The organism is Streptomyces sp. Alt3, assembly GCF_030719215.1.
GTDB lineage: Bacteria > Actinomycetota > Actinomycetes > Streptomycetales > Streptomycetaceae > Streptomyces > Streptomyces glycanivorans.
In genome coordinates this window covers 7,777,922-7,835,592 of the sequence record NZ_CP120983.1, presented here as the reverse complement: position 1 = coordinate 7,835,592, position 57,671 = coordinate 7,777,922, and the positions used below count along the sequence as shown (strand labels likewise).

The window sequence follows — 57,671 nt, the reverse complement described above, 5'->3', positions numbered from 1 at the left end:
TGCGTCTGCCGCAGGCGGGAGCGCCCGCCCAGGTGTCCGCGACGCGCCGCGTGCCGTCACGAGCGATGCGGGTGTCCCTTCGCGCGCTGTTCCTCACGTCGCGGCGCCGCCGGCGGGCTCCGCCGCGCTCGAGCCTTCCGAGGGCCGGCTCAGGACGAGCACGGCGACGTCGTCCCGGCGTACTCCGCCCGCGAAGTCTTGGAGGTCAGCCTGGAGCGCCTCCAGTACCTGGTCCGGGTCGCGGTCGGCCCACCGGCCGAGCCGCTCGTCGAAGGGGTAGAAGTCACCGGTGGCGTCGCGGGCCTCGGTCACCCCGTCGGTGCAGACGAGCAGAGCGGCGTCCGGCGGGAAGTCGATCCACTCCGCGGCACGCGCGTCACCGCTGAGATCGGCCATGCCCAGCGGTACGGACGTCCGGTGCAGGGTGACCACCGACGCCCGGCCGTCGTGCAGCAGCCGCGGCGGCAGATGCCCGCAGTTGACGACCTGCACCCGGTCACCTCCGTCGAACCCCAGCACCAGGGCGGTGACGAAGCGCTCGGCCTCTCCGGTCTCGGCGGTGAAGGCGTTGTGCCGGGCGACCGCGTCCTCGACGGAGTCGGCCACCGCGACGATGTCGGACTCCCGCACGGCGGCCTCACGGAACGCTCCGAGTGCCGCGAAACCTGCTCCGATCGCGGGAAGCCCCTTGCCCTGCACATCGCCGATGATCACGCGGGTCCCGTGCGGCGACTGCACGACCTCGTAGATGTCACCCCCGACGAAGCGGTCCTCCTCGATCGGTTCGTAGAGCCCGTGGGCGCAGATCCGGCTCGTGACGATGGGGAGCGGGCGCAGGATCTGCCGCTGGAGGGCGACGGCCGCCGTACGCAGCCTCGCCACCTCGGTGGCGTGCCGGATGCGCGCGGCACAGGCCACGACGCCGAGGGAACTGGCGAGAGCGGTGAAGCCGATGAGGAAGAGCACGTCCCAGAAGGCACCCGTCGCGGGGATCCTGGTCGCCACGACCACCGCCGTGACCCATGCCGCCACGGCGGTGGTCTGCCGCACCGAGCAGAAGACCGAAGTCAGCGCGGGCAGCACGACCAGGAGCGGGATGACAGGGAGGTCGTCGCCGGTGAAGGCGTCCAGGACGACGACGGCGGCGGTGAGGAGGAAGAGCCACAGGGCGAGCGCCACGTTCCCGATCCGGGAGGCACCCGCGGACTCCTCGCCCGTCTCCACGCCGGGCAGCGACGCCCTACGCGCCTCGGACGGGCGCCGGAGTCCCATGACCACGGCATGCCTCCCGCCTGTTCGTCCCTATCGCCCCACTTGTTCCAAGCTACCCGTCCCACGGTCCCGGGTCCTGGCGTCGACGGCCGGCACCGCGTCCGCCGGGACCAGCGCCGACAGGAAGGCGGTCCTGCGGCGCAGGGCGAAACCGAGGGATTCGTAGAGCCGGATGGCTGAGGTGTTCGACCCCGCGGCGTGCAGGAAGGGTGTCTCGCCCCGCTCCCTGATGCCATGGGCCACGGCCCTGACCAGCCTCGACGCGAGACCCTGGCCCCGGACGGAACCGTCGGTGCAGACGCCGCTGATCTCGGTCCAGCCCGGCGGGTGCAGTCGCTCCCCCGCCATCGCGACGAGTACTCCGGACCGGCGGATACCGAGGTAGGTGCCGAGCTCCACGGTGCGTGGCAGGAACGGGCCCGGGCGGGTGCGCTCGACGAGGTCCAGCATCTCCGGGACGTCGGCCGGGCCGAGCAGCTGGGCTTCCGGGTCGGGGGCGGCGTCCACGGTGTCGTCGACCAGCTGGACACCTTCGGCCTGGAAGACGATCTCCCAGTCGGCGGGCGGGGGCTCGCGGAACGCGGTGAGCGTGACCGGCGAGCCGGGGCCCGCGAGGGCGGCCACGTCGGCCCAGTCCTGGGCGTCGGGCTCGTCAGGCAGGGCAAGCCAGGGGGTGACGTCGGGGAGGTAGCGCAGGATGCGACCGCGGCGCTCGGCGAAGTGGGCGTGCGGGCCGGTGAGCGAGGCGCGCGCGGGATTGTCCAGTGGATGAGGTGTGGGGTCGGGCATGGACTCTCTCACTCCGGTTGATATCGGCGGGTCGGCGACAGGGATGGAAGGCCTGGCCACCCCGCGCCTATTCCCGGGCCTTCCGTCTGTTCACGAGCATGCAATCAAGGGGACACCCGGCGGAGCGCACACGCACCTGTTCCGGCAGGCCACGGCCTCACCCCCAGGAGCGTGGGCTCCGGTGCGCCAGGCACGACGGGAGCATGGGCTCCGGTGCACTCGGCACGACCCGCGCCGGATGCAGCGAATGTGCACCACTGCGCGGGATTCGCCCCCAACAGGTCCCGGCCTGTGGCACCCTGGAGACGGCCGCCCCACCGGGCTCCCCCGTACCGGTGGGGCGGTCCTGTGCGCTCCTCGTGTCCAGGGGCTCCCCCGGTGCGCCCCCGGAGGACGACCTCAGCGATTTTCGGCCGAATCCGGCACGATCCCGGCTCAAATCAGCCCCTGTATGCATGAGTTGCAGCCCCTCGGGCACGCGCCCACACCTCAGGCCCACAATCTGAGGAGCGTGACGGGATGACCGCGCACACTGCACAAACCGCCGGCGCGGAACGAGCATGTGCCCCCGGCGGACTCCCCTGGATCGAGGACGCCGGGCTGATCGCCCCGCAGGACGCACGAAGGCTGTCGAGGCTCTTCTTCGACCGGCTGCAGGCCCTGGACGAGGGCACCCCCGAGCACCAGTACGCCCGTAACACCCTGATCGAGATGAACCTGTCCCTCGTACGCTTCGCCGCCGGACGCTTCAGGAACCGGGGCAGCGGCGACATGGAGGACATCGTCCAGGTCGGCACCATCGGCCTGATCAAGGCCATCGACCGCTTCGACCTCGCCCGCGAGGTCGAGTTCACCTCGTTCGCCGTGCCGTACATCGTCGGGGAGATCAAGCGTTTCTTCCGGGACACCACGTGGTCCGTCCATGTGCCGCGCAGGCTCCAGGAGCTGCGGGTGGACCTCGCGAAGGCCAAGGAGGCACTGGCGGCGGACCTCGACCGGGACCCCACGGTGCAGGAGCTCGCCGGGTACCTGGGTCTCGAGGAGGAGGAGATCACCGAGGGCATCGTCGCCGCCAACGGTTACACGGCCGGCTCGCTGGAGATGCCTGCCGATGCCGGGGACCACGCGGGCCGCGCGACGGCCGGGCGTACGTACGCCGACGTACTGGGTGAGCCGGACCCCGCGATGGAGACGGTGGAGAACCTCCATACGCTCGCCCCGCTGCTCGGCGAGCTCGACGCGCGCGAGCGCCGCATCATCGACATGCGGTTCGGCCAGGAGATGACGCAGGCCCGCATAGGCGAGGAGCTGGGCATCTCGCAGATGCACGTCTCCAGGCTGCTCAGCCGCATCCTCCGCAAGCTCCGCAGCGGCATGTTGACCCAGGACTGACGTACGACCGACGCCGGGCCGGCTCCGTGAACCGCGGGGCCGGCCCGGCGTGTCTGTTGCGGCGGCATTGCATCTTCGTGGCCACGTGCGCGACCTGCTTCCATCGCGTCGTGGACGGCCTCTACGGTCCGTAACCAGTACGCCGCCGCAGCGACGCCACCGTGCTCGCGCGGACTCCCTCCGAACGGCGGACATCCTCCGAACGACCGTGCGAGGTATGACATGAGCCAGCCCGTCGACTCCGTCACCGCGGGGCACACGCCTGAGGACCACGACCGGCAGGACGCCGGGGCCGCCTGGTCCTTCGAGACGAAGCAGATCCACTCCGGCGCGGTGCCGGATCCGACGACCGGTGCCCGCGCGGTGCCGATCTACCAGTCGACGTCCTTCGTCTTCAGGGACACCCAGCACGCGGCCGACCTCTTCTCCCTGGCCGAGCCCGGCAACATCTACACCCGGATCCACAACCCCACGCAGGACGTCCTGGAACAACGCGTCGCCGCGCTCGAGGGCGGCGTGGCCGCCGTCGCGCTCGCCTCCGGCCAGGCGGCCGAGACTCTCGCGCTCCTCACGCTGGCGGGCGCCGGTGACCACGTGGTCTCCTCCGCCTCCCTCTACGGCGGTACGTACAACCTGTTCCGGCACACGCTCCCCCGGTTCGGCATCGAGGTCTCGTTCGTGGAGGACCCCGACGACGTCGAAGCCTGGCGGGCGGCCGTCCGGCCGGAGACCAAGGCTCTGTTCGCCGAGACGCTCGGCAATCCGCGGGGCGACGTGCTCGACATCCGGAGCGTGGCGGACGTGGCGCACGAGGCGGGGGTTCCCCTCGTCGTGGACAACACGGTGCCCACGCCCTATCTCCTGCGGCCTCTGGAGCACGGCGCCGACATCGTGGTCCACTCCGCGACGAAGTTCCTCGGCGGTCACGGCACCACCATCGGGGGTGTCGTCGTGGACGGCGGCACCTTCGACTTCGGAGCGCACGCAGAGCGGTTCGCGGACTTCCACACGCCCGACCCCAGCTATCACGGGCTGCGGTACTGGCCGGATCTGGGGCACGGAGCCTTCGCCGCGAAACTGCGCGTCCAGCTGCTGCGCGACCTCGGACCCGCGCTCTCGCCGCACTCGGCCTTCCTGCTCCTCCAGGGTGTGGAGACGCTCAGCCTGCGTCTGGAGCGGCACACCTCCAACGCGCTGGCGCTGGCACGCTGGCTGGAGGGCCGCGACGAGGTGTCGGCGGTGCACTACGCCGGCCTCGAGTCCAGCCCCTGGTACGACGCCGGCCGGCGCTACCTGCCGCGCGGAGCCGGCGCGGTGCTCGCCTTCGAGCTGCGGGACGGGGTGGAGGCCGGCAAGCGGTTCGTCGACGCGGTCGAGCTGTTCAGCCACCTCGCCAACATCGGTGACGTGCGAAGCCTGATCATCCACCCGGCGTCGACGACGCACAGCCAGCTGACCGAGGAGGAGCTCGCCGCGACGGGCGCGACGGCGGGGCTGGTGCGCCTTTCGGTGGGCCTGGAGAACGTGGACGATCTCAAGGCCGATCTGGAGGCAGGGTTCCGCGCCGCGAAGGCGGCGTCCTGAACCGGGGCACCACGTCCCCCGCGCTACCCCTCCCGCCGGCTGCCGGAGGCCGACGGGAGGGGGACCCGCCCGGCCGCCGTTCGTGGGCGGCGTTCGACGGCCCGTTCGGGCTGGAGTCCGGGACGGATCTGCCGGATGTGCGGCTGGCGTACGAGACGTGGGGCCACCTCGCGCCGGACGGCGCCAACGCGGTTCTGGTCCTGCACGCGCTGACCGGGGACAGCCACGCGGCGGGCCCGGCCGGACCGGGACATCCGTCGGCCGGCTGGTGGGACGCGCTGATCGGCCCCGGCCGGGCGCTGGACACCGATCGCTGGTTCGTCGTCGCGCCGAATGTGCTGGGCGGCTGCCAGGGCAGCACGGGCCCGTCGTCACGGCGGTCCGACGGCACCCGCTGGGGTGCCGCGTTCCCGCGCCTGACGGTGCGTGACCAGGTGGCGGCGGAGGCGCGGCTCGCCGATTGCCTGGGCATCGGGCGGTGGGCCGCGGTGATCGGTGGGTCGATGGGCGGGATGCGGGCGCTCGAATGGGCGGTGAGCCGGCCGGGCCGTACGGGATCGCTGCTGGTGCTCGCCGCTCCCGCAGCGTCGACGGCCGAGCAGATCGCCTGGGGCAGCATGCAGATCGCCGCGATCCGGAACGACCCGGGCTGGCAGGGCGGCCGGTACCACGACGCACCGCCCGGCTCGGGCCCGCACCGGGGGCTCGGGCTCGCCCGGCGGATCGCCCATGTCACCTACCGGAGCGAGGCGGAGCTGGACACACGCTTCGGCCGGCGGGCGCAGCCCGGTGAACTGCCCGCACGGGGCGGGCGCTACCAGGTGGAGTCCTACCTGGACCACCACGCGGACAAGCTGGTGCGCCGATTCGACGCGGGCAGTTATGTGGTGCTCACGCAAGCGATGAACGCCCACGACGTGGGCCGGGGGCGCGGCGGAACGGCGCGGGCGCTGCGCCGGGCGGGCATGCCGGCGCTGATCGCCGGCATCGACTCGGACCGGCTCTACCCACCGGCACAGCAGGCGGAGGCAGCAGCGCTGCTGCCCGGCGCCGACCACCTCCGGGTCATCGAATCCCCTTACGGGCACGACGGTTTCCTCATCGAGACCGAGCAGGTGGGGGCTCTGGTGAGGGAGTTGTTGCCCCCGCCCCACCGGCCTGGTCCGCCCGGCACCGACCGCAGACCTCTTCCTCTGGAGTGTCCATGAGTTCCGTACCACCGTCCGAAGCCTCCTACGACCGGACGCGGCTTCACCAGTGGACCCGTGGCCGCGCGAGATCGGCGGGGATCGACCGCCGTGATCTGCTGAAGCTCGTCGCGGCGGCCTCGGTCGCGGCCCCGCTGGTCCCGGCCGCCGCGTCCCCGGCCCGCGCCGCGCAGGCGCTCGCGGGGGTGGTGAAACCCCTGCCTCCGGAGCTGTTCACGGTGCGCGGCACCAACGCCGAGACGAACTTCGCGGCACTGCGGGACACCGGGCTGCTCACGCCCGCCGACCGTTTCTTCGTCCGCAACCACACCACCACACCGGTCATCGAGGAGGCGGACTGGAGACTGACGGTCTGGGGCGACGGGCTGACCGGCGGCCCCGTGGACTTCTCGTACGAGGCGCTGCGTGGGCTGCCGGCGGTCACCCGCACCGCTTTCGTCGAGTGCGCGGGCAACGGCCGGAGCTTCTTCAACTCGCAGCAGGGCCAGCAGGTAAGCGGCACGGCGTGGACCCTGGGCGCGATCGGAACGGCACGCTGGCGCGGGGTGCGGCTGGCCGAGGTGCTGCGCCGTGCGGGCATCGGCGGACACGCGGTCGACGTGCTGCCGCGCGGCCTGGACGCGGAGGTCGTCAGCGACGGGACGAACCTGGGCAGGGTGCGCCGGCCCCTGCCGGTGGCGAAGGCACTGGACGACGTACTGCTCGCGTACGAGATGAACGGTGAGCCGCTGCCTCCGGACCACGGGGCCCCGGTCCGGCTGATCGTGCCGTCCTGGGTGGGCATCGCGAACATCAAGTGGGTGGGCGACATCGAAGTGAGCGCACAACCACTGCTGAGCCCGTGGAACACGGGCCTGTACCGGCTCTTCGGCCCCGGATACCCGGCCGAGGGCAGCGCTCCGCTGGCCCGTCAGACGCTCAAGAGCGCCTTCGAGCTCGCGCAGGATGCCTCGTTCGCCGCCCACCGCAGGCATCTGCTCACCGGCCGTTCCTGGTCCGGTGGCGCGCCGGTGCGCTCGGTCGAGGTCAGCACCGACGGGGGCACCCGGTGGCGGCCGGCGCGGCTGCGTGACGAGTCCAGGCCGGGGAGCTGGGTCCGGTGGAGCGCCGACTGGGTCCCGAGGAAGACGGGCCCTGGCGTACTGCTCGCCCGGGCGACGGACCGCTCGGGCCGCACCCAGCCGGCGGTGACCGCCCACAACACACAGGGCTACCTCTTCGACGCGGTGGTGAGACATCCGGTGACCGTGATCTGAGCGGCTGGGACGTCTCCCGCCCGGATCAGGCCGTGTCTGCCGGGGCACAGCGGCCTCGTTCTCGTGAGGAGTCGGCCGGCGGTCACCTCGCCTTCCGGCCGACCCCGCGCTTCGGGCCGGAAGGCGCCGGGCGCCCGCGTGGGTGGGGCTCGGCGCGGCAGGCCGGCTCGGAGTACCATCCGTGCGAGCTTCTCGGCCGGCACTCGGCAACGTGGCTTCCCGTGCCCGGGCTTCGGGATCACGGCGCCCGGTTTCGACGCTCCGAACTGCACCCCACATATGGGGGGAACCCGCCCGGAGAGGGCAGAGGTGACGAAGGGACATGGGTGCGGTGGACAGCTGGTCACGTGTGATGAACCTTCTTCGGCAGCACGCCCCGGCCGATCACGCGGATCTGCCCGGGCCCGCCACGGAACAGATGCTCGCGGCCGCCGAGGGACGAATGGGCATCGCCCTCCCCCATGATCTGCGGGCGTGGCTGCTGCGGAACAATCTGGATCTTCCCGAGGAAGACGTGGACGACGATGTCGCATGCTGCGGCTTCGCCGGGTTCCCGGACGAGGGAAGCTTCTTTCTGGGCGTCCGGGCGATGGAGAACCTCTACACGAACCGCTCCAGGCCCGGTGGATTCGACCCTCCGGACCAGCCGGACAATCCGTTCTGGCGTAATGAGTGGATCCCTTTCCTTTCGGACCAGGACGGCTGGACGGGAAAATTCGTCGACGCGCGGGACGGGCGTATCGGCAGCTGGTTCGTAGGTGAGATCACGGTCACGGGCGAGTACGAATCGCTGGACAACTATTTCGACTCCGTGACGGAGACACTGACGCAGATCGCCGATGGAAGGCATCCGGTCTGCGAGGTCGCCCGAGGGCGACTCGTCTGGTCGTGAAATAAGGGTGCCCCCGTTGCCCCTCGGGAGGCCCTCCGTCGAACGCTCTCGGCGTGACCGTCAACGGGTTGATGTGGGCAGCGGGAGAACGAAGCCGGGACGCACACGGCTGACGTGCCGTTGAGCAGGGTGCTCGGCCTACCGACCCGTATTCACAGAAGCGCTGTTGATATCCGCTCTCGGCCTGCCTCACGCCTAAGGGCTGGAGCCCTCACCGAATGCGGCCTTGTCGGCGACAGTCACGCCGAACCGCTCCGTCAGGCACACTGCACAGGCAACACGCGTTCCCTCTCATCAGGTCGAAAAACAACTGATTTCACGGACATACGCCGGAAGACGTGGGGCACCAGGCTGTCAGCGGTTGCTGAGGGAAAGGGCAGCCCGCCCGGACGGCAGAGCTGACCGGTGTCGGCGCCCGCCTGGAGACCGTTCTGAATACGTCATTTCTTTCCATGCGGACGAAGGAGTTTTCCATGAGCGAGAACCTGTGGGGTTACCAGCCGAGCGTGGGCCACACCGCCGGAACCGACCTGATCGGTTACAAGGTCGAGGCGACGGACGGGAGCATCGGCAAGGTCGACAAGCACTCCGACGACGTCACCTCCTCCTATCTGGTGGTCGACACCGGTGTATGGATCTTCGGCAAGCACGTCCTGCTTCCGGCGGGCACGGTGAGCCGGATCGACACCGACGACAGGAAGGTCCACGTCGACCTCACCAAGGACCAGATCAAGGACTCCCCGGAGTTCGACAAGGAAAAGCACATCGGCGACGCGGACTTCCATCGCACGACCGGCGAGTACTACGGCCGCCATCGCCGCGTCTGATCCGGCGCCTTGTGGACGGCGGGCGGGGCGGGACGCTTACGGCGTCCCGCCCCGCCCGCCGTCCGTGCGTAGCGGTAGGTCCGTGTCCACGGACTCATTTCGCTCTCGGCTTGCGGGTTCCGGCTCGGTTCTTCGCGATGTTTCGGATCTTCTTGCTACTGCCCGACCCGGCGAGCAGGTCGAGTACGTCCGGCGACGTCGACTCCTCGGCGACAACGCGCTGCATCCAGTCCGTGACATTCGCCAACTCGGCCGGTGCGGGCACGTGACCGTCCTTGACGGACAGGTGGAACAGCCAGTCCTGGATGCGGCGGTGCAGGAACTCGCGGTACTCCTCCGTCCTGAGCCGGCCGATCTCCGGCAGCAGTCCGGCCGACCACTGCCGGAACTCGGCAGGCCCCGTGGCCTTCGCCGCGATCATGTCCAGGAGTGCGACCACCGCCGTCTTGGAGCCCAGTTCGCTGGGGTCCCGCAGGATCATGGCCACCATCGCGCGGTCCCGGTGGCGGCTCCGCGAGGAAGCGGCCACCAGGACGACGCGCTGGTAGGCGGACGATCGGACATGCTCGTCCGCGACGGCGTCGTCCACGTCCACGTCGCCGATGCCGGCCCCCGCCAGCAGCTCGGCGACGTCGGAATGCAGTGTCATCGCTTCACATCTCGTCGCTGGGCCGGTTCTTGGCGGCCTCACGCCCCCCGGGGCGGCCCGCGTAATAGGTGGCGATCATGTCCTGGCCGCCGTGCCCGGCAGCCTCCGCCCGGGTGAACCGCTCGGCGGAGGCTGCGACCAGGTCGAGCGTCACCCCGGCCGCCTCGGCCGCGTCGAGGATCAGCCGGGAGTCCTTGAGCGCGGTGGAGAGCGCGAAGCTCGGGCTGAGGTCTCCGGAGAGCACCGCCGCGGACTTGCCCTGGAGGTACGGGGTGTCCAGCGGCCCGCCCTTCATCGCGTCCAGGAAGAGCTGCGGGTCGAGGCCGAGTCCTTCGGCGAGATTGAGGCACTCCGCCACACTGTTGACGAGGTTGATGACCCAGGTGTTGGCGACGAGCTTGAGCCGGGTGGCGGCGCCCGGTTCCTCACCGACCCACACGGTGCGCTGCCCGATCGCCTCCAGGACGGGCTGCGCGGTCGCGCGGGCACCGGACGGGCCGGAGACGAACACGGTGAGCGCGCCCTGTTCCGCGGGCTGCTTCGTGCCGGACACCGGGGCGTCGAGGTAGACCAGCCCCAGCCCTGCGGCCCGGTGGGCGAGGTCGGTCGTGGCGTCGAGGCCGACGGTGGAGCTCTGCAGCCATACCTGCCCCGGGCGCAGACCGGGCGCAGCGGCGGTGAGGGTCTCCGCCACCGACGGGCCGTCGTTCAGGGCGGTGAGGACCACGTCGGCCCCGCGTACCGCTTCCTCGGCGGTGTCCGTCACCGTGGCGCCGTGTGCGGCCAGCGGCTCGGCCCTGGACCGTGTGCGGTTCCAGGCCCGGACGGGCAGCCGGTCCCTGAGGAGGCTGCGGGCCATCCCGGATCCCATGATCCCGGTGCCCAGGACCGCGACGGTCGGTGTGCCCTGGGCGGAAGTTGCGGTGGTCATGGGGAGGGTTCCCTTCATCGGTGCGGCGCGGTCCCGGGACCGGTGTGCCTCAAGACTGCCGCAGCGCGCTCTCCAGCACGGCACGGTGCACGGCTCTGGCGAGTCGTGCGCCCCAGACCGAACGTGGTCCGGCGAACGGTTCGCCCGGATCTCCCGCCGGGTCCGGTGCGGCGACGCACACGGCGTCCGTCGGCGTGCCTGAGCAGTCGAGTCCGGCGTCGAGCAGCGCCTGGACCTTCGCCTCGGTGGCGGTGGCCACCGCGTTCACCAGGGCCGCGTCCGAGAGCGCGACGGGGAGGGTGACGACGATGTTGACCGTGCCGGGCGGCAGCGGGAGGCCGGAGCCCTCGGCCGGGACGGCGGCCCATCCCCGTACGCCGAGGCCGCTGGTGACGGTCGCTGTCACCCCGCCGTCGTCGGCGGCGGTGTACTCCGTGACGTCGGCGGCGGTCATCAGCCCCGCCCCCGGGCCGTCGAGCGCCTCGGCCGCCGCGATCTCCGCGAGGTGGCGGTCGGGGTCGAGCCGCGGGTAGCCACCAGGCACCTGGGCGTTCAGGATCCAGGCGCGCGGCCCGATCCCACCGCCGAGCACGGCGCTGCTGCAGACCCGCCAGCCGGGTCCGAGCCGCCACACGAGGTGGTGCAGTCCGAGGCCGTCCTCCTGCCTGGCCAGAAGCTCTCCGCGCTGCGAGGGCAGGCGGGTGCCCACGGATCCCATGACGCTCCCCCTGCCGGGCCCGCCGACGATCGGCGCAGGCGCGTCGATCATACGGCCGGGCCGGAGCCGCACCTCCGGCGCACCCAGGAGGCCGCTCACCCGAATGGCGTAATGCATGTGGCGGTCCGATATCCCCGTGGAACGGGGCCACCGCCCCTCCCCGGTGGTCCTGGCCGCTCGGCGTCCAGGCCGGGAAGTTGCAGCGTCCAACCGGGTGAGGCGCGATGGAAGCCGGACGCGCCTTCCCTGCTGGACCCGACCGCAGGACGCGCCCGGGCGAGGAGGAATCGGCCATGGGAGCCGCTGACGGTTTCACGGATTCCGGAGAACTCGACGGTCTGACCGTCTACGACAGCGATGGGGAGAAGGTCGGCACCGTGGGGCGGGTGTACGTCGACGACGACACCGGCAAGCCCGACTGGATCACGGTGAAGACCGGCATGTTCGGCATGAAGGAGAGCTTCGTGCCGCTTGCGGGAGCCCGCCGGGTGGGTTCCGACCTGCACGTCTCGCATCCGAAGGAGCGCGTCAAGGAAGCTCCCCGGGTGGACGCCGACGCGCACCTCTCCGTATCGGAGGAACAGGAGCTCTACCGGCACTACGGCATGACCAGGAAGGGCACGGCCGGTGCGGGCGGTGACGCTCGCACGACGTCCGGGACCGGAACGGGAGCCATGGGTGCCGCGGGTGCGGCAGGGGCGGCCGGTGCGGCAGGCACCGCCCGCACCGGACGCGCGAAGGACACCGGTACCACCACCGCCGGCATGGGCACCACCGGTGCCGGCATGGGCAGGCACCGGGACACGGAGACCTCCTCCACGTCGCGCCCGCTCGCGGGTGCCGGAGCCGAGCGGTCCGCCGCCGGCACCGGCCGGGAGGAGATGGTCCGGTCCGAGGAGCAGCTCCAGGTCGGTACGGAGGAGTACGAGAGCGGGAAGGCACGCCTGCACAAGTACGTCGTGACGGAGAACGTCACACGGACCGTGCCGGTGTCGCACGAGGAGGTACGCGTGGTGCGCGAGCCTCTGCAGCCTGGTGAGAAGGGAGCCGTGAAGGGGCGGAGCGAACTCGGCGAACAGGACGTCGAAGTCACCCTGCACGCCGAACGAGCCACCGTCCGCAAGGAGGCGGTCCCCGTGGAACGGGTCCGTCTCGAGACCAGCAAGGTCACCGAGCAGAAGGAAGTGTCCGCGGAGCTCCGCAAGGAGAAGATCGACTACGCGGACGGCAAGGACATGGGCAGCGACAAGGACATGGGCGGCGAGTACGGCCAGGGACGTCGTCGCTGACCTGACCCCTCACACAGCGGCGAAAGGCCGCGCGACACCAGCGAGGGGCGGACCCGGGTGGTTCACGGGCCCGCCCTCTCGTCGTGACCGAGGCGTGCGGGTACGGCTCTCCCCGGCAGGAAGCGCACCGAAGGGCGGCCGTCCGGGCCCTCGGGTGTGACCACCGCACGCACCCGGTAGACGTCGGCGATGAGTTCCTCGGTGATCACCTCCGAGGGAGTCCCGCCGGCCACCACCCGGCCGTCCTTCATGACGGTGACCCGGTCGCAGAACATCGCGGCCAGGTTGAGGTCGTGCAGCGCGACCACCGCGGTCACGGGCAGCGCGGCGACCAGGGACAGCAGCTCCAGCTGGTGCTGGATGTCCAGATGGTTGGTGGGTTCGTCCAGCAGGAGTTCCCGCGGCTGCTGGGCGAGGGCCCGGGCGATCTGGACCCGCTGGCGCTCACCCCCGGACAGGGTGTGCCAGGACTGCGTGGCGCGGCCGGCGAGTCCGGTGCGCGCCAAGGCCTCGTGCACGGCGGCCTCGTCCTCGGGGCCGGACGCGGACCAGGCGCGCCGGTGCGGGATGCGGCCGAGCCGTACGACGTCCAGGACGCTCAGGTCGACCAGGGTGTCCGCGTGCTGGTCGACGACGGCCACACGTCGGGCCACGGCCCGCCGTCCGGTCTCGGCGAGCGTGCGCCCGTCGAGGGTCACGACTCCCGACCCGGGGGTGAGGACGCCGGCCATCACCCGCAGCAGGGTGGTCTTGCCGGAGCCGTTCGGTCCCAGGAGGCCGACCGTGGCGCCGGACGGCGGCGCGATGCTCACCCCGTCGAGGACGATCCGCCCGCCGGCCTCCCGGGTGATCCGTTCGGCCCGCAGGCCGTCGCCCGGGGTGCCTGTCCCGCGCTTGTCGGGGGTCATGCGCTTCTCCGGGTGCGGTGGAGGATCAGGACGAACACGGGCACACCGATGAGGGAGGTGACCACCCCGACCGGGACCTCCTGGGGGTCGAGGACGGTCCTGGCCAGGGTGTCGACCCAGACCAGGAACACCGCGCCGGCGAGCGCGGTCACCGGCAGCAGTCTCCGGTGTCCCGAGCCGGTCAGCGCCCGGGCGGCGTGCGGCAGGACGAGACCGACGAACCCGATCGCGCCCGCCGAGCTGACGAGGGCGGCGGTCAGCAGCGCCGTCGCGCAGAGCAGCACGATCCTGGTGCGGGCCACGTGCACGCCGAGGGCGGCCGCGGCGTCCTGGCCGAAGGCGAACGCGTCGAGGGTACGGGCGTGGCCGAGGCAGATCAGCAGGGTCACGGCCAGCACGGCGGAGCACGTCCACACGTCGCCCCATCCGACGCCGCTCAGCGAGCCGAGGAGCCAGAAGAGCACGCCCCGGGTCTGTTCGGCGTCGGCGGCGGTCATCACGACGAACGAGGTGAGCGCGGAAAAAAGCTGCATGGCCGCGACCCCGGAGAGCACGACGCGGTCCGTGGACCCGCCCAGTGTGTGGCTGAGCAGCAGCACGAGGGCGAACGAGCACAGGGCCCCGACGAAGGCACCGCCGGAGATCGACACCGCTCCCCCGCCGACGCCCAGGACGACGACCACGACCGCCCCGGTGGACGCGCCCGAGGAGACGCCGAGGACGAAGGGGTCGGCGAGCGGGTTACGCAGCAGCGACTGCATCACGGTGCCGCACACCGCGAGTCCGGCCCCGCACACCGCGGCGAGCAGGGTGCGGGGCATGCGCAGGTTCCAGATGATGCCGTCCCGGATCGGCGTCAGCCGTCCTTCGCCCAGGCCGAGGTGCGAGGCCACGACGGACCAGACGTCCGGGACGGAGATCCGGGCGGGGCCAATCGTGACGGCCACCGCGACGGACAGGAGCAGCAGGGCGATCCCGGCGCTCCACAGGAGACCGTCGCGCAGGATCCGTGCTCCGGAGACGGTCCCCGCCGGAGGAGGCGAGTGCACCTGCGCGTCCGGGGCGGGTCCGGTCCTCGTCACCCCCGTCTCCGGGTCCGCGGCGGGTTCGGTCCTCGTCACCCCGCGAGCCCGAACGAGCGCAGCCCCGCCGCGACGCGCTCGACACCTTCCACGGTCCGGATGGTCGGGTTCATGGCCTGGCCGCTGAGCAGGACGTACCGCTTGTGGCGGACGGCGTCCAGGTTCTTCGTGGCGGGGTTGGACTCCAGGAACTCGATCTTCTTCTTCGCGCTCTCGGCCGTCTGCGACTTGCGGGTCAGGTCACCGATCACCAGGACGTCGGGGTCGCGGTCGGCGACGGTCTCCCAGTTGATCTGGGGCCATTCCTCGTGCGTGTCGTCGAAGACGTTCTTCGCGCCGAGCTCCTCGGTGATGATGCCGGGAGCGCCGCAGCAGCCCGCCAGGTAGGGGGCCTCGGCGTTGGCGAACCAGTAGAGCAGGGTGGCGTCGGAGGCGTCGACCTCGGCGGTCGCCTCGTCGATCCGTTCCCGGAGACTGCTGATCAGCTTCTCGCCCCGCTCCGGGACGCCGAACACCTTGGCCAGGTCACGCACTTCGCCGTAGACGCCGTCCATGGTCAGTGGCGCGGTGCGCGAGCCGTCGCTGCTGCCCGCGTTGTCCTTGCCCGCGCAGTCGGTGGGTGAGAGGTACGTCGGTACGCCCAGCTTCTCGAACTGGTCGCGGGACGCCACACCGCCCTTGCCGAGGGTGGATTCGAAGGACGCGCTGACGAAGTCGGGTTCCTCCGCGAGGACCTTCTCGGAGGAGGGCTGGTTCTCCGCGATGCGGGGCACCGCGGCTTCGTCCTTCTCCAGTCCCTTCATCACCGGGTCCGTCCAGGTCGCGGTACCGGCGAGCCGGTCGGCGAGGCCCAGGGAGAGCAGGATCTCCGTCGACCCCTGGTTGAGGGAGACGGCGTGCTGCGGGGCCGCGTCGACGGTCACCGTGCGACCACAGTTCTCCAGGGTCACTGGGAAGCCGTCGGCGGAGCTCTCACGCGCCGGGCCGTCGGACGTGCTACCGCCCCCGCCGCAGGCGGTCAGGAGGACAAGTCCCGTGATGAGCAGGGCGGTTCGGCGTACGGTGCTGGCTATGGGCGGCACGAGTCCCTCGGCGTCTCTGGGCTCAAGCGCGGAGCCCGCTACAGTGTTCCGCTCCCGGTCCGGAAGCGGGTGCCAGCAGGTCTTCGGACTCGGGTTCGTCCGGACGGAGCGCCTTCCCGGTGCACCCGAGGGTGTCCCAGTGGCTGTGGCCCCGCCCGTCCCCCTCACCGCTGCGCGTCAGCTCCGGATTCGCACCGGATTCCCTGACTCCACGTGGAGTGTGACTGGCGCCTGCAAGCTATCACGCGGCGTGTCGCCGGCCTCCTGGGCCGTCGCCGGTCGGCGGGCGCGGACCGCTCCCTTCCGTACCGGTGACGGCCGTCGGGCGGGTCAGCGCTTGGGGTGAACCGATTCGCCGCCGTCGCTCTGCGGCTTCCCGCCACAGCGGGCGAGCACGGACGTCGTGCCCCAGTAGGCCAGCAGGACGGCACGCAGTCCCAGGATCTCCAGGCGCTCGCCGAGCCGGCGTCCCATCGCCTGTTCCGTACGCGGGGCGCTCACCGGGCGTCCGCCGCGCCGGTGTTCCACGGGCCCTCGGGGTCGTCGTACGCGTCGGCGTAGCCGGGGCCGGCGATCGGCCAGTCGGCCAGCAGCGCCTCGGGCAGGGCGAAGGAGTCGGCCAGCTGCGGTGCGTGCGCGGCGACGGCGGTGATCAGTTCCTCGGCGTACCGCGCCAGGGCCTCGACCTGATCGCCGCTCAGGAGACCGGCGGCCAGCAGATCACCGCTGTTGCGGGCCACCCACTCGACGGCGAACAGGCGCTCGAGCTCGCTCAGCCGGTCCTTCGCGGCTCCTTCGGGCAGTGCGGCGCGTTCCTCGGCGTAGGCCGCGGCGGCCTCCCGGTACGCATAGGCCTCGACCCCGCGCAGCGCGTGGCCCGAGGCCGCGTTCCAGCGTCCGAGGGCGTCGGCCTCGGACGCCAGCAGCACGCGTTCCCTGGCCCGGGCGAACCAGATGCCCTGGACCGAGGCGAGGAGCGCCCCGAGGAAGCGCGGGTCTGTCAGGTCACCGGTGTGCGGGGCCGGGGTGTCCGCTCCGCCGGGCTCCGCGGCGAAGATCATGTCGGCGGCCGCCTTGGTGTAGAGGGCGATGTTGTCGCCCTCCGCGGTGATGGCCCCTTCCACTCCCGTGACGAGTTCGGTCATGCCGTTGTTCTCGAGCAGTGCCTGGGCGCCGCAGCGTTCACGGCTCTCCACGATGACGTCGCGGGCCCGCCAGGTGATCCACGCCTTGGCGACATCGACGAGGGTCCCCGCTTCGGCCCGGCTCTCGTCGTCCGTACACGATTCCCACCGCTCCTGCGCCCTGCGGTACAGCAGGGTCATGGCGAAGACGGTGGCCATGGCCGAGGCGAGCGGCCCGTGGTGGGTCCGGTGGGCGTTGACCGGCACGGGCGGCGCGCCGCGGCTGCCGGAGATCAGCCGGTGGCCGCCGTAGCGCACGGCCACCGCGAGGGTCGCGCGGGCCGATCCGGCCGCGCAGGCGCTCATGGCGATCCGGCCGGGGGTGACCCGCCCGATCGAGGTCAGGAAACGCCGGCGCCGGTCCCCCGGTTCCGTCCTGAACTCCCCCTCGGCCTCTCCCTCCTCACCGGATCCCAGCAGGGCGTCCCGCGCCACGAACAGCCGGTCGAACGAGGTCAGGCAGTGGTCCACCGGGCTGCCCATGCGGGCGGGCAGCCGACGCACCCGGACCCCCGGGAGCGCCTGTTCACCGTCGGTGAGCGGCACCAGGAAGAGGCGCACCCCGTGGTCCGCGCCGTCGGCCGCCAGCCGCGCCGCGACCAGTCCGGTCTTGGCTCCGCCCGCGGGGCTGGTGTTGGGCATGAACTTCTGCGCGCCCGCGTTCGGTGTGTGCAGGACGAAGCCGTCCCGTTCACGGTCGTACGTCGCGGTGGTCTCCATGGCCGTCGCGTTGTTGCCGTGCGCCACCTCCGTGCAGAGGAAGGTGCCGATGCGCCGCATCGTCAGGTAGTCCGACAGGTCGCGGCTGCCGACGCCGTCGTGATCGAGGAGGCTGCCGAGGAAGAGGTTGTAGTGGATGCCCGCCACGGTGGTCAGTGCGGGGTCCACCGGGCCGAGCCAGGCGTGCAGGGCGGCCAGCGCCCGTGGGTCGGCGGCGAGCCGTGCTCCGCTGTCGAGGGCCCGGTTGAGGATCCGCAGCCGTTCGTAGGCGAGCTCCAGCCGCTCCTCCGGCGTTCCGCCGGCGGGGCGGCGGAACGGTTCTGTACTGATCAGCCGCTGCCAGAAGCCGTGTTCGCGGCGGTACTCCGGGCCGAGGAGGACACCGGTCAGCTGGTCGGTCGTGGACGGTGGGGCGGTGTCGGTAAGGGTCACGGTCATAACGAAATAAACGACCGGGGTACGGGCGAGGACACCCTGCACGCGACTACCGCTCGGGGACGGACCCACCCGCCAGGGCGGCGTCCAGCTCCTCCCGGTCGGGAGGCAGGGCGCCCGCACGCGCGACGGTCACGGCGGCCGAGGCGACGGCATGGCGCAGCACGTCGCCGAGGACGGTGGTGTCCAGGGAGCGCAGCCCCGCGCGGCCCTCCGCTCCGAGCAGTCCGTACGAAGCCAGCGCGTGCAGGGCACCGGACATGAAGGCGTCGCCCGCTCCCACCGTGTCCGCGATCCGGACGGGCGGCGCGCCGGTGCTCACCGCCGAGCCCGGCAGGAACGCCGTCGCACCGGCGGCACCCTCGGTCAGCAGGACGACCGCCGGCCCGGAACGCAGCCACCGCTCGGCAGCCGCCTGCGGTGCCTCCTGCGGATACAGCCACCGCAGGTCCTCGTCGCTGGCCTTGACGACGTCGCTCAGCGCGACGAAGCGTTCGGCCTGCCGCACCGCGCGGGCGTGGTCACCCATCAGTGCGGGGCGCACGTTGGGGTCGTAGCTGACGGTCGCCCGCTCCCGGAGTGACCGGACGAGATCCAGCACGGTGCCCGCGCCGGGCTCCAGAGTGGTGGCGACGGACCCGGTGTGGACGTGGCGGGGCGGCTCCCCACCACGCTCCACCGGGCCGAGCGTCCAGGTGATCTCGAAGCCGTACGTGGCCCGGCCCTCGTCGTCGAGTCCGACCGTGGCGGTGGGAGTGGGCGCTCCGGACCCGTCCGTCAGGACCCGCACACCGGCGGACGCCAGGTGTTCCCCGATCAGCCGCCCGTCGGGGTCCGGGCCCAGCTCGGTGATCAAGGTGGTCCGCCGGCCCAGCCTGGCCAGCCCGTACGCGACGTTCGCGGGGCTGCCGCCGGGATGCGTCCGGTCCGGGACGCCCGGCCGCCGGACGATGTCGGCGACGCATTCGCCGATGACCAGCAGGGCGGGGCTGTCGGGCATGGGGGCGGGTCTCCTGGAGGGATCGGGCGGGGGTGCCCGCGCGGAGCACGTCTGTCACGGGACACACTGCCCGGCGATTGTGCCCCGGGAACGGTCCCCCGGGGGACCCGGGGGCTCAGGAGGCGCCCTTGCCCCCTTCGTCCCCGTACCGCCGCTCGAACTTCGCGACCTGGCCCTCGGTGTCGACGACCCGCGCCTTGCCGGTGAAGAACGGGTGACTCTCGGCGGAGATCTCCACGTCGATGACCGGGTAGCTGTTGCCGTCGTCCCAGTCGATCGTCTGCTCGCTCGACGCGGTGGACCGGGTCAGGAAGGCGTACCCGGCGGAACGGTCACGGAAGACCACGGGACGGTACGACGGGTGCTTGTCCTGTTGCATCTGTGCTCCTGGAAGTACGGGGGATCTCGCGTCCCGGCTCCGGGCCAGCCTCGCCAAGGGCGGCGGCCCGCGCGATCCGGGGGCGTCCGTACGGAGCAGGACACCTCCGCCGTGCCCGCCGTGCGCGGTGCTCAGCCGCCCGCCTCCTCCAAGGCGTCGGCCACGAGGACGAGGAAGCGCGCGTGGGCCTGCGGACTGCACAGGGGCTCCGGATTCCACGGCACGGTCCGCGCGTGACGCCGGGCCGGCTCCCAGGCCGGTGCCGCCACCTCGTCGAGCGGGACGGCGTTGGACCGGATGTCCGCCAGGACTACGTCGGGCTCCAGGGCCGCCGCGGCCTCCCAGTCGACGGTGGCCCAGTTGACGCCCGCTCCGTCGGGCGGGGACACCAGGGCGACACCCAGCTCGGCCAGGACCCGCAGCTCGGGCCACATCTGGGGGCGGGCGGCGTACGCCTTCTCCTGGCCGGCGGGAGACAGGGCCAGCACCCTGGGGCTGCCGGGTGCCGTGCGGACGGCCGCGCGGAGCCGTTCACGGGCGGCGTGCAGCTCGTCCGCGGCGTCCGCGACCGGTGCGCCCCCGAGCGAACGGGCCAGCTCGGCGAACCGCTCGGCGACCCGGTCGAGGGTGCGCACCTGGCCCACGTCGATCACGACGACCGGGACGCTCTCCTCCAGGTGCTTGGCGGTGTCCGGGTCCAGTCCGTAGAGCTGGCCGTGGCCGTAGCTGACGGCGACGACGAGGTCGGGCCTGCCGCGTAACAGGGTGTCCACGTCCAGGTCGTCGCCCGCGCCCCGGTAGTCCACCGAGTCCAGCGGGAGCGTGCCCGTCTTCGCCCGGTCGGGCTCCGCCCCGTCGTGGCCCGAGCCGAAGATTCCCTCCGGGCGTATCCCGTAGTCCCACAGCGTCGCTCCCGCCTGGGCGTACGCGAGCACCCTGGACGGCCTGCGGTCGGCGACCGCCAGCCGGCCCCGGTCGTCCGCGAAGCTCCACGCGCTCTGCTCGGTCATGCCGCTCACCCCTCCGAACCGGCGGCCTGGGCGCTCTCCCCGGCTCGCCATCCACTACCTGCCCAGCTCACCGGTTCCACACCCCCGGTGGAGCGCCCCAGATAGGTGAGCGGCCCGGGATCGGGCACGTCGATCACATGGAATCCGAGCCGGTCGTAGAAGGCCCTGGCCAGGGTGTTCGCCGTCAGCATCGACAGATGGACTGCCTGGACGCCCTTCCGGTGCAGGGCGTCCAGGAAGGCGCCCATCAGCTCCCTGCCGTGCCCCTTTCGCTGCCACGGCGGCAGCAGGTCGATGTGCAGGTGCGCGGGGTGGTCCTCCAGCTCCGGGAGGACCATGCGCTCGGGACGGTACAGAAGAGCCGTCATCGCCTCGGTGAGCGTCTCCGGTTCCCCCTCGGGCTCGGGAAAGCGGTCCGTCACGCGGGGCAGCCAGATCTCGCGGAAGTCGGCCACGAACGCCTTCGTGTCCGAGGTCCCCAGGACGTAGCCGACCGCGCGTCCGGAGCCGTCGTCCAGGACGAAGGTCAGCTCCGGTCCGAGGTGGGCGTAGGGCTCGGCGAACAGGGCGGGCATCAGTCCGGGGTCGGGGTACAGATGCGTGCTGTCGCCGCCGTTGTCGGCCGTGCGGACGCAGATCTCCGCGAGGGCCTCCTGGTCGGCGGGTCGGTAGGGGCGTACGTACGCGGTCCGGTTCATCGGGCCATCCTCACCCTTGTGGGAGCGCTCCCACAAGGGCCCTGCGGCCTCTCAGGGCGCCGCCTTCCGGGAATCGTCGTGGGAGCGGGCCAGCTCGACGTTGAACTGGGCGCCGGTCAGGAGCGCCAGATTGGTGAACCAGATCCAGATGAGGAAGACGACCAGGCCGGCCAGGGAGCCGTAGAGACGGCTGTAGCTCCCGATGTGGGTCGCGTAGAGCGCGAATCCCGCCGAGGCCACCAGCCAGAGGAACGCGGCGAGGACCCCGCCCGGCAGCCCCTGCCGCAGCCCGCGCGCGGACCGCGGGCCGGTGCTGAAGAGGCCCACGATGAGACAGGCGACCAGGCACAGCAGCACGGGCCACTTGAGGCCGGCCCACAGCGTCTCGCCGGCCTGTGCGAGCCCCAGCAGGCGGCCGAGCCAGCGCGCGAGGGGACCGGTGAGCACGAGGGCGAAGGCGCTCGCCATCAGCAGGACGAGCAGTCCGACGGCCGAGGCCACGATGATGTGCGCCTGGCGCAGCGGGGGCCTGGTGTCCTTCACCCGGTGCATGGCGTGCATCGCCCTGCGGAAGACGGCCAGATAGCTCGACGCGGACCACACGGCGCTCACGCTGCCCGTGACCACGAGGAGCCAGACGGCACTGCGTTCGTGGGTGGCCGCTTCCAGGGGCCGGCGCAGGGCCGCACCGGACTCGGCCGGCGCGAAGGCCGTGATGTCGGCGATCAGGGCGTTCGTGGCGCCGGGGTTGGCCAGCCCGATGACGGACACGGTGACGAGCAGCGCCGGGAGCAGCGCGAGGATGGCGTAGTAGGTCAGGGCCGCGGCCCAGTCGGAGACGTCGTCGTTCCAGAGTGATACGGGGGTGCGGCGCAGAGCGGTGCGCCAGCGCCTGCGCGGTGTGTCCCCGGCCGGGGGCGCGGTTCGTTCCGCGACGGGTTCGTCGGTCCTGCTGGGCACGCGGGTACTCCGGGGGACGTAGGAAAAGGTGACGCGCAGGACGCCGTCACCGGTGTGCCCGGCGTCCCCGTTGTCTCCCTTTCTCTCATGCCTCGATCCCGCGGGTGTACTCCAGGTCGGCTCAGTCGTTCACGGCGGTGAGCAGCACCACCGCGTCCTCCAGGGCGAGGAGCCCGTGCCGCTCCTGGGGAATGGCGTGCAGTCCGCCCGCCGTGAGGTCCACGTCCCCGGAGCCTGCGGTGAGCCGGACCGTACCGCGCAGCACCTGGAGCGACGCGGCGGGCGGTGCGTTGTGCTCGTCGAGGGCGGATCCCCCGGTCAGTGCGATCACCGTCTGCCGCAGTGGCTCCTGGCGCAGCAGCAGATGCGCGCTGCGCCCGTGCGCGTTGGCCCGGGCCGCGGCCAGGTGCTCGTCGGCGAGAGCGTTGAGGTCGTCCATACGACCACTGTGCCGCAGCCCGGGTCCCTCCGCTATCGCGTCAGGCGCAGCCAGACCGCGGTGTCGTCGGGCAGCAGGCCCGAGCCGTCGAGCGGGGCACTGGTCAGCAGGATCTCGTCGTGCTCGGGGAGCGGGGCCGGGCTCCCCGAGAGGTTGACGACACAGATCAGGCCGTGGGTGCGCGTGAACGCGAGGACGCCCGGGGCCGACGGAAGCCAGTTCAGCCTTCCGTCCGAGGTCTCGCCGGGCGCGGCGGCGAAGCCCGGCTCGGCGCGGCGCAGCCGCAGCGCCTCCCGGTAGAGGGTCAGCATGGAGCCGGGGTCGGTGTCCTGCTCGTCGGCCGCGTACGAGGCCCAGGACGCCGGCTGCGGGAGCCAGGGTTCGACGGTGGACCCGAAGCCGGCGTACGGCTCCGCGGCGGACCAGGGCAGGGGGACCCGGCAGCCGTCCCTCCCCGGGTCGACGCCGCCGGAGCGCAGGTGCATCGGGTCCTCGATGCGGTCGCGGGGGATGTCGGCCTCCGGCAGCCCCAGCTCCTCGCCCTGGTAGAGGTAGACGGCGCCGGGCAGCGCCAGGGAGAGCAGGGCCGCCGCCCGCGCCCTGCGCGTGCCGAGCGCCAGGTCGGTGGGTGTGCCGAAGACCTTGGCGGCGAAGTCGAAGCCGGTCTCCTCACGTCCGTAGCGGGTGACCGTGCGGGTGACGTCGTGGTTGCACAGCACCCAGGTGGCGGGGGCTCCCACGGGGGCGTGCTCGGCGAGCGTGTCGTCGATCGCGGAGCGCAGCAGCCCGGCGTCCCAGGGGCAGGCCAGGAAGTTGAAGTTGAAGGCGGTGTGGAGTTCGTCGGGCCGCAGGTAGCGGGCGAAGCGCTCGGAGTCGGGGAGCCAGACCTCGCCGACGAAAATGCCGTCGTACCGGTCGGCGATGGCGCGCCACGAGCGGTAGATGTCGTGCAGTTCGTCGCGGTCGACGTACGGGTGGGGGTCGGTGCCCTTGACGAAGTCGGGCAGGGCGGGGTCCTTGGCGAGCAGGGCCGCCGAATCGATCCGCACGCCGGCGACGCCCCGTTCGAACCAGAAGCGCAGGACGTCCTCGTGTTCCTGGCGGACCGCCGGGTGCGCCCAGTTGAGGTCGGGCTGGCCCTGGGCGAACAGGTGCAGGTACCACTGCCCGTCGTCGATCCTGGTCCAGGGGGTGCCGCCGAATTCCGAGACCCAGTCGTTGGGCGGGATCTCCCCGTGGTCGCCGCGTCCCTCGCGGAAGTGGAAGAGCTCGCGCTCGGGGCTGCCGGGAGCGGCGGCCAGCGCTGCCCGGAACCAGCTGTGCCGGTCGGAGACGTGGTTGGGGACGATGTCGATGATGGTGCGGATGCCGAGCTCACGGGCTTCGGCGATGAGCTTCTCCGCCTCGGCGAGGTGGCCGAAGGCGGGATCGATGACCCGGTAGTCGGCCACGTCGTAGCCGCCGTCGGCCAGCGGGGAGAGGTACCAGGGGGTGAACCACAGCGCGTCGACGCCCAGTTCGACGAGGTAGGGCAGTCTGGCCCGCACTCCCGCGAGATCGCCGGTGCCGTCCCCGTCGCCGTCGGCGAAGCTGCGTACGTAGATCTGGTAGATGGCGGCGTCGCGCCACCAGGGTGCGGTGGTGGCCTCGGTCGGACGGATGGCTGCCACGTGGCGTTCCTTTCGGGCAGGTGGTACTCCGCCCCCGGCCCGGACGCGGGGCATGCGATGGGTGGGCCGGCGGCGGAGTGCTGGTGGGAGGCGAGTGGTGCGGGGTGGTGTCAGCCCTTCAGGCCGCCGGCGGTGAGACCGCTCATGATGTTGCGCTGGAAGAGCAGGAAGATCAGCAGCGTCGGGACGGACGCGATGGTGAGGGCGGCGATGAGGACGTTCTGCGGGACCCCGTTGGACAGCGAGTAGATGCCGACGTTGAGGGTCTGCTTACCCGGGTCCGGCAGGGTGAGCATGGGCCAGAGGAAGTCCTTCCAGACCCCGACGATCGCGAAGATGGAGACGACGCCGAGGATCGGCCGGGAGATCGGCAGGACGATGGAGCGCAGGGTGCGCAGGGGTGAGGCACCGTCGATGGCCGCGGCGTCGAGGAGTTCGCCGGGTATGGAGTCGAAGAACCGCTTCAGCAGGAAGATGTTGAAGGCGTTGGTGACCGACGGCAGCCAGATCGCCCAGGGCGAGTTGAGCAGGTTGCGCTCGAAGATCGGTACGTCGAGGACCGTGAGGTACTGCGGCACGACCAGGACGGTCGCCGGGATCATCAGGGTGGCGAGCATCATGCCGAGGATGGCCTTGCCGAGGACCGGTCGCAGCTTGGACAGCGAGTAGGCGGCGGCCACGTCCAGGACGAGCTGGAAGGCGAGTGCCCCGAACGCGTAGTAGAGGGTGTTGAGGAGCAGTTGGGCCAGGTCCATCACGGTCCACGCCTGGGAGTAGTTCTCCGTGTGGATCGAGGAGGGGAAGGCGGTGGGCGGGCTCTGCACCACTTCCTGGGTGGTCTTGAGGCCGCCGGTGACCATCCAGTACAGGGGGCCCAGGAACACCAGGGTGAAGCCGGCTGCCACCAGGGCGAAGACGATCCAGTAGACCAGCTTCCCCCGGGGCCGGCCGAGCTGGGCCGGTGAGATCAGGGTCCTCGGGCGGGCCTGGTCCGCGTCCCGGCGGCGGGTCCTGCGTCCGCTGCCGGCTCCCCGCCGGGAGACAAGCGTGTTCGATGCCATCGTTCGTTCTCCCGTCCTAGTCTTCGCTGCTGCGGCTGAGGCGTACGTACACCGCGGAGAAGCCCGCGAGGACGACCAGCAGGAGGAGGCCGAGTGCCGCCGCTCCGCCGTAGTTGTTGAAGTTGAAGGCGTACTGGTAGATGAGGTAGACGACGGTCGTGGTGGAGCCCTCGGGTCCCGCGCCGTTGGTGAGCAGGAACGGTTCGGTGAAGACCTGCATCGTCGCGATGATCTGCATGAGCAGCAGCAGCGACAGGATGAGCCGGGTCTGCGGGATGGTGACGTGCCAGATCTTGCGGAGCAGCCCGGCGCCGTCGAGTTCGGCCGCCTCGTACAGCTCCCCGGGGATGCCCTGGAGGGCGGCGAGGTAGATCAGTGTGGCCCCTCCCATGTTCATCCAGGTGGAGGCGATGACGACGGAGAGCATGGAGGTACCGGGGTCCTGGAGCCACTGCTGGGCGGGCAGATGCAGGAATTCCAGGATGCGGTTGAAGAGTCCGTAGCCGGGGTCGTAGAAGTACTTGAAGAGCAGGACCGAGGCGACCGGCGGCAGCATGACGGGCAGGTAGACCAGCAGGCGGAGGTATCCCTGTGCGTGGCGGAACTCGTTGAGCACGACGGCGACGACGAACGGGACCGCGAAGCCCAGCAGGAGTGCCAGGACGGTGAACAGCGCGGTGTTGCGCCATGCCTGCCAGAAGGCGGGGTCGTTGAAGACGTAGCTCAGATTGGACCAGCCGGCCCAGGTCGTCTCGCCGTTCTCGGTCTTCTGGAACGCCAGGACGAATTCCCTGACCATGGGATACCAGGAGAAGAAGGAGAAGCAGAGGACGGCTCCGATCAGGAAGCCGTGCGCCGTGACGTTGCGGCGCAGGGCGCGCACGAACTCCTCGCGGGCGGAGGCGGGCCCGGTGGGCCGTGGGTGGTGCCCGGGGGGCGGTGCGCTCGCCTTCCCGGTGGACAGGGTGGGGGCCGACATGGTTTCTCCTCGGTGCCGGTGCAGTCGCTCGCAGAGAGGGACGGGATGCGGGGCCGGGCCCGCCCGGCCCGGCCTCCGCGCGTCCGTTACTGGTTGGCCAGGACCTGGTTGACCTGCTGCTCGGCGGTGTCGAGCAGCTTGTCGATGTCGGCGTCCTTGTTGGTGAGGACGGCGGACATCGCGTTGTCGAGGATCTTGTAGATCTCCTGGGCCTTCGGCGGCTCGGCCTTGCCCTGGACGGGGTTGTCCATGAAGGCCTTGAAGTTCTCGACGGGCATGGTGGCGTTGGCCACCCGCTCGGCGTCGTCCGCGGTCTTGCTCTCGCCGGTGAAGAAGTTGGGCTGCGGAAGCCCGACGGGGAGGTTGTCGGCCTTCCTGCGGCCCCAGTCGAACTGCCCCTTCTCCGGGGTGAGGTTCTGGAAGTTCAGCCAGGCGACGGCGGCCTTGATCTTGTCGGGCGAGCTGCCCTTCTTGATCATGTAGTTGTTGCCGCCGAAGAGCGTGCCTCCGGCACCGGGGATCGGGCCCATGCCGAAGTTCTCGTACTTCGCGCCCAGCTGCTGCACCATGTACGTGATGTCGTCGGGTGCGGCGAGGAACATGCCGAGCTTGTCGGTGGCTATCTGCTTCTGCAGGTCCCCCCACTTCAGCAGCTGGGTCTGTCCCATGCTGTCGTCCTTCCAGCGCATGTCGTGCAGCTGCTGGAGGACCTGCTTGCCCTTGTCGTCGTTGAACGCGGCCTTCTTGCCGCTAGCGTCCACGACGTCCCCGCCCAGACCGTACTGCGTGGCGGTGAAGTGCCAGCCGCCGTTGTTGCCGGCGCTGTACTCGCCGAAGCCCGCGACGCCCTTGCCGAGTCCCGCGATCTTCTTGCTCGCGGCGCGGACCTCCTCCCACGTCACCGGCGGCTTGTCCGGGTCCAGACCGGCCTGTGTGAACAGCTTCCGGTTGATCATGAGGCCCATGGTGTAGTTGCTGGTCGGCAGCGCGTAGAGCTTGCCGTCCTTGCGGGCCACGTCGAGCACCTGGGGCTGGATGTCCTTGAGCGCCGGGACGGAGGTGTCGTTGACGTAGGCGGAGATGTCCACGGCACCGTCGTTGTCCAGCACCTGCTGGAGGTCGGTGAAGTACGCGTAGAACACGTCCGGCTGCGACTTGCCCTTGAGCATGGCCGTGAAGCGCGGCGGCTCCAGACACTGGCCGGGCGTCGACTTCCCGTCGATCCTGACGTTCGGGTACTTCTTGTTGAACGTCTTGACGTCCTCGTTCCACTCGCGCAGCTCCGCCGCCTTCGCAGCCGGCGGCATGCAGTCGATCGTCAGCGTCACCTTGGCCTTCGGGTCGAGCGGCGCCGACGGATCGGACGATCCGCTGCCGGAGTCGTCGTTCCCGTCGCCGCTGCTGCTCGTGCCGCAGGAGGCAAGGGCGGTCAGGGCGAGCGCGGTGACGACGGCGGCAGCGGAGGCTCGGCGGGTACGGCGAAACCCAGCACTTCTCATCGGTGGTCCCCTTCGGGCATGAGCACGGAAGACCCCCGGCCGACTGTCTGCCGGGGCGCGGCACACTCAACCACCGGCAACAAGCGAGCGCAATATCTCGCGCAGTTTTCGTAAATGTTTGACAGCACTCCGCATGTGAGGAGGCATCCCTTACGGCCGACAAGATGCCTCCCCTGAGCACCCGCGCGCGGCCCCTACAGCGCGACCAGGGCCCAGCGCGCGGCCCGGCGGCGCCACGGCCACCCCGGGCCGCACACGGAAGCCCGAAGGGGTTGCTAGGCTCACGCACGCAAGAGACGGACGTCCAGCTGCAAGCGGTTACGCGGAGCGGGGTGCCCCCCCCGGCCCGTTTCCGGGACCGGGGAGCACCCCGCCGATTCGGCTCGGATCCCCTTACGGATTGATGTTGATCTTGAAGTTCGAGGTGGTGTTCTTCACGTCCTGAGCGTTGCCGCTGAGCTTCAGACCGTTGAACGTGACCTCACCGACCGCAGGTCCCTGCCCCGCCTCCGGCATCTCGTTGGCCCAGAGGCCGAAGCCCGACTTCGCGTCGAAGGCGTCGCCGCTCTTGCGCGCCCCCGTGATCGAGATGTCGGTGAGCACGGTGTCCTTGATCGGGAACTGCGGCTGTCCGCCGACGTAGTTGGTCTGGAACATGATCCCGCTGTACGTCGGGTCGACGATGTCCACGTGCGAGATCCTGATGCCCTGGAAGACCTTCGAGGCCGAGAACAGCCAGATGCCGGGGAAGGTCTGCGTCCCCCAGAAATGACCGCCGGACCGGATGACCGACACGTTCTCGATCGCCGTCGGGCCGGTCCCGAACCCGTTCATCGGATAGCCGAAGTCCAGCGAGCTGACCGTGATCCCGGCGTACACCAAAGTGTCGGCTATGAGGATGTTGCGGAAGGTGTTGTCGTATCCGCCGTATACGGCCACACCCGCGGCCCGCCAGGTGAGGATGGAGGTGAGGTTCTCGTACACGTTGTTCTTCATGTCCGAACCCCCGGAGTCGATCGCCGAGAACAGCGCGAAGCTGTCGTCGCCCGTGGCCCGTGCCTCGTTGTTGGTCACGTGGTTGTCCGTGGAGCCGTTGGTCATGTTGATGCCGTCGGCGAACATGTTCCGGATCCGGGAGTTCTTGATCGTGACGTTGTCGGTGTTGGCACCCCAGTAGAGGCACACCATGTGCTCGTTCCAGATGTTGTCGATCACGATGTCGGAGACGTTCGAGAAGTCGAACACCTTGCCCGGCCCGTCGATACGGGACGTGTAGTTGCCGAAGTACGCGAAGTTCGAGAACGACGAGCCCTTCGCACTTGCTTCCGCACGGAACCCGATGTCGGTGTTGTCCTGCGTGGACGGGGCTCGGAACCTGGTGAACCAGGGCCCGGCACCGACGACCTGCACGGCCTTGCCGTAGACCTGGAACTTGCTGGAGGTGGAGTAGTCACCGGCCGGCAGGTAGACGCCCTTGAGGACCCCCGTGGTGTCCATCCTGACCTTGTCCAGGGCGTTCTGGACGTCCTGGTGGGTGAAGCCGGCGGGCACGGTGTAGGTGGCCGGGTCCGGGTTGGCCACCTGGGAGACCCGCTCCAGGCTGACGAAGTCGATCGCGTAGGTGCTGGTGTTCGCCGCGTCCTTCTGCAGGCGGATCCTGCTGCCCGCCGGGACGTCCCTGCCCAGCATGACGTTGGCCTCGTCGTAGATGTGCCGGGGCGCGCCCGAGCCCGGGTCGTTGCCCGGTCCGGTCTCGTTCCCGTACAGCCAGGCGTACTTCGAGGTGAGGTCGATGGCCTTGAGGAAGGTGCCGTCCACGTAGACGTTCAGCTTCGACTCGATGCCGCCGCCGCCCGCCGAGTCAGGGATCGAGAACCGGGTGACCAGGGTGTTGGTGGTCGCCCTGGTGGTGAACTCCACGTAGTTTCCGGTGCTGTCGAGGGTGACCGCCTTGCGGCCCGACGCCTCGCCCGCGACGTCGCCCACGGTCCGGTTGGGTCCGACGACCTTCGCGCCACCGCCTGCGACGCCGTCCTCGGCCTCGTACATGTCGTACGGCATGTTGGCGCCGCGTCCGACGAACAGCGACTCGGTGCTGGTGTTGTTCGCCCGCTTCACCGGGAGCTCGTTGGCGTCGTCGGCGAGCACCACCTTCACCGTGTACGAGCCGTTGGCGGCCACCCAGGTGCCGAGGCGGACGGGTGCCGTCGTGGCACCGGCGGCGATGGCTCCGTCGTGCGCACCGGTGAGGGTCTTCACCGTGGCGCCCTTGGAGTCGATCAGGCTCAGGGTGATGCCGTGGCTGCCGCTCGCGGAAGCCACCGAACCCTGGTTCCTGATCGCGACCGAGAAGGTGACCGTGTCGCCGTTCGACGGGGCCGACGGTGAGGTCGAGACCGCGCCCGTCACGAGGTCCGAGCTGGAGACCGGCTTCACGACCAGCGGGGAGCCGGCGGTGAAGCGGTTGTCCGTCTCGTTCTGCTCGATGATCTCGTTCCCCGGGTCGACGACCGCGCCCAGCGTGTAGCTGCCCGCGTCGCGGGCTCCGACGGACGCGGTGACCTGGGCGGAGGATCCCGCGGCGAGAGCGCCCACCGTGGCGGTGGCCACCTTGGAGCCGCCGAGCTCGAAGTCGAGCTTGCCGACGGGAGAGGCGACGGCGCCGGAGTTCCGGACGGTGGCCGACAGGGTGATGGCGTCCGATTCCACCGGCGCCGCGGGTGAGGCGGCGACCGCCGTGACCTGGAGGTCGGGGTTCGGGGCCGGAGCACCCAGCACCTGGAACTCGGCGACCTGACCGGCGCCGGATCCGGAGTTCGACATGAACTTCAGCTGGACGTCGGCCACCCGCGCGCTGACCGGGATCGTCACCGTGTTGCCCGTCGCGGGACTGAAGGCGTAGTCCTTGGCGGCGGCCAGGCTCGTGAACGACCTGGCGTCCTGCTCCCGTCCGAGCACCTGGATGTTCTGGGTGCGCGCGCCCCAGCCGCTGTCGGGGTCGAGCTTGACGACGACGCTCTCGGTGTCCGCGTCGGCACCCAGCTCGACGGTCAGGGTGTTGGGGTAGCTGCCGCCGGCCCCTTCCCAGTAGGTGGTCAGGGAGTTGTCGTTGGCGTTGGCCGCGACGAACGTGTGGACCACGGAGGAGGCGCTGATCGGCTTGGAGACGGCAAGGTTGGAGGCGGCGCCCGTCGATCCGTTGCGTGTCACGGTGTTGCTCGCCCCGGATATGTTGCCCGCCGCGTCCCTGGCCCGCACCACGTAGCTGACGGTGGTGGCCGCGGACTGGGTGTCGGTCCAGGTGGTGACGTCGCCGGCCACGCTCTTGCGGAGCACGTTGTCGGCGTACACGTCGTAGCCGGTGACGCCCTTGTTGTCGGACGAGGCCGTCCAGGTCAGCTTGATCTGCCCGCCGGACGGCTCGGTGAAGGCCAGGCCGGACGGCGCGGTGGGTGCCTGCGTGTCACCGGAGTCGCCCGTGCGGGTCACGGTGTTGCTGTTGCCCGACTGGTTGCCCGCGGCGTCCCGGGCCCGCACGTGGTAGGTCACGGTCTCGCTCGCCGGACGGGTGTCCGTGAACGTGGTGACGTCCCCCGCCACGGCGGTCAGCAGCGTGTCGCCGGCGTAGATGTCGTAACCGGTGACGCCCGTGTCGTCCGACGACGCCTTCCAGGTCAGCTTGATCTGCCCGCCTACCGGCTCCGTGAAGGCCAGGCCGGACGGCGCGGTGGGCGCCTGCGTGTCACCGGTCGCCGGGCCGTAGACCTCGATCTCGGAGAACTGGGCCGCGGGCTGGACCGAGTTGGCGGTGACCAGCACGCGGACGTAACGGGTGGTGGTCGCGTCGAAGGCGATCGTCGCCGACCGGCCACCCGCCGCATCGAAGGTGTACGCCCTGGACGCGGTGAGGTCGGTGAAGTCCGAGCCGTTGGCGCTGCCCTGGATCTTCAGCGTCTGGGTCCGCTGCTCCCAGCCGTCGGGCAGCCGGAGCACCACGCGGTCGACCCGGACCGAGGAGCCCAGGTCCGCCTGGATCCACTGCGGCAGCGCGTTGTTGCTGCTCTCCCAGTAGCTGGCGTTGTTCCCGTCGTTGCCGTTGGCGGCGACGTAGGTCTCCGTGTGGCTGCTCGCGGTGAGCGTCCTGCCCGCGGCGAGGTTCGCCGACGACTCCCCCGCGGCGCGGACCTCCAGCTCGGAGAGCTGGGCGTTCCGCCAGCCCGTGTTGGCCGTGATGTTCACGCGCACGAAGCGGGTCTGCGTGGCCGGGAAGGAGATCTTCACCTCGTTGGAGGCGCCGGGGCTGAAGGTGTACGCGGCGGAGGTCCTGAGCGTCGAGAAGCTGGTGCCGTCGGCGCTGCCCTGGAGCGAGAGGGTCTGCTGTCTGCTCTCCCAGCCCGCGGGAAGCTTCAGCGTGACCTCGTCGACCCGGGCTGCCGAGCCGAGGTCGGTCTGCACCCACTGCGGCAGCGTGTCGCCCATCCCCTCCCAGTACGTCGCCTGGTTGCCGTCCGTCACGTTCCGGGCGACGTACTCGTTGCCCGCACTGCTCGCCGCCGTGGTCCGGCCTGCGGCGATGTTGGGGCCGGCGGCCGCCGCGGCGGTGAGCGACGGCCATCCGATCATCAGAAGACTGGTCGTGACCATGGCGGACAGGACCCGCCATCTCCAGCGTTGGGCTCGCATAGGTCCCCGATCTTCGGCCCCGGAGCAGGATGCGCCGAGGGCTGCGGCTCTGACCGAACGACTCCGTGGCGCCATTTCCTGCGCACACCAAGCCATGTTTTGCGCTTTGCGGTCAGAGAGTTGCAGACAAGTGCGAGAGCGTCCACGGTTCCGACAGAAACCGGAACATCGCCGAGCATGACGGGGGACAACACAACGAGCTTTCTACGAGGGCCATTCGAGACGTGTGCACGCGGGCGGAGACGCCCTGGACGGCGGCCGCAGTCCATGTAATTTCTTGCGCACTGACGCAAGCCGCTGAGAACGCGCTGCTCCGGGGCAGCGAAGAGCGGGGCCCGCAGGACGCGGACCCCGCTCCTGAGCCTCCCGGAGGTCAGAGACCGCCGGTGTGGAGGAGCCGGTCGGGCGATCCGGAGCCCAGACCCGTCAGGACGTCCGGGGTCGCCTCCGTGGCGAGCGCGTCGGCGACGTCCTGCGGGGACGCGTCGGGGTGCTGCTCCTTGTAGAGGGCGGCGGCGCCCGCGACGTGCGGACTGGCCATGGAGGTACCGCTCAGCTTCGTGGAGCCGCCGCCGAGCTTCGCGGACACGATGTCCACGCCGGGGGCGTAGAGCCACACACAGGTGCCCCAGTTGCTGAACGTCGCCTGGCGGTCCTGGTCGTCACTGGCACCCACCGCGAGCACGCCGTCGGCGCGCGCCGGGGAGACGTCGCAGGCGTCCTGGTCCTCGTTTCCCGCCGCGACGACGGGCAGGGTGCCCTCGGCCGCGAGCGCGTCGAACGCGTCGTCGACGGCCGACGAGGCGGGTCCGCCGAGGGAGGCGTTGACCACGGCCGGCTGCTCGGCGTTCTGGGCGATCCAGTCGAGGCCGGCGATGATCCCGGCCCAGGTGCCGGAACCCTCGCAGTTGAGCACCCGCACCGGCACGAGAGAGGCGGCGGGGGCGACACCGTAGGTCGCACCGGCCACCGTCCCGGCAACGTGCGTGCCGTGGCCGTTGCAGTCCTCACCGTCACGGCCGTCACCGATGGCGTCGTAGCCGGCGCCCACCCGGCCGCCGAACTCGCTGTGCGCGGACTCGATGCCGGTGTCGAGGATGTACGCCGTCACCCCCTCGCCCGTTCCGTCCACGTCGTAGGTGCCGTCCAGGGGCAGGTTCCGCTGGTCGATGCGGTCCTGCCCCCAGCTCCCGGCCACGGCCCGCGTCCCGGCCGCAGACTTCGCGGCGGGCGGCGAGACGGAGGCCTCGCTGTTCTCCTCGACGGCCTGGACACCCACCGCGCCGCGCACCTGCTCCAGCTGCGCGGACGTCAGCGAGGCCGCGAATCCGTGCAGGACCTTGCTGTAGGTGAAGAGGACGCTGACGCCGAGCTGTTCGGCCATGGCGGCCGGCTTCTGCTCGGGAGCGAGGGTGACGATGTACTGACCGGGCACGGCCCGGGCCGACTTCTGCACCGGGACGAGAGTCTCGGCGGTGTCTGCGGCGGCCGTGGTGGTGCCGATCAGAGGGGCGATCAGCAGCAGGGCGGCCGGTGCCCAGCGGGCGCGCAGGCGCATGCGTTCTCCCTTGGGGTGGAGGAGCGGATCGCGGACCTGTCAGGTCCGCGAAGTGCGAACACCTGACCTTTCGTCCACATCCCCCGCGGCCCTGAGCCGTGTCAGCCGGACAGCTCAACGATCGGTACCGGGCAGGCCCATCCGGCTCAATGCATGAAAGGTTTCAAGCACTCGCCGCCAAGGGGCGACAGGCCCTCCGAAAGAAGTCGTCAGCGCCTCACGCAGCAGCCTTGCAACGATCAGGCCGGAAGCGGTGTGACCACGGAAGGTTTCCCCACAGAAGCCCGTCAGAGCTCCGACTTCCGGAATTGAAACGCTTCATCATCGCATCGTCACGGAGTCGATCCGTGAACCGGCGCCCGCCTGACGGACGCCGCCCGGGTGCCCTGGGGACCGTCCGTCTCCAGGGCACCCGGGCGGGGTGTCTTCTTCGCTCCGCCCTGTTACACGGATGCGTGCGCGAAGGGCGTGCTGCCCGACGCCAGGCGGAGCACGGCGACCCCGCGGGAGGGCAGGACGAGGCCTCCCCCGTCGGCAGGCGCGGGCCCGGAGAGGACCTCTGCGGCCACCGCGCCGAACGCGACGGGCTCGTCCGTACGGTTGACGAGGAACCAGTAGGCCTGCGAGCCGTCCGTCCGCACGGTCAGCTCGACCAGCCCACGCACCTCCGCGGGCAGTTCGCTGAGCACCCCGGCGCCGGACAGCAGGGGGCGCAGCACTTCGGGCAGCCCGTGGCTGCCCAGCCGGGTGGAGACGTACGCGGCGGAGCCGCCGCCCTCCGGGGCGCGCCTGGTGACGGCGGGACGCCCTGCCTGGTCGCCGGTCTCGAACCGTGCGAGGACGGTGACCTCGTCGGGGACGGTGACGTCGATCCGGTCGGTCCACAGCGTGCCGGTGAGACCGTTGTCGAGGCGTACCTCCGCGTCCGCCAGCAGGGGGCCGAACTCCTCGATGCGGATGCCCAGCAGATCGCGCAGGGCTCCCGGGTACCCGCCGAGGTGGACGTGGTCGTTCTCGTCGACGACACCCGAGTAGTAGGTGGTGGCGAGATGGCCGCCGCCGCGCACGTAGGCGTCCAGCCGGGCGGCGAGTTCCAGGGGGACGACGTTCAGGACGGGGGCCGCCACGAAGTCGTAGCCGGTGAGGTCGGCCGTGGTGGTGACGACGTCCACGCGGACGCCGAGGGCCAGGAAGGCCGAGTACCAGTCCAGCGCCTCCTGGCGGTAGCGCACCAGGGACGACGGCTGGGAGTCACGCTCGACGGCCCACCAGGATTCCCAGTCGTACACCAGGGCCGCGCGAGCCGGTTCCCGGACGGATCCGGTGACCGGGGTGAGCGTCTCCAGCGTGCGGCCGAGGGCCGTCACGGCACGGAACACCTCACTGTCCGGCCCGGCGTGGGGCACCATCGCGGAGTGATGCTTCTCGGCGCCGGCGGCGGACTGGCGCCACTGGAAGAAGCAGACCGCGTCGGCTCCGTGGGCGACGTGCACCAGCGAGTCGCGGGCCAGCTCGCCCTCGCGCTTGGCGACGTTGACGGGCTGCCAGTTGACCGCGCTCGTCGAGTGCTCCATCAGGAACCACGGCTTGCCCTGCGCGATGGAGTGCGTGAGGGCGGCGGAGAAGGACAGCTCGTCGAGGCGCTGCGGGCCGGGGTGGGCGTAGTGGTCGTTGGAGACGAAGTCGATCTCCTCGGCCCAGTCCGGGTAGTTCATTCCCACGGTCCCGCCCATCACCATGAAGTTGGTGGTGGCGGGGATGTCCGGGGTGATGCGGCGCAGGACCTCGCGTTCGGCGCGCAGGTAGTCCTTCAGCGCGTCGGAGGAGAAGCGCTTGAAGTCGAGCTGCTGGGTCGGGTTGGCGTGGCTCGCGGCCAGCCGCGGCGGCTGGATCTGTGCCCAGTCCCCGTAGTACTGCGACCAGAAGGAGGTCGCCCAGGCCCGGTTGAGCTCGTCCAGGGTCCCGTAGCGGGCGCGCAGCCAGTCACGGAAGGCCTGGGCCGCGTCCTCGGAGTAGTCGTAGATGTTGTGGCAGCCGAGCTCGTTGGAGATGTGCCAGGCGACCACGGCGGGGTGGTCCGCGTAGCGGGTGGCCATGACCTCGACCAGTTCCAGCGCGTACTTGCGGAATACGGGTGACGTGGGACGCCAGTGCTGTCGCGCGCCCTGGGAGAGGGTCTCACCGGTGCGGGTGACCGGCAGGATCTCCGGGTGCAGGGTGGTGAGCCAGGGCGGCGGGGAGGCGGTGGCGGTGGCGAGGTCCACCGAGATCCCGTTGCTGTGGAGCAGGTCGAGCACCTCGTCCAGCCACTCGAAGTCCCAGCGGTCCTGCGCCGGCTGCAGGCGCGCCCAGGAGAAGATGGCGACGGAGACGACGGTGACGCCGGCCTCGCGCATCAGCCGGACGTCGTCCTTCCACACCTCGCGCGGCCACTGCTCCGGGTTGTAGTCGGCCCCGTAGGCGAATCTCGCGGGGCGGTCGTCGGAGGGCGGGCGCAGCCAGTGGCGCTCGGAGGCGGGGGTCATGAGGATCCTTTCGGATACGAGGTACGAGTGCGGCGCGGGGCGGCCGCCCGTCGGAACGGACAGCCGCCCCGCGCCGGTTCAAGGCCGGGACGTCACTTGTTGACGGCGAAGCCCTGGTCGTTGCCGTAGGTCACGGAGGTCTTCTGCCACTGCTTCAGCCCTTCGGCCAGCGTGGTGTCGGAGACGTAGGCCTTGCCGACCGAGTCGTTGAAGACGGAGTTCGCGTACACCTGGAAGGGCAGGTAGGACCAGTCCTCGGGGACCTGGCTGGCGGAGCGGGCGAAGATCTCGTTCGCCTTCTGGCCGCCGAAGTACGGGAAGGGGGTGTTCAGGAACGACTTCGAGGACAGGTCCGCCGTGGTCGCGGGGAAGGCGCCGCCCTCGATTCGGGCCTGGACACCGTCCGAGTGGTTCGCGTACTCGTTGAAGGCGTACGCGAGGTCCTTGTTCTTGCCCGCCTTCATCACCGCGAGGGAGCTGCCGCCGTTCTCGGAGCTGACCTCGCCGCCCTTCTCGTACTGCGGGAGCGCCGCGGCGCGCCAGTCACCCGAGGCCGACTCGACACCGGAGACGAAGTTCGCGGGCATCCAGGCACCGGTGGAGAGCGTGGCGATCGTGCCGTCCGCCAGGCCCTTGTACCACTCGTCGCTCCAGTTCTCGATCGGCGCGAGGAGCTTCTCGTCGAGGAGCTTCTGCCAGACCTTGGTGAAGGCGGTGACACCCTTGTCGGCGGTGAGGTCGACCGTCACCTCGGTGTCACGGGTCTTGAAGGGGGTACCACCGGCCTGCCAGATCATGCTGGTGGTGAAGCCGGCGTCGCCGGTGTCGTTGGCGATGTAGGACTTCGGGTCCGCCGCGTGCAGGGCACGGGCCGCCTCGAGGTACTCGTCCCAGGTGGTGGGCAGGGCGATCTGGTGCTTGTCCAGCACCTTCTTGTTGTAGAAGAGCGCCATCGGGCCCGAGTCCATGGGCAGGGCGTACACGGCGTCGTCGACCGTGACCGAGTTCCACGGTCCGGGCGAGTAGTCGTCCTTGAACTCGTCGGCACCGTAGCGGCTGAGGTCCTCGAGGGACTTGCCGAGGGCGAACTGGCCCAGGGCGTAGTACTCGACCTGCGCGACGTCCGGCACACCGGATCCGGCCTGTACGGCGTTCTGCAGGGCGGTGTACTGGTCGTTGCCGGTACCGGCGTTGACCAGCTTCACCTTGACCTTGGGGTACTCCTTCTCGAAGTCGCTGACCACCTGCTTCAGCGTCGGCTCCCACGCCCACACCGTGATGGAACCGCCCTCCTTGAGGGCCGCCCGGAGATCAGTTCCCCTTACGGTCTTTTCCGATGCGGCGTCTTCGTCGGAGGACCCGCACGCGGTGAGGCTCAGCGCGGCCGCGCACAGAAGGCCGACGCCACGCATCGCGCGTCTGGTCATGGTTCTCATAATTGCTCTACTCCGTTGTGGTGTGGGTGGTGCACGAACCCTGGAACATCCGCACGGGGGTGCGGAGTTGGAGAGGGGTGGTACGCCGCGCCGGTCGAGGACCGGGGGGAACCGGTTCCGGAGCGCGGAGATCGGGTGTCCGGTGGAGCCGGGGTGCGTGTCACCCCTTGACGCTGCCCGCCGCCAGACCGGACTGCCAGTAGCGCTGGAGCAGCAGGAAGGCGGCGATCAGGGGCACGATGGTCAGCAGGGAGCCCGTGATGACCAGGTTGAAGACCGGCTGGCCGCCGGCGGTGGAAGCCTGCTGGTTCCAGGCGTTCAGGCCCAGGGTCAGCGGGTACCAGTCGGGATCCTTGATCATGATAAGAGGCAGGAAGTAGTTGTTCCAGGTCTGCACCATGGTGAACAGCAGCACTGTCACGATGCCCGGCGTCAGCAGCGGGAGCGCGACCTGGAAGAACGTGCGCAGCTCGCCGGAACCGTCCACCCGGGCGGCTTCCAGGAGCTCGGTGGGGATGGCCTCGGCGGCGAACACCCACATGAGGTAGAGCCCGAACGGTGAGATCAGGGACGGGATGATGACGGCCCACGGCGTGTTGGTGAGGCCCATCTTGCTGAACATGAGGAAGGTGGGGACGGCCAGCGCGGTCGCGGGCACGGCCACGGCGCCGATGACGGTGGCGAATACGGCCCGCTTGCCCGCGAAGTCGAACTTCGCCAGACCGTAGCCGCCGAGTACCGCGAGGAACGTCGCACCGCCGGCGCCCACCACCACGTACAGCAGCGTGTTGAGGAACCAGCGGACGAAGATGCCGTCGTCGTAGGTCAGCGTCTGGGAGATGTTGTCCCAGAGGGCGAAGTCCCCGCTGAACCAGAGACCGAAGGAGTCGAGAAGACCCTTCTGCGTCTTGGTCGCGTTGATGACGAGCCAGGCCAGCGGCATGAGCGCGTAGACCGCGGTCAGGCCCATGAGGATCGTGAGCACGGTGCTGCGGCGCGGCCGGGCCACCGAGTGCTGCCTGCGTACGGCGCGTCGGGGTGCCGACGCACGGTGGGTGGTTCGCCGGGGCGTCTGATCGGCGGTGAAGGAAGGGGCGCTCATCGCTCACGCCTCCTTTCGCATGCCGCGCAGCTGGACCGCGTAGGCGATGATCATCGTGACGACTCCCATGACGAGGGAGACCGTGGCCGCGTAGTTCTGCTGCCGTCCGGAGAAGGACAGCGTGAACGTGTAGAGGTTGGGCGTGAAGTAGGTCGTGATCGCGTTGGGCGCCAGGCTCTGCAGGATGCTGGGCTCGTTGAACAGCTGGAAGCTGCCGATCACCGAGAAGATCGTCGCGATCACCAGCGCGCCACGGATCGCGGGGATCTTGACCGCGGTGATGACCCGCCACTCCCCCGCGCCGTCGATCTCCGCCGCCTCGTAGAGGGACTTGGGCACGACACGCAGCGCGGAGTAGAAGATCAGCATGTTGTAGCCGATGAACTCCCAGGTGACAATGTTGCCGATGCTGGCGAGCACGAGGGAGGGCGAGAGCGGGTCGGGCAGGGACACCCCGAAGGCATCGTTGATGTTCCCCACGAGCCCGAAGCGCGTGCCGTAGATGAAGCCCCACATCAGTGTGGCGACGACGGCGGGCACGGCGTACGGAAGGAAGATCGCGATCCGGAAGAAGCTCTTCCCGTAGAGCCGTCCGCTGTCCAGGGCCAGGGCTACGAGCAGGGCGAGCCCGAGCATCACGGGCACCTGCACCACGAGGAAGAGGAGGATCCGGCCGACGGCCGCCCAGAACTGCTCGTCCTCGAAGGCCCGCTGGAAGTTGTCCAGGCCGACGAACGACGTCCCGCCCACCAGTTGGTCGCGGAAGAAGCTCAGATACAGGGAGTAGGCGATCGGGGCGAGGAAAACCAGCGCGAAAACGGCCATGAACGGCCCTACGAAGATCCATCCCGTCCGCCCGCGCCGACTGCGAGAGACTGCCGCCGGTGGGCGGCGTCCGGTTGTGATCGGCGTAACGGCCGTCATGGGTACTCCTGTTGTTCCGGCGTTGAGCATGGCCCCGGCCGGATGGAGACACCGGTCATCGTGGAGGCGCTGTGCTTGAGAGGACCGATGTTTACGTAAACATCCATCGGTGAGAGGATGTTCACACGGTCTCCTCCCAACGGTCAAGGCCGGATTGTCAATCACTCGGACGAGTTTCGTGGGTTTGTCCTCCAACAGCCCTGCTGTCTGGTAGAGCACATCGTGACGCACCTCGTCCTCATGTCGGCGCCGTCTGTCCGGCAGTGGTAGAAATGCCGGTGACCCGAGCCCCCGGTCCCACGCGGTACGAACCCGACGCGAAGCAGCGACAGGGGGCCTCCCTGTCGGGTCATCACCCAGGAACGCACGCGGTGCGAGGACGACCCGCGGCCGCACGAGCACTCCCCACCCGGTGAAAGGCTCACACGACGACGACGGAGGCGGACCAGTGCAGGGACAGCAGCGAGCCATGGACAGACCTGCTCGCAAGGAGGCATCCATGGCCGATGTCGCGCGTCTCGCCGGAGTCTCCTCACAGACGGTCTCCCGCGTGTCCAACGGGCATCCCATCGTGTCCGAGGACACCCGCGAACGCGTTCTCGCCGCCATGAAGGATCTCAACTACCGCCCCAACAGCGCCGCGCGCGCCCTCAAGAGCGGCAAGTTCCGCACGCTGGGCGTGATCCTGTTCACACTGGCCACGACGGGCAACGTCCGGACACTGGAGGCCATCTCCGCCTCCGCCGCGGACGAGGGTTACGCCATCACCCTGCTGCCCGTCGCCACGCCCACCAGCACGGGCGTCAGGGGAGCCGTCACCCTTCTCGGCGAACAGGTGGTGGACGGCATCATCGTGATCATGGAGGTCCGCCTGCTGGACGCCGCCATCTCGCTGCCGCCGCACACCCATGTCGTGGTGGCCGACTCCGACGCCGGCGACCGCTACAGCGTGGTGGACACCGACCAGTCCGGAGGCGCCGAGGCAGCTGTGCAACATCTGCTCGACCTCGGTCACCGGACCGTGGTGCATGTCGCCGGCCCACCGGAGTCGTTCGCGGCCCAGCGCCGCGCCCACGCCTGGCGGCACACCCTGGAGAGGGCGGGGCGCCCGGTCCCTCCCCCGGTGGACGGCGACTGGTCGGCGGCCTCGGGATACTCGGCGGGCCTCACCCTGGCGGCGGATCCCGCGTGCACCGCGATCTTCGCGGCGAACGACCAGATGGCGCTGGGCGTCCTCCGGGCCCTGCACGAGACGGGCAGGCGTGTGCCCGAGGACGTCAGCGTGGTGGGGTTCGACGACATCGCCGATTCCGCCTCGTTCCTTCCGCCGCTGACCACCGTCCACCAGGACTTCGCGGAGATCGGCCGACTGTGCGTGGACGGGGTGCTGCGGCAGATCCGGGAGGAGACGACGGAACGGGGTACCACCCTGGTCCCGACGCGGCTGGTCGTCCGGGGCAGCACGGCTCCGCCGCCTCACTGCTGAACGCGCACCGTCGCCCGCCCGGGCAGCGGGACGCGGGCGGGGCGGCCGGGCGGCGCGGAACCGCCCTCGAACCGATCCGGACGAGGGATTCGTACCGGAACCCACCCCGCCCCCGATCCCCCACCGGACGGTGTGCGCACCCCCTTTACGGACCTGTCATGCACCGGTAACTTCCTGGATGCAAGAGATTGCAGAAAGGTTCTGACAGGAATTTCTGCCAGGGCGCACTGCTCGCCCGAACCCCGAGGCGCGTCCGGGTTCTCCGGCGGGATCCTCACGGCCGCTCGCGGAGCGGCCGTGCTGTCGGCAGCCGCGGTCCACCCGCCCGCGGCCCTCCCCTGGAGACACACAAGATGAGACGCACCCCCTTGCGGCTGCTCGGACGCCTGTCAGCGGCGGCCGTCGCGGCCCTGGTGACGGCGGGGCTCCTGACCTCGTCGCCCGAGCCCCCAGGACCCGTTTCGGCCGTGCCCGTGGCTGCCTCGGAATCCACCGCCACGGTCTTCTACTACACGAAGACCAGGAACTGGTCGGCGTACAAGCTGCACTACGCACCCGACGGCGGATCATGGACCACCGTGCCCGGTGTGGCCATGGAGGCCGCCTGCACGGACTGGGTGAAGCAGACCGTCAGCCTGGGCAGCGCGACCGGCCTGGCCGCGACCTTCAACAACGGCTCCGGCGTCTGGGACAACAACGCCGGCAAGAACTACGCCCTGGGCACCGGAAGCATCACGGTCAAGGACGGGGTCGTGGCCCACAGCGACCCTTGCTCGGACACGGGTGCGGAGCCAGGTGAGGCGCACACCGCCTCGGTCTACTACTCGACGGCCACCGTCGGCTGGACGACCACCAACCTCCACTACCAGCCGGCGGGCGGCACCTGGACCACCGTGCCCGGCGTCGGCATGGAGGCAGCCTGCACCGGCTGGGTCAGGAAGTCGGTGGACCTCGGCACCGCCACCTCCATGCAGGCCACCTTCAACAACGGCAACGGGGTCTGGGACAACAACAACGGCACCGACTACACGGTCCCCGACGGGCTCTCCACGGTGAAGGCCGGGAAGGTCACTGCCGACGCCACCGACCCGTGCGCGACCGCCGCCCCGGACACCGAGGCACCCACGGCGCCCACGAAGGTGTCGGCGAGCGCCGACGGCGTGTCCGTCGTGGTGACCTGGGACCCTTCCACCGATGACCGCGGTGTGACGAAGTACCAGGTCACCCGCACCGGCGGCACCAAGGGCACGGTGGTGACCGACGTCGGCTCCACGGTCTTCTCCGACACGGGTCTGGAGGCGAAGACGGCGTACGGCTACACCGTCAAGGCCGTCGACGCGGCGGGGAACGTGTCGGCCGCCTCGGCCGCCGCGACCGCGACGACCGGCGAGAAGCCCACGGCCCCCGCGTCCGGGAAGCCGCTGGGCACCGATCCCCGCAAGGACCCGATCTACTTCGTGCTCACCGCCCGCTTCAACGACGGTGACAGCTCCAACAACCGGGGCGGCAACCAGCACGAGAAGTCGGGCAACGCGGCCAACGACGACCCCATGTTCAGGGGCGACTTCAAGGGCCTGGTCGAGAAGCTCGACTACATCAAGGGCCTCGGCATGTCGGCCGTCTGGATCACCCCGGTGGTGCTCAACCGGTCGGACTACGACTACCACGGCTACCACGGCTACGACTTCTACGAGGTCGACTCCCGGCTGGAGTCCGCGGGCGCCTCCTACCAGGACCTCATCGACGCGGCCCACGCCAAGGGCATGAAGATCTACCAGGACGTCGTCTACAACCACTCGTCGCGCTGGGGCGCCAAGGGCCTGTTCACCCCCACGGTCTACGGAGTCCGCGACACGCAGTGGAGCTGGTACTACGACGAGAGGAACGAGGGCTTCGAATACGACGGCCTGACCGTCGAGACAAAGTCCGGGAAGTCGTACTACAACGGCGACCTGTGGTCCACCGCCGAACCCTCGGGCAACACCTGCGTCAACTGGGGCACCCCCACCCAGTACACGTCGCCGGAGGGCTACCGGATCTACAACTGCCAGTGGCCGAACCCCACGTCGGGCATGTTCCCCAAGGCCTACTACCACAACTGCTGGATCGGCAACTGGGAGGGTGAGGACTCCCGTTCGTGCTGGCTGCACGACGACCTCGCCGACTTCAACACCGAGAGCGCGCCCGTGCAGAACTACCTGATCGGCGCGTACAACAAGTACATCGACATGGGCGTGGACGGCTTCCGCGTCGACACCGCCGTGCACATCCCCCGCACCACCTGGAACCGCCGTTTCCTGCCGGCCATCCAGGAGCGGGTGACACAGCAGTTCGGCGCCGAGGCCGCGAAGAACTTCTTCGTCTTCGGCGAGGTCGCCGCCTTCGTCAACGACAAGTGGAACCGCGGCTCGGTCAACCACTCCGCCCAGTTCTACACATGGAAGGAGCGCAAGGAGTACAGCGCGGACGACGAGAAGGCCGCCCTGGAGATGTACGACTACGAACAGCAGCAGGGCACCGGCTCCCAGCCGACGTCCACCAACGCCTTCCTGAACGGCAACAGCTACCACGCTCCGGACCACAGCAAGTTCTCCGGGATGAACGTCATCGACATGCGCATGCACATGAACTTCGGTGACGCGAACAACGCCTACAGCAACGGCAAGGACTCCGACGACAGTTACAACGACGCCACCTACAACGTCGTGTACGTCGACAGCCACGACTACGGCCCGAACAAGAGCAGCGAACGGTACGCCGGCGGCACGGACGCCTGGGCCGAGAACATGTCCCTGATGTGGACCTTCCGCGGCATCCCGACGCTGTACTACGGCTCCGAGATCGAGTTCCAGGCCGGAAAGAAGATCGACTGCGGGCCCACCTGCCCGCTGGCGACGACCGGACGGGCCTACTTCGGCGACCAGGTCGCCGGCAGCGTGACGGCGCCGGACTTCGGCACGGTCTCCTCCGCGACCGGCGCGGTCGCCGACACCCTGGCGAAGCCTCTGGTCAAGCACGTTCAGCGGCTCAACCAGATCCGCCGCGCGGTACCCGCCCTCCAGATGGGGCAGTACTCCACCGAGGGCATCACCGGCTCGATGGCCTACAAGCGCCGCTACACCGACGCGGCGAGCGGCACGGACAGCTTCGCGCTGGTGACGGTCACGGGGAGCGCCACCTACACGGGCATCCCCAACGGCACCTACAAGGACGCCGTCACCGGTGACACCACGGTGGTGACGGGCGGCACGCTGTCCGTCGCGGCACCGGGCAAGGGAAACCTGCGGGTGTACGTCCTCGACCTCGGCGGCAGGAACGCGGCCCCGGGGAAGATCGGGACGGCGGGTGCCTACCTGAAGTGACGCCTGGTGTGACGGACGCGCGGCGCGCGTCCGTCACACCAGGGGCGTCCGATGCCCGGTCATCACGTCGGCGGACGGGCGCGTCCGCCTCACACGTGCGCCGGACCGACTGCCCGCCCCCCGTACCGCTGGTGCTGCAGATGCGGGAATCGCAGTTCGGTGCGGCTGCGCGCGGTGTCGCCGGGCCGCAGCACGGTGCTGGGCAGGTCCGGCCGGTTGGGCGAGTCGGGCAGGTGCTGGGTCTCCAGGCAGAGTGAGCCGTGCCGTCCGTGGCGGCGGCCGGTCCCGTCGGTGAAGGAGCCGTCCAGCTGGTTGGCGGTGTAGACCTGGATGCCGGGCTCCGTCGTCCACACCTCCATGACCCGGGCCGCGTCCGGGGCCGTGAGGCGTGCGGCGCGTCGCAGGCCGCCGCTGTCGGAGTCCCGCAGGACCCAGCAGTGGTCGAAGCCGCCCGCGGCGCGCAGTTGGGCGTTCTCGGTGCCGAGGCACTCCCCGAGGGCCTGGGGCGCGGTGAGGTCGAACGGTGTTCCGCCGACCTCGGCCGGCGGACCCAGGGGGATGCCGTCGTCGTCCACCGGCACGTAGGAGTCGGCGTCGATCTGGAGGGTGTGCCCCAGGACGTCGTCGTGTCCGGCCAGGTCGAAGTAGGCGTGGTTGGTGAGGTTGACGACCGTGGGCCGGTCGGTGACCGAGGCGTAGTCGACGGCCAGGGTGCCCGCCGTGTCGAGGGTGTACGTCACGGTGGCGTCCAGCGCTCCCGGGAAGCCCATGTCCCCGTCGGGGCTGTGCAGGGTGAGACGTACGGACACGCTGTCGTCGGTCCGGTCCGGGGCGGCCTCCCAGACCTTGGCGTGGAAGCCGTCGGGTCCGCCGTGCAGGGCGTGGCCGCGGTCGTTGGCGGGGATGTGGTGTTCGGTCCCGTCCAGGACGAAGCGGCCGTGGGCGATGCGGTTGGCGTAGCGGCCGACGACGGCTCCGAAGTAGGGGTGCTTGGCGGTGTAGTCGTCGAGGGTCGCGAGCGACCGGACGACGGAGGCGCCGGCTCCCGTGGTGTCGGGCACGGTGAGGCGGTGCAGGGACGCGCCGTAGGTCAGTACCTCGGCACGGACCCCCGTACCGCTGTCGAGGGTCCACAGGTCGGTCCGGGTCCCCTGGACGGAGCCGAACGGGGCGTGGTGCACGGTGGGGCGCGGCATCAGAGATCCTCGGTGTGGCCGGAGTCGGGCCCGGATGTGGTGGATTCGCGGACGACGAGTCGGTAGCCGGGGCGTGGCCTGCGCGGTTCGGCGAAGGGTTCGCCCGAGAGCTGTTCGACGAGGCTGTCGACGGCGAGGCGGGCGATGGCTTCCTTGTCGGGGGCGATGGTGGTGAGTGTGGTGGTGGTGTAGCGGCTCTCCTCGATGTCGTCAAATCCCACGACGGCGATGTCGTCCGGGATCCGCAGGCCGCGTTCGGTGACGGTCCGCATGGCGCCGATGGCGATGAGGTCGTTGTAGGCGAACACCGCGTCGGGCCGGTCCTCCCGGTCCAGGAGCTGCGCCATGCCGGCGGCGCCGTCCTCACGGCCGTAGCCGTCGGTGACCACGACGAGGGATTCGTCCGGGGTGATGCCGGCGGCCGCGAGTTCCTCGCGCCAGCCCCTCAGGCGCAGGTGCGCGGGCTGGCGCTCCTGGCCGGTGCGTGATCCGAGGAAGGCGATCCGCCGGTTGCCCTGGGCGACGAGGTGACGGACGGCCGCGCGGGCCGCCCCCACGTTGTCGATGGCGATGTGTTCGTACGGCGCCTCGTACTCGCGCTCGCCCAGCAGGACCAGTGGCGCCGTCTCGGTGCGCGCCATGAGGTCCTCGGTCTCCAGGTGGATGGGGCTGAGGATGAGGCCGTCGATCACATGGGACCGGAATCCCTGGCTGACCAGGAGCTCCTTCTCCCTGAGACCGGCGGTGTGGTCGACCAGGACCGTGTAGTCGTGCCGGGCGGCGGCGTCGATGACCGCTCCGGCGAGTTCCGCGAAGTACGGGTTGCCGAATTCGGGGACGGCGAGGGCGATGATGCCGGTGCGGCCCTTGCGCAGATGGCGGGCGGTCAGGTTCGGCCGGTAGCCGAGCTCGTCGATCGCCTTCTGCACCTTGGCGCGCATGGCTGGTGTGACGTGCTGGTAGTTGTTCACCACGTTCGACACGGTCTTGATGGACACGCCTGCCCGTTGCGCAACGTCCTTGAGGCTGACGCCCACGGCACTCCTTGGTTCGGCTCGGCTCGGCTTGGCTCTGTGTCCGGCCCTGCGGGCCGGTCGTCAGGTGCTTCTGCGACTGCGCGCCAGATAGCGCTGTGCCACCACGACAACGACAAGGAAGCCGCCGCTGACCACCGACTGGTAGGAGGAGTTGAGCGAGCCGATCTGGTTGATCAGGTTCTGGATGACGGCCAGCAGGAGGACGCCCCAGAGGGTGCCGCTGATCGATCCGGCTCCTCCGACGAGGAGTGTGCCGCCGATGACGACGGCGGAGATCGCGTCGAGTTCCATGCCCACGCCGACGATGGTGACGCCGGAGGAGAGCCTGGCCGCGTTGAGGGCGCCGGCGAGGCCGGCGAGCAGGCCGCTGAGCGTGTAGACGAGGATCTTCGTGCGGGCGACGGGTAGGCCCATCAGGGTGGCCGCGTCGCTGCTGCCGCCCACGGCGAAGAGGGTCTGCCCGAACGAGGTGCGCTGCAGGACGAGTCCACCGGCCCCGAACAGCACCAGGGCGATGACGATCGGGTAGCCGAAGCCCCAGACGCTGCCCTGGCCGAGCTCACCGAAGGCGGAGTCCTTGGGCACCAGGTAGGTGGTGGCACCTTCGTCGGTGAGGGCGAGCAGGAGGCCGCGTGCGCCCAGCAGGGTGGCGAGGGTGACGATGAACGGTGCCATGTTCCCGCGGGCGATCAGCAGCCCGTTGAGCAGGCCGATCCCGCCGCACACCACGAGGGGGAGCAGCAGGGCCGCGAGGAACCCGTACTGCGAGGCCCAGGCGGCGATCACTCCGCCGAGGGCGAAGACCGATCCGACGGACAGGTCGATGCCACCGGTGATGATGACCATGGTCATGCCGAGTGCGACCACGGCGAGGAAGGACGCCTGGATGGTCACACCGCGGGCGTTGTCCAGGGAGGCGAACGTCGGGTAGATGAACGAGGCGGCGATCACGACGGTCAGCAGGACAGCGAGGACGCCCTGACGTTGCAGGAGTTCGGCGACGCGCAGGCGGCCGGTCCGCTGGGGCCCGGCGGGGCGGACCGCGGGCGTCTTCGCCGGCACGGGGGCCGGGGCGGCGGTGACGGGCTTGGTTTCGTTCATCGGGACCGACGCTCCCGGGCGACGTAGACGGCGGCGATGATGATGGCCGCCTGGGCGATCTGTGCGGTGGAGTCGGGCAGGTCGTGCTTGACGAGCGTGGCGCGCAGGAGCTGCATGAGCAGGGCGCCCGCGACGGTTCCGAGCACCCGGACGGATCCCCCGTTGAGGGGGGTGCCGCCGACGACGACCGCCGTGATGGCGGAGAGTTCCATGAGGGTGCCGAGCGAGGACGGGTCGCTCGCGGTGAGCCTGGCGGTGGCGAGGATGCCGGCGAGCGCGGCAAGGATGCCGCAGATCACGTACACGCCGATGAGCACACGCTTGACGGGCAGCCCTGCGAGCGCGGCGGCCGAGCGGTTGCCGCCGACGGCGACGACCTGCCGGCCGAAGGTGGTGCGCTGCACGAGGAACGCCACTGCGACGGCGAGGATTCCGGCGATCCAGACGACGAGCGGGATGCCGAGGAAGGAGCCGGTGCCCAGCGACAGCAGGTCGGGGTTGACGATCTGCTTGAGCTGGCCGTCGGCCATGACGAGGGCGAGCCCGCGGCCTCCGACGAAGAGTGCGAGCGTGGCCACGATGGGCTGCAGCCCGACGAGGGAGACGAGGGCGCCGTTGACGGCTCCGACGACGGCTCCCGCCAGGAGGGAGACGACGAGCGCGGGTACGAGTCCGTATCCGAGGTAGAGCGGAAGGAAGGCTGCGGCGAGCGCCATGGTCGAGCCGACGGACAGGTCGACGCCCTCGGTACCGATGACCAGGGCCATGCCCAGGGCGACGATGACGATGGGGGCGACCTGGACGAGCTGGGTGCGGAAGTTGTCCGCGGTCATGAAGTGTTCGGTGAACAGCGCGTTGAAGAGCAGTACCACCGCCACGGCGACGTAGACGCCGTAGCGCTGGTACCAGGAGGGGTCGCGCAGACGGGCCAGCGGGCTCGCGGACTTCGGGGGCTTGTCGCTCTTCGCGGGCGGGGCGACGGCGGTCGGGGTCATCGGGGGTCCTCCTGGGCGGCCGGGGCCCTGTCCGCCGGCTCCGGTGCGTGGTCGGCGAGCACTTCGAGCAGCCGGTCCTCGGCCACGTCGTCGCCCGACAGCTCACCGGCGACGGCTCCGCCGCGAAGGACGACGATGCGGTCGGCGCCCTCGATGAGTTCCTCGATGTCGGAGGAGATGAGCAGGACGGCGAGGCCCTCGCCGGCGAGGTCGTCGATGAGGCTCTGCACCTCGGCCTTGGCTCCGACGTCGATGCCCCGGGTGGGTTCGTCCAGGAGGAGGACCTTGGGTTCCAGGCAGAGCCAGCGGGCCAGCAGCACCTTCTGCTGGTTGCCGCCGGAGAGTTCTCCGACCTTCTGCTCCGGACTCGACGCCTTGATCCGCAGGCGCTTCATGAAGATGTCGACGATCCGGTCCTGCCTGGCGCGCGAGACGACGCCGGCCCGGGACAGGCGGGGCATGGCCGCCAGCACGATGTTCTCCCGGACCGAGAGACCGGGCACGATGCCTTCGGCCTTGCGGTCCTCGGGGAGAAGACTGATGCCGGCCCGGATCGCGGCGGCCGGGGTGAGACGCTTCAAGGTGGTGCCGTCGACGGTGAGTTCGCCGGCGTCCAGGGGAAGCGCCCCGGAGAGCGCCTTCGCCGTCTCGCTGCGGCCGGAGCCGAGGAGACCTCCGAGGCCGAGCACCTCTCCCCCGTACAGCGACAGGGATATGTCGTGGAGCTGGAGCCTGCTGGAGAGGCCGGTCGCGGTGAGCACGGGCGTACGGGCGGCCTCGTGTCCTTCCGCGGCGAAGCTGGTGACGCCGGAGCGCCGTACCTCGGAGAGGTCGCGGCCGAGCATCATCGACACGAGCTGCATCCGGTCGAGGTCGGCGAGGTCGCCGGTGTGGATGTGGCGTCCGTCGCGCAGGACGGTGACCCGGTCGCAGATCCGGTAGAGCTCGTCCATGCGGTGGCTGACGTAGAGGACGGCGATGCCTTTGTCCCGCAGGTTCCCGATGACCCGGAAGAGGGTCTCCACCTCGCGTGGTTCGAGGGAGGAGGTGGGCTCGTCCATGATGACGACCTGGGCGTTGACGGACACGGCGCGTGCGAGGGCCACCATCTGCTGGGTCCCGACACCGAGGGTGTGCAGGGGACGCCGGGGGTCGACACGTACGCCGAACCCGTCGAGCAGTTCGCTCGTCTCCCGGTGCATGCGGGCGAAGTCGATGAGCTTGAGACGGTTCCTGGGTTCGCGGCCCAGGAAGATGTTCCTGGCCACACTCATCAGCGGGACGAGGTTGACCTCCTGGTAGATCGTGGAGATCCCGGCCTGCTGTGCCTCGAACGGCCGGGCGAACCTGACCGGTTCACCCGCCATCCGCAGTTCGCCGCCGTCCGGCCGGTACACACCGGTCAGCACCTTGATGAGGGTCGACTTGCCCGCGCCGTTCTCCCCGACCAGCGCGTGGGTCTCCCCCGCGCGCAGGGAGAAGCTGACGTCGTCCAGGGCGACGACGCCCGGGAACCGTTTGCTCACCGAGCGGGCTTCGAGCACGGCGGAGGCCGTCTCCCCTGCCGCCTCCGGTGCCTGAGGTACTGCTTGGGGTGGTGCCATGGGTGTTTCTGGCCTTCCGCTGTCCAGGGGTGAGGGCCCGGGGGCCGCCGTGGCCCGGTGCGGGTGCCACGGCGGCCGGGGCCGTTGGGTCAGGAGCGGATCAGTACGCCCCGCCGAGGGATTCCTTGGCGTTGGTCTCGTCGTAGGCGCGGTCGGTGATGATGACGTTCTCGGGGATCTCCTCGCCGCCGTAGAACTTCTGGGCGGTCGCGAAGGCGAGCGGCCCGAAGCGCGGGTTGGACTCGATGACGGCGTTGTACTCGCCGTTGACCAGGGCCTGGACGGCGTTGCGGGTGCCGTCGACCGAGACGATCTTGACGTCCTTGCCGGGCTTCTTGCCGGCGGCCTTCAGCGCGGTGACGGCGCCGAGGCCCATCTCGTCGTTCTCCGCGTAGACGGCGGTGATGTCCGGCTTGGACTGGATGAGCTGCTCCATGACCTGCTGGCCCTTGTCGCGGGCGAACTCGCCGGTCTGCTGGGCGACGATCTCGATGCCGGGCGCCTCGGCCTTGATCTGGTCGACGAAGCCCTTGGTCCGGTCGGTGGTCACGTTGTTGCCGGAGGCGCCGAGGAGGATCGCCACCTTGCCCTTGCCGTCGGTCGCCTTGATCATGGCGTCGGCGGCCCGCTTGCCCTGCTCCACGAAGTCGGAGCCGAGGAAGGCCACGTAGTCCTTGCAGGCGGTGGAGTTGACCTTGCGGTCGATGGTGAGGACGGGCACCTTCTTCGCCGCCGCGGCCTTGAGCGCCGGCTCGAGACCGTCGGAGTTCAGCGGTGCGATGATGAGGAACTGTGCGCCCTGGGACAGCATGTCCTGGATGTCGCTGATCTGCTTGGACAGCTGGGACTGCGCGTTGGTGGTGAGCAGCTTCTTGACGCCGACCTTCGCGGCCTCGTCCTTGATCGACTGGGTCTCGGCGATACGGAACGGGTTGGCCTCCTTCTCCGACTGGGAGAAGCCGACCACCGCGTTCTTGAGGTCGATCTTGGGCGCGCCGTAGGTCTGCAGCGAACAGCCCGGGCCGGAAGCGGCCTCGGGGGACTTGGCCGCCTGTGCTCCCTGGCTGCTGTCACCGCCCGCGTCGTTCGTGGTCTCCGACTTCGAGCAGCCGGAAACTGCCAGCGTGGCGGTGGCGGCGAGCAGGCAGGCCGCGGCGAGGGTACGGGATCGACGCTGGATCATCATGCGCGGGACGCTCCTTGGCGAGGTGACGGCACGCTGTTCGGCGTGCGTCGGGCATGGCGGGACGGTGCGTCAGCCGCTGGGCGGCAGATGACGCTGTATCCCTCGCGACCCCGCTTCGAGCTGCGGAAACGACGGTCGTGAGGGGCTTGTGCGGCCTCTCGGCGGCTCGGTTTACAACGTTATATAGGCGAGGCGCCGCAAGCGGCAAGAGAGTTGTCGATGCGTTTCCAAAATGTGTCGACCGGAGTCCACCGCTCCTGCGCACCCGCGCGCCGGGCGCGATCGCACCAGGTGCTGCGCCACCCCTGGACACCGGCTTGACCGCGTGCTGTCATACCGCCGACATCAATTTTCCAACGTTGAAAGCTCGTTGTCGTGTCCCAGGGCCCGGGCGCGGCAGGCTCCTTCGCCATGCGCCGGCCCGGTCCGGGCCGGTCACCCCCCTCGTCAGGCCGAGCAGAAGCGGAGTCCCCACACGATGCCCCTGAACCGCAGGCAACTCATGACCGGCGCTCTGGCCACCGTCGCCGCGACCACCGCGGCCGGCCGCTGGGCCACCACCGCGACCGCCGCCGAGGGCCTCATGGCCGCGGCGCGGGGTGGCCACTACTCCCCCAACGCCGCGCCGCTGCACCCCACGGCGTTCCTGAAGCTGCCTCCCGGGCGGGTGACCGCCAGGGGCTGGCTCGCCGGGCAGCTCCGGCTCCAGCTGGACGGCCTGTGCGGCCGGTACGAGGAGTTCTCGCACTTCCTCGACTTCGAGTCCTCCGGCTGGGTACGCCCGGACCGGGGCGGCTGGGAGGAAGTCCCCTACTGGCTGCGCGGATACACGGACCTGGCCATCGTCACCGGTGACGCGAAGGCGCTGGCCGGCACCCGCCGCTGGATCGACGCGATCCTCACGACCCAGCAGTCCGACGGGTTCTTCGGACCGAAGGCCCTGCGGACGTCGCTGAACGGCGGCCCGGACTTCTGGCCCTTCCTGCCCCTGGTCCAGGCGCTGCGCTCCTGGCAGGAGTACGACGGCGACACCCGGGTCATCCCGTTCCTCAGCAGGTTCTTCCGCTACATGAACGCCCAGGGGCCCGGCGCGTTCGACACCAGCTGGATCGCACTGCGCTGGGGCGACGGGCTGGACAGCGTCTACTGGCTGTTCAACCGCACGGGCGACACCTTCCTGCTCGACCTCGCCGACAAGATCCACCGCTACGGCGCCGACTGGGGCGACAACCTGGTGAACCCCCACAACGTCAACATCGCGCAGGGCTTCCGCGAACCCGCCCAGTACGCCCTGCGCAGCGGATCGCAGCAGGACACCCGGGACACGTACGCGACGTACGCCAAGGCCATGGACCGGTACGGCCAGTTCCCCGGTGGCGGCTTCGCCGGGGACGAGAACGCCCGGCCGGGTCACGGCGACCCCCGGCAGGGGTTCGAGACCTGCGGGATCGTCGAGTTCATGGCGAGCCACCAGCTGCTCACCCGGATCACGGGCGACCCGCTCTGGGCGGACCGGTGCGAGGAGCTGGCCTTCAACTCGCTGCCCGCGTCCCTCGACCCGTCCGGCAGGGCTGTCCACTACATCACCAGCGCCAACAGCGTCGATCTGGACGACGTGCCCAAGCGGGACCGGCAGTTCCAGAACGGCTTCGCCATGCAGGCGTACCTGCCGGGCGTCGACCAGTACCGCTGCTGCCCGCACAACTACGGCATGGGCTGGCCCTACTTCACCGAGGAGCTCTGGCTCGCCACCCCGGACGGCGGACTGGCCGCGGCGATGTACGCCGCCAGTGAGGTCACCGCGAAGGTCGCCGGCGGCACGGAGGTCACCTTCACCGAGGAGACGGACTACCCCTTCACGGACACGGTCACACTCTCCCTCAAGGCCCCGAAGCCGCTGAGCTTCCCCCTGGTACTGCGCGTTCCCGCCTGGTGCTCCGAGCCGGACATCCGTGTGAACGGCCGCCGGGTCGCCGCCCCGGCCGGCCCTGCCTTCACCCGGATCGAACGGACCTGGGCGGACGGCGACGAGGTCACCCTGCGCCTCCCCCAGCGGACCGCCGTGCGCACCTGGACGGACAACCACGGCTCGGTGAGCGTGGACCACGGGCCGCTGACCTACTCTCTGCGCGTCGGGGAGTCCTACGAGCGCATCGGCGGCACCGATCAGTTCCCGGAGTACGCCGTCCACGCCACCACCCCGTGGAACTACGGCCTCGTCCTGGACGGGGCACGGCCGGCGTACTCCCTGCGCCGCCGGTCCACCGGACGCGCCCCCGGCGACAACCCGTTCACCCTGGACGGCACCCCGCTCGTCATGACCGCCCGGGCCCGTCGCATCCCCGAGTGGAGCGCCGACGACGAGCACGTGGTGGCGCCCCTGCAACCGAGCCCCGCCCGCAGCACCGCCCCGGTCGAGGAGGTCACGCTCGTCCCGATGGGCGCCGCGCGGCTGCGGATCACGTCCTTCCCGACGGCGAGCCCCGACGGGACGCCCTGGCTGGCCGACGGCTGGTACCGGATCGCCAACCGCAAGTCCGGCAAGGTCCTGGGCGTGGACGGCATGTCCACCGCGAACAGCGCCCACGTCGTCCAGTTCGGCGACACCGGGACCGCGGACCACCTGTGGCGTCTCGTGGCCGACGGCGACGGCTGGTACCGCATCCGCAACCAGCACTCCGGCAAGGTGCTGGGCGTGGACCTGATGTCCACCGCGAACAGCGCCCACGTCGTCCAGTTCGACGACAACGACACCGCGGACCACCTGTGGCAGCTCGTGCCGGACGGCGACGGCTGGTACCGCATCCGCAACCGCAACTCGGACAAGGTGCTCGGCGTGGACCTGATGTCCACCGCCGACAGCGCCCACGTCGTCCAGTACGACGACAACGGCACCGCCGACCATCTCTGGCAGCTGCTCCGATGAGCGGCTGCTTCCGGTACCACTCGCCGCACCGCTCCGGTGCGGCGAGTCCTTCCCTCCGTCGAGGAGATCCGGAAATGAAGTCAGCACCCGCACCACACCGTCGCACCTTATGGAGACGGCTGACCGCCGGCACCGGCCTGCTGGCCCTGCTCGCCACCGCACTGGTGGGGGCGGGCACCGCTCCGGCGGCGGCGGCACCCACGGCCTGGACACCGAAGCCGGCCCCCATGACGACGCCCTGGACGAATCAGGTGTCCGTCGACAACCCTCTCCCCGAGTACCCGCGTCCCCAGCTCACGCGCCCCGACTGGGCCAACCTCAACGGCATCTGGGACTTCGCGGTGACCGGCCGCGACGCCGGACAGCCCGCGTCGTTCTCCGAGCAGATCAGGGTGCCGTTCGTCGCGGAGTCCGCCCTCTCCGGCGTCAAGCGGAAGATCACGGAGAACGACAAGCTCTGGTACAAGCGCACCTTCACCGTGCCGTCGAACTGGAACGGCCGTCGCGTGGTGCTCAACTTCGGCGCGTCGGACTGGCAGAGCACGGTGTGGGTCAACGGTACCCAGGTCGGTGCGCACAAGGGCGGTTTCGACTCGTTCTCGTACGACATCACGCCCCAGCTGAACGGCGGCTCGAACACGGTCGTCGTCTCCGTCTACGACCCGACGCAGACCGGCGGCCAGGCCGTCGGCAAGCAGCGCATCAATGACGTGAACCCGCACGCGGGTGGCGGCATCTTCTACACCGCCGCTTCCGGGATCTGGCAGACCGTGTGGCTGGAGCCCGTCGCGGCGTCGCACGTCACGCGCCTCGACATGACGCCGAACCTCGGCGACAACACCCTGCGGGTCAAGGTCCGGGCGGCCTCGGCGAACGGCCGGACCGCGCGGGTCACCGTCTCAAGCGGCGGCACCGTCGTGGGTACGGCGACCGGGGCGCCCGGCAGCGACATCTCCGTGTCCGTCCCGAATCCCCGGCTCTGGAGCCCGGACGACCCGTTCCTGTACGACGTGCGCGCCGAACTGCTCGACGGGACGGCCGTGGTGGACACCGTGGGCAGCTACGCGGGCATGCGGTCCATCGCCGTGGCGAAGGTCGACAACATCCTGCGCCCCGTCCTCAACGGGAAGTTCGTCTTCCAGACCGGCACGCTCGACCAGGGCTACTGGCCCGACGGCATCTACACGGCGCCCACGGACGCCGCGCTGAAGTCCGATCTCCAGGCGCACAAGGACCTCGGCTTCAACATGGTCCGCAAGCACATCAAGGTCGAACCCCAGCGCTGGTTCTACTGGGCCGACAAGCTGGGCCTCCTCGTCTGGCAGGACATGCCCGCCATGGACACCGGCAAGACACCCGACGGTCCGTCCCGCACCCAGTGGGAGGCGGAGTACCACGCGGTCATCGACCAGCACCGCAGCTCGCCGTCCCTGGTGATGTGGGTCAACCAGAACGAGGGCTGGGGGCAGTACGACCAGGCGAGGATCGCGAACGAGGTCAAGGCCTACGACCCGTCACGGCTGGTGAACAACATGAGCGGGGTCAACTGCTGCGGTTCCGTGGACGGCGGCAACGGCGACGTGATCGACAACCACGTCTACGTCGGCCCCGGCAACACGGCCCCCACCGCGACCCGGGCCGCCGTGCTCGGGGAGTTCGGCGGGCTCGGATACAAGGTCCCCGGCCATGAGTGGTTCCCGGGCGGCGGCTTCAGCTACGAGGACCAGGCGAGCGTCTCCGCGCTGAACAACCGCTTCGTCGGGCTCCTCGACGCCATCAGGATCGGCCAGCTGCGGCCGGCCTGTCGGCCTCGGTCTACACGGAGATCACCGATGTGGAGAACGAGGCGAACGGGCTGCTCACCTACGACCGCCAGGTCGTCAAGGTGGACACCGCGCGGGTGAAGGCCGCCAACCAGGCGCTCATCCAGGCGTCGAAGACCCCGGCACCGCCGGTCACCCTGCCCACCGGGGGGTACAAGTCGCTCCGGGTCACCACCCCGGGTCACACGAACAAGTACCTGCGCCACTCCGAGGCACTCGCCTACACGGCCGTCGTCGACAGCGGCAGCAGCGCGCTGCTGAAGAACGACGCCACCTGGAAGGTCGTCACGGGCCTGGCGAACGGCAACTGCTACTCGTTCGAGTCCCGCAACTACCCCGGCGAGTACCTGCGGCACCGGGACTTCCGGGTCCGCCGTGACGCGAGCGACGGTTCGGCGCTCTTCAAGGCCGATGCCACCTGGTGCGCGGTCGCGGGTTCGGGTGGGGTACGGCTGTCGAGCGCCAATCTGCCCGGCAGCTATCTGCGGCACATCGGTTCGGAGGTGTGGCTGGCCACTCCCGGCGGCACTCACGCCTGGGACGACGCGGCCACCTTCACCGAGGACACCACCTGGGCCGTGGACGGGCCCTGGGCTCCGTGAGGTGAGGTGCCCCCGGGCCCGGTGCCGTCCGTCCAGGCCGGCGCCGGGCCCGGACGCGTCACGCGTCGCCCATGACCAGGCCCTCGATGGTGTGCTTCTGGACGATGGGGGTCAGTTCCTCCACCACCGGGCAGTGCAGATGGGCCCGGACCCGCCCGGGCAGGGAGGCCCAGTAGGCACGGGTGACGGCCATGTCGTGCTGGGCGTCGTTG

43 protein-coding genes, 1 pseudogene and 1 riboswitch (1 of these 45 cut by a window edge) are annotated in these 57,671 nt (G+C 70.3%); of the genes and pseudogenes, 11 read left to right on the top strand and 33 right to left on the bottom strand.

All coding sequences use genetic code 11. From position 1 onward, the window contains the following. Nucleotides 1–93: 93 nt before the first annotated feature. Nucleotides 94–1,278, bottom strand: coding sequence for a PP2C family protein-serine/threonine phosphatase (locus tag P8A20_RS34655; RefSeq protein WP_147961388.1), 1,185 nt, complete (start codon nt 1,276–1,278; stop codon nt 94–96). A gap of 24 nt (nt 1,279–1,302) precedes the next feature. Next, entirely contained in the window at nt 1,303–2,061 is a 759-nt protein-coding gene (locus P8A20_RS34650) for a GNAT family N-acetyltransferase (RefSeq protein ID WP_147961389.1), read from the bottom strand. A 519-nt stretch (nt 2,062–2,580) separates the two neighbouring features. Between P8A20_RS34650 and P8A20_RS34645 the strand changes: the two genes are divergently transcribed. The 6 genes from P8A20_RS34645 (at nt 2,581) to P8A20_RS34620 (ending at nt 9,220) form a co-directional block, all read left to right on the top strand. Beyond that, nucleotides 2,581–3,453 (top strand): SigB/SigF/SigG family RNA polymerase sigma factor, encoded by an 873-nt coding sequence (locus P8A20_RS34645; RefSeq protein WP_147961390.1) that lies wholly within the window; start codon nt 2,581–2,583, stop codon nt 3,451–3,453. A 222-nt stretch (nt 3,454–3,675) separates the two neighbouring features. Then, nucleotides 3,676–5,037 (top strand): bifunctional o-acetylhomoserine/o-acetylserine sulfhydrylase, encoded by a 1,362-nt coding sequence (locus P8A20_RS34640; protein WP_147961391.1) that lies wholly within the window; start codon nt 3,676–3,678, stop codon nt 5,035–5,037. Next, nucleotides 5,034–6,245, top strand: coding sequence for a homoserine O-acetyltransferase MetX (gene metX / locus P8A20_RS34635; protein ID WP_147961392.1), 1,212 nt, complete (start codon nt 5,034–5,036; stop codon nt 6,243–6,245). The genes P8A20_RS34640 and metX overlap by 4 nt, the downstream gene beginning before the upstream one ends. Further along, on the top strand, nt 6,242–7,501 hold the full coding sequence (locus P8A20_RS34630) for a sulfite oxidase (protein WP_306104927.1): 1,260 nt from the start codon (nt 6,242–6,244) through the stop codon (nt 7,499–7,501). The genes metX and P8A20_RS34630 overlap by 4 nt, the downstream gene beginning before the upstream one ends. Nucleotides 7,502–7,823: 322 nt before the next feature. After that, complete coding sequence (locus tag P8A20_RS34625) at nt 7,824–8,393, top strand: SMI1/KNR4 family protein (protein ID WP_147961394.1); 570 nt, start codon at nt 7,824–7,826, stop codon at nt 8,391–8,393. A gap of 473 nt (nt 8,394–8,866) precedes the next feature. After that, nucleotides 8,867–9,220, top strand: coding sequence for a PRC-barrel domain-containing protein (locus tag P8A20_RS34620; RefSeq protein WP_147961395.1), 354 nt, complete (start codon nt 8,867–8,869; stop codon nt 9,218–9,220). A gap of 94 nt (nt 9,221–9,314) precedes the next feature. Here the strand turns inward: P8A20_RS34620 and P8A20_RS34615 are convergent, their stop codons facing one another. From P8A20_RS34615 to P8A20_RS34605, 3 genes are read right to left on the bottom strand one after another with little or no spacing between them, the layout of a single operon-like run. Then, a complete protein-coding gene (locus P8A20_RS34615; RefSeq protein ID WP_147961396.1) occupies nt 9,315–9,869 on the bottom strand; it encodes a hypothetical protein in 555 nt (184 codons plus the stop codon). 4 nt (nt 9,870–9,873) lie between these two features. Next, nucleotides 9,874–10,800: an NAD(P)-dependent oxidoreductase gene (locus tag P8A20_RS34610; protein ID WP_306104926.1), complete on the bottom strand. Its 927-nt coding sequence runs from the start codon at nt 10,798–10,800 to the stop codon at nt 9,874–9,876. 49 nt (nt 10,801–10,849) lie between these two features. After that, nucleotides 10,850–11,569 carry an adenosylcobinamide amidohydrolase gene (locus tag P8A20_RS34605; RefSeq protein WP_306105233.1) on the bottom strand — a complete coding sequence of 240 codons (720 nt, stop codon included), beginning with the start codon at nt 11,567–11,569 and terminating at the stop codon, nt 10,850–10,852. Nucleotides 11,570–11,811: 242 nt separating this feature from the next. On the opposite strand from P8A20_RS34605, the gene P8A20_RS34600 reads away from it, so the two are divergent. Further along, nucleotides 11,812–12,807: a PRC and DUF2382 domain-containing protein gene (locus P8A20_RS34600; RefSeq protein ID WP_306104925.1), complete on the top strand. Its 996-nt coding sequence runs from the start codon at nt 11,812–11,814 to the stop codon at nt 12,805–12,807. 62 nt (nt 12,808–12,869) lie between these two features. On the opposite strand, the gene P8A20_RS34595 is transcribed toward P8A20_RS34600, so the two are convergent. The 21 genes from P8A20_RS34595 to P8A20_RS34500 all read right to left on the bottom strand — a co-directional run bounded on the left by P8A20_RS34595 (nt 12,870) and on the right by P8A20_RS34500 (nt 40,141). Continuing rightward, nucleotides 12,870–13,715 carry an ABC transporter ATP-binding protein gene (locus P8A20_RS34595; RefSeq protein ID WP_306104924.1) on the bottom strand — a complete coding sequence of 282 codons (846 nt, stop codon included), beginning with the start codon at nt 13,713–13,715 and terminating at the stop codon, nt 12,870–12,872. After that, entirely contained in the window at nt 13,712–14,764 is a 1,053-nt protein-coding gene (locus tag P8A20_RS34590) for a FecCD family ABC transporter permease (protein WP_306105232.1), read from the bottom strand. Before P8A20_RS34590 ends, P8A20_RS34595 begins: the two co-directional genes overlap by 4 nt. Before the next feature lie 68 nt (nt 14,765–14,832). Next, nucleotides 14,833–15,879: an ABC transporter substrate-binding protein gene (locus tag P8A20_RS34585; RefSeq protein WP_147961400.1), complete on the bottom strand. Its 1,047-nt coding sequence runs from the start codon at nt 15,877–15,879 to the stop codon at nt 14,833–14,835. Between the two features lie 57 nt (nt 15,880–15,936). Next, nucleotides 15,937–16,123: riboswitch (cobalamin riboswitch) on the bottom strand. An 86-nt stretch (nt 16,124–16,209) separates the two neighbouring features. Then, complete coding sequence (locus tag P8A20_RS38840; RefSeq protein WP_327328913.1) at nt 16,210–16,380, bottom strand: hypothetical protein; 171 nt, start codon at nt 16,378–16,380, stop codon at nt 16,210–16,212. Continuing rightward, nucleotides 16,377–18,221 carry an acyl-CoA dehydrogenase family protein gene (locus P8A20_RS34580; protein ID WP_371934427.1) on the bottom strand — a complete coding sequence of 615 codons (1,845 nt, stop codon included), beginning with the start codon at nt 18,219–18,221 and terminating at the stop codon, nt 16,377–16,379. Before P8A20_RS34580 ends, P8A20_RS38840 begins: the two co-directional genes overlap by 4 nt. Nucleotides 18,222–18,267: 46 nt before the next feature. After that, the gene (locus tag P8A20_RS34575; RefSeq protein ID WP_306104923.1) at nt 18,268–19,218 is read right to left on the bottom strand and encodes a carbohydrate kinase family protein; all 951 of its coding nucleotides are present in this window, start codon (nt 19,216–19,218) and stop codon (nt 18,268–18,270) included. Nucleotides 19,219–19,333: 115 nt separating this feature from the next. Further along, on the bottom strand, nt 19,334–19,597 hold the full coding sequence (locus tag P8A20_RS34570; RefSeq protein WP_147961403.1) for a type B 50S ribosomal protein L31: 264 nt from the start codon (nt 19,595–19,597) through the stop codon (nt 19,334–19,336). A 131-nt stretch (nt 19,598–19,728) separates the two neighbouring features. Next, complete coding sequence (locus P8A20_RS34565; protein ID WP_147961404.1) at nt 19,729–20,607, bottom strand: ABC transporter substrate-binding protein; 879 nt, start codon at nt 20,605–20,607, stop codon at nt 19,729–19,731. A gap of 5 nt (nt 20,608–20,612) precedes the next feature. Then, nucleotides 20,613–21,305: a GNAT family N-acetyltransferase gene (locus P8A20_RS34560; RefSeq protein WP_147961405.1), complete on the bottom strand. Its 693-nt coding sequence runs from the start codon at nt 21,303–21,305 to the stop codon at nt 20,613–20,615. A gap of 51 nt (nt 21,306–21,356) precedes the next feature. Next, nucleotides 21,357–22,265 carry a YihY/virulence factor BrkB family protein gene (locus tag P8A20_RS34555; protein ID WP_147961406.1) on the bottom strand — a complete coding sequence of 303 codons (909 nt, stop codon included), beginning with the start codon at nt 22,263–22,265 and terminating at the stop codon, nt 21,357–21,359. Nucleotides 22,266–22,386: 121 nt separating this feature from the next. Further along, on the bottom strand, nt 22,387–22,704 hold the full coding sequence (locus tag P8A20_RS34550) for a cupin domain-containing protein (RefSeq protein WP_147961407.1): 318 nt from the start codon (nt 22,702–22,704) through the stop codon (nt 22,387–22,389). Between the two features lie 32 nt (nt 22,705–22,736). Continuing rightward, on the bottom strand, nt 22,737–24,374 hold the full coding sequence (locus P8A20_RS34545; RefSeq protein ID WP_147961408.1) for a glycoside hydrolase family 13 protein: 1,638 nt from the start codon (nt 24,372–24,374) through the stop codon (nt 22,737–22,739). Between the two features lie 110 nt (nt 24,375–24,484). Beyond that, nucleotides 24,485–25,435 (bottom strand): carbohydrate ABC transporter permease, encoded by a 951-nt coding sequence (locus tag P8A20_RS34540; RefSeq protein WP_187282258.1) that lies wholly within the window; start codon nt 25,433–25,435, stop codon nt 24,485–24,487. A 16-nt stretch (nt 25,436–25,451) separates the two neighbouring features. After that, a complete protein-coding gene (locus P8A20_RS34535; RefSeq protein ID WP_147961409.1) occupies nt 25,452–26,414 on the bottom strand; it encodes a carbohydrate ABC transporter permease in 963 nt (320 codons plus the stop codon). An 86-nt stretch (nt 26,415–26,500) separates the two neighbouring features. Continuing rightward, nucleotides 26,501–27,913 carry an extracellular solute-binding protein gene (locus P8A20_RS34530; protein ID WP_147961410.1) on the bottom strand — a complete coding sequence of 471 codons (1,413 nt, stop codon included), beginning with the start codon at nt 27,911–27,913 and terminating at the stop codon, nt 26,501–26,503. Between the two features lie 393 nt (nt 27,914–28,306). Continuing rightward, nucleotides 28,307–32,596 (bottom strand): discoidin domain-containing protein, encoded by a 4,290-nt coding sequence (locus tag P8A20_RS34525; RefSeq protein ID WP_147961411.1) that lies wholly within the window; start codon nt 32,594–32,596, stop codon nt 28,307–28,309. 373 nt (nt 32,597–32,969) lie between these two features. Continuing rightward, a complete protein-coding gene (locus tag P8A20_RS34520; RefSeq protein WP_147961412.1) occupies nt 32,970–34,154 on the bottom strand; it encodes a S8 family peptidase in 1,185 nt (394 codons plus the stop codon). Between the two features lie 443 nt (nt 34,155–34,597). Continuing rightward, nucleotides 34,598–36,679 (bottom strand): beta-galactosidase, encoded by a 2,082-nt coding sequence (locus tag P8A20_RS34515; RefSeq protein WP_306104922.1) that lies wholly within the window; start codon nt 36,677–36,679, stop codon nt 34,598–34,600. 92 nt (nt 36,680–36,771) lie between these two features. Then, nucleotides 36,772–38,115 carry an ABC transporter substrate-binding protein gene (locus P8A20_RS34510; protein WP_147961414.1) on the bottom strand — a complete coding sequence of 448 codons (1,344 nt, stop codon included), beginning with the start codon at nt 38,113–38,115 and terminating at the stop codon, nt 36,772–36,774. A 160-nt stretch (nt 38,116–38,275) separates the two neighbouring features. Further along, nucleotides 38,276–39,217: a carbohydrate ABC transporter permease gene (locus P8A20_RS34505; protein ID WP_147961415.1), complete on the bottom strand. Its 942-nt coding sequence runs from the start codon at nt 39,215–39,217 to the stop codon at nt 38,276–38,278. A gap of 3 nt (nt 39,218–39,220) precedes the next feature. After that, on the bottom strand, nt 39,221–40,141 hold the full coding sequence (locus tag P8A20_RS34500) for a carbohydrate ABC transporter permease (RefSeq protein ID WP_147961416.1): 921 nt from the start codon (nt 40,139–40,141) through the stop codon (nt 39,221–39,223). Nucleotides 40,142–40,640: 499 nt separating this feature from the next. Between P8A20_RS34500 and P8A20_RS34495 the strand changes: the two genes are divergently transcribed. Together P8A20_RS34495 and P8A20_RS34490 are read left to right on the top strand one after the other, a co-directional pair. Then, nucleotides 40,641–41,627 (top strand): LacI family DNA-binding transcriptional regulator, encoded by a 987-nt coding sequence (locus P8A20_RS34495; RefSeq protein WP_147961417.1) that lies wholly within the window; start codon nt 40,641–40,643, stop codon nt 41,625–41,627. A gap of 353 nt (nt 41,628–41,980) precedes the next feature. Further along, a complete protein-coding gene (locus P8A20_RS34490; RefSeq protein ID WP_147961418.1) occupies nt 41,981–44,989 on the top strand; it encodes a carbohydrate binding domain-containing protein in 3,009 nt (1,002 codons plus the stop codon). Between the two features lie 89 nt (nt 44,990–45,078). Here P8A20_RS34490 and P8A20_RS34485 read toward each other — a convergent pair whose 3' ends face one another. From P8A20_RS34485 to P8A20_RS34460, 6 genes are all read right to left on the bottom strand, one after another. Further along, complete coding sequence (locus P8A20_RS34485; RefSeq protein WP_147961419.1) at nt 45,079–46,185, bottom strand: aldose epimerase family protein; 1,107 nt, start codon at nt 46,183–46,185, stop codon at nt 45,079–45,081. Continuing rightward, on the bottom strand, nt 46,185–47,222 hold the full coding sequence (locus P8A20_RS34480) for a LacI family DNA-binding transcriptional regulator (RefSeq protein WP_306104921.1): 1,038 nt from the start codon (nt 47,220–47,222) through the stop codon (nt 46,185–46,187). The genes P8A20_RS34485 and P8A20_RS34480 overlap by 1 nt, the downstream gene beginning before the upstream one ends. Before the next feature lie 60 nt (nt 47,223–47,282). Next, entirely contained in the window at nt 47,283–48,323 is a 1,041-nt protein-coding gene (locus P8A20_RS34475) for an ABC transporter permease (protein WP_306104920.1), read from the bottom strand. Beyond that, nucleotides 48,320–49,318, bottom strand: a complete 999-nt coding sequence (locus tag P8A20_RS34470; RefSeq protein WP_306104919.1) for an ABC transporter permease — start codon at nt 49,316–49,318, stop codon at nt 48,320–48,322. The genes P8A20_RS34475 and P8A20_RS34470 overlap by 4 nt, the downstream gene beginning before the upstream one ends. Continuing rightward, on the bottom strand, nt 49,315–50,922 hold the full coding sequence (locus tag P8A20_RS34465; protein WP_306104918.1) for a sugar ABC transporter ATP-binding protein: 1,608 nt from the start codon (nt 50,920–50,922) through the stop codon (nt 49,315–49,317). Before P8A20_RS34465 ends, P8A20_RS34470 begins: the two co-directional genes overlap by 4 nt. 100 nt (nt 50,923–51,022) lie before the next feature. Continuing rightward, a complete protein-coding gene (locus tag P8A20_RS34460; RefSeq protein ID WP_306104917.1) occupies nt 51,023–52,108 on the bottom strand; it encodes an ABC transporter substrate-binding protein in 1,086 nt (361 codons plus the stop codon). 478 nt (nt 52,109–52,586) lie between these two features. Here P8A20_RS34460 and P8A20_RS34455 point away from each other — a divergent pair, with 478 nt between their 5' ends. Both P8A20_RS34455 and P8A20_RS34450 read left to right on the top strand, forming a co-directional pair. After that, complete coding sequence (locus tag P8A20_RS34455; RefSeq protein WP_147961425.1) at nt 52,587–55,034, top strand: RICIN domain-containing protein; 2,448 nt, start codon at nt 52,587–52,589, stop codon at nt 55,032–55,034. 74 nt (nt 55,035–55,108) lie between these two features. Next, a pseudogene (locus P8A20_RS34450) lies at nt 55,109–57,459 on the top strand (AbfB domain-containing protein). A gap of 58 nt (nt 57,460–57,517) precedes the next feature. Here the strand turns inward: P8A20_RS34450 and P8A20_RS34445 are convergent. Next, on the bottom strand, nt 57,518–57,671 hold the 3' end of the coding sequence (locus tag P8A20_RS34445) for a phytanoyl-CoA dioxygenase family protein (protein WP_306104916.1). 674 nt of this gene lie beyond the right edge of the window; only the last 154 of its 828 coding nucleotides appear in the window; its start codon lies off the right edge, out of view — the gene reads right to left on this strand; it ends in the stop codon at nt 57,518–57,520.

Bases quoted from the DNA above. Each gene is read 5' to 3' on its own strand.
- P8A20_RS34650 (WP_147961389.1), bottom strand. From the start codon at position 2,061: ATGCCCGACCCCACACCTCATCCACTGGACAATCCCGCGCGCGCCTCG.
- P8A20_RS34645 (WP_147961390.1), top strand. From the start codon at position 2,581: ATGACCGCGCACACTGCACAAACCGCCGGCGCGGAACGAGCATGTGCC.
- P8A20_RS34640 (WP_147961391.1), top strand. From the start codon at position 3,676: ATGAGCCAGCCCGTCGACTCCGTCACCGCGGGGCACACGCCTGAGGAC.
- P8A20_RS34630 (WP_306104927.1), top strand. From the start codon at position 6,242: ATGAGTTCCGTACCACCGTCCGAAGCCTCCTACGACCGGACGCGGCTT.
- P8A20_RS34625 (WP_147961394.1), top strand. From the start codon at position 7,824: ATGGGTGCGGTGGACAGCTGGTCACGTGTGATGAACCTTCTTCGGCAG.
- P8A20_RS34620 (WP_147961395.1), top strand. From the start codon at position 8,867: ATGAGCGAGAACCTGTGGGGTTACCAGCCGAGCGTGGGCCACACCGCC.
- P8A20_RS34615 (WP_147961396.1), bottom strand. From the start codon at position 9,869: ATGACACTGCATTCCGACGTCGCCGAGCTGCTGGCGGGGGCCGGCATC.
- P8A20_RS34610 (WP_306104926.1), bottom strand. From the start codon at position 10,800: ATGACCACCGCAACTTCCGCCCAGGGCACACCGACCGTCGCGGTCCTG.
- P8A20_RS34605 (WP_306105233.1), bottom strand. From the start codon at position 11,569: ATGATCGACGCGCCTGCGCCGATCGTCGGCGGGCCCGGCAGGGGGAGC.
- P8A20_RS34600 (WP_306104925.1), top strand. From the start codon at position 11,812: ATGGGAGCCGCTGACGGTTTCACGGATTCCGGAGAACTCGACGGTCTG.
- P8A20_RS34595 (WP_306104924.1), bottom strand. From the start codon at position 13,715: ATGACCCCCGACAAGCGCGGGACAGGCACCCCGGGCGACGGCCTGCGG.
- P8A20_RS34580 (WP_371934427.1), bottom strand. From the start codon at position 18,221: ATGACCGTGACCCTTACCGACACCGCCCCACCGTCCACGACCGACCAG.
- P8A20_RS34575 (WP_306104923.1), bottom strand. From the start codon at position 19,218: ATGCCCGACAGCCCCGCCCTGCTGGTCATCGGCGAATGCGTCGCCGAC.
- P8A20_RS34570 (WP_147961403.1), bottom strand. From the start codon at position 19,597: ATGCAACAGGACAAGCACCCGTCGTACCGTCCCGTGGTCTTCCGTGAC.
- P8A20_RS34565 (WP_147961404.1), bottom strand. From the start codon at position 20,607: ATGACCGAGCAGAGCGCGTGGAGCTTCGCGGACGACCGGGGCCGGCTG.
- P8A20_RS34560 (WP_147961405.1), bottom strand. From the start codon at position 21,305: ATGAACCGGACCGCGTACGTACGCCCCTACCGACCCGCCGACCAGGAG.
- P8A20_RS34550 (WP_147961407.1), bottom strand. From the start codon at position 22,704: ATGGACGACCTCAACGCTCTCGCCGACGAGCACCTGGCCGCGGCCCGG.
- P8A20_RS34540 (WP_187282258.1), bottom strand. From the start codon at position 25,435: ATGGCATCGAACACGCTTGTCTCCCGGCGGGGAGCCGGCAGCGGACGC.
- P8A20_RS34535 (WP_147961409.1), bottom strand. From the start codon at position 26,414: ATGTCGGCCCCCACCCTGTCCACCGGGAAGGCGAGCGCACCGCCCCCC.
- P8A20_RS34530 (WP_147961410.1), bottom strand. From the start codon at position 27,913: ATGAGAAGTGCTGGGTTTCGCCGTACCCGCCGAGCCTCCGCTGCCGCC.
- P8A20_RS34525 (WP_147961411.1), bottom strand. From the start codon at position 32,596: ATGCGAGCCCAACGCTGGAGATGGCGGGTCCTGTCCGCCATGGTCACG.
- P8A20_RS34520 (WP_147961412.1), bottom strand. From the start codon at position 34,154: ATGCGCCTGCGCGCCCGCTGGGCACCGGCCGCCCTGCTGCTGATCGCC.
- P8A20_RS34515 (WP_306104922.1), bottom strand. From the start codon at position 36,679: ATGACCCCCGCCTCCGAGCGCCACTGGCTGCGCCCGCCCTCCGACGAC.
- P8A20_RS34510 (WP_147961414.1), bottom strand. From the start codon at position 38,115: ATGAGAACCATGACCAGACGCGCGATGCGTGGCGTCGGCCTTCTGTGC.
- P8A20_RS34505 (WP_147961415.1), bottom strand. From the start codon at position 39,217: ATGAGCGCCCCTTCCTTCACCGCCGATCAGACGCCCCGGCGAACCACC.
- P8A20_RS34500 (WP_147961416.1), bottom strand. From the start codon at position 40,141: ATGACGGCCGTTACGCCGATCACAACCGGACGCCGCCCACCGGCGGCA.
- P8A20_RS34495 (WP_147961417.1), top strand. From the start codon at position 40,641: ATGGCCGATGTCGCGCGTCTCGCCGGAGTCTCCTCACAGACGGTCTCC.
- P8A20_RS34490 (WP_147961418.1), top strand. From the start codon at position 41,981: ATGAGACGCACCCCCTTGCGGCTGCTCGGACGCCTGTCAGCGGCGGCC.
- P8A20_RS34485 (WP_147961419.1), bottom strand. From the start codon at position 46,185: ATGCCGCGCCCCACCGTGCACCACGCCCCGTTCGGCTCCGTCCAGGGG.
- P8A20_RS34475 (WP_306104920.1), bottom strand. From the start codon at position 48,323: ATGAACGAAACCAAGCCCGTCACCGCCGCCCCGGCCCCCGTGCCGGCG.
- P8A20_RS34470 (WP_306104919.1), bottom strand. From the start codon at position 49,318: ATGACCCCGACCGCCGTCGCCCCGCCCGCGAAGAGCGACAAGCCCCCG.
- P8A20_RS34465 (WP_306104918.1), bottom strand. From the start codon at position 50,922: ATGGCACCACCCCAAGCAGTACCTCAGGCACCGGAGGCGGCAGGGGAG.
- P8A20_RS34460 (WP_306104917.1), bottom strand. From the start codon at position 52,108: ATGATGATCCAGCGTCGATCCCGTACCCTCGCCGCGGCCTGCCTGCTC.
- P8A20_RS34455 (WP_147961425.1), top strand. From the start codon at position 52,587: ATGCCCCTGAACCGCAGGCAACTCATGACCGGCGCTCTGGCCACCGTC.